The organism is Pelagimonas varians, from assembly GCF_003208435.1.
GTDB classification, from domain to species: domain Bacteria; phylum Pseudomonadota; class Alphaproteobacteria; order Rhodobacterales; family Rhodobacteraceae; genus Pelagimonas; species Pelagimonas varians.
Map to the genome: position 1 here is coordinate 287,096 of NZ_QKMF01000003.1, position 57,671 is coordinate 344,766.

Consider the following 57,671-nt stretch of genomic DNA (forward strand, 5'->3'; position numbering starts at 1 on the left):
GTTTATGATCTTCGGCGGTTTCTTGGTGGTGTCGGGTGCCAGCAATTTTGTGATCGAAATTTCAAAGATCGTGGCTGGCCGGATCAAAGGCGGAGCGGCCTTTGTCGCCGTTATATCCTCGGCTTTGACGGGAACGATTTCTGGCTCTGCGATTGCAAACACGGCCTCTACGGGTGTGATCACCATTCCGCTGATGAAGGCTAACGGGTTTCGCCCGCAATTTGCTGCAGGTGTAGAAGCGGCAGCGTCGACAGGTGGCCAATTGATGCCGCCAATTATGGGCGCTGGTGCCTTTGTGATGGCGAGCTACACCTCGATCCCCTATGGCACAATTGTCGCGGTATCGGTTGTACCGGCAATTCTCTACTTTCTGTCGGTGGCCTTCATTGTGCGCATCGAAGCCGTTAAATACGACGCCGGTGCCGAGATCGATCTGACCGTGGATCGCGGCAAGTTGTTTTCCGGCGGTTTGGTCTTTGTGTTGCCTTTGACAGTGATGATCTGGCTCCTACTCACCGGAGTTACGCCAGCATATGCGGCCTGCTGGGCGATTGCAGCTGTGATCGGCGCGTCGTGGATGACCAGTATCGTGGCATATTTCAGCAAAAGCGGGACGTTCAAGCCGGTGAACATGGGTCCTGCCAAAATTTCCGAAGCTTTGAGTAGCGGCATTCGGTCGGCCATCATGACAGCCATCTTATTGACCGCCATCGGGATCATGAACAACGCAATTGTCACCAGCGGAGTAGGAAACGGTTTTTCCTTGATGATCGCGCAATGGTCGCAAGGTTCCATGGCCTTGGCCATCGTATTGGTTGCTTTGGCCTCTCTAGTCTTGGGTATGGGTTTGCCGGTGACAGCGGCCTATATCATTCTGGCCATTTTGACGGCACCCGCGCTTGCCGGGATCATGGCCGACGGATTGATTGTCGAACAACTGATAGCGGGGATTTCGGATCCGGCCAAATCAGGCCTGTTTTTTCTGGTTGATCATCCGCTTGTGGCACAGGTGGCAACTGGCATGTCCAAGGCAGAAGCTTGGGAACTGATGGCCAACATTCCGTTTGAGATCGCGGTCACCATTCGGCCTGTCCTTGTTGATCCAACATTGCAAACCACCTTTTTGCTCACGGCCCATCTGATTATCTTCTGGCTTAGTCAGGATTCTAATGTGACCCCACCAGTCTGTCTTGCAGCCTTTGCCGCAGCAGGCATTGCGGGGTCACGGCCGATGGCGACCGGCTTTGAAAGCTGGAAAATTGCCAAAGGGCTGTATGTGGTGCCGCTCCTTTTTGCCTACACACCGCTGATTTCGGGCGATTTGGCTCAGGTTTTACAAATCGGGTTTTTCTCACTGTTCGGTATTTATGCAACCTACGCTTTGATTCAGTGGTATGCAGAAGGACCTATTGGAATCTACACGGTACCGCTTTTGATTTTGGGGGGCGTCGGGGCCTATTGGCCTTTGGCATGGCTGCCCAACATCGCAGGTGCTGCGGTTATTACAGCGGTGATCGTGATGTCCTACAGGGCCCGAACCCAAGGCCTTGTTGGGGGCGCCGTCGCGGCCAACGAACAGTCAGGAGTGCTTTGAATGTTAAACACCGAAACAGGCAAACTCGCGCTTGCGCAGCAATTTAGCGCCCATGGCAGGCAGCAAGAAGATGGCGTGCTCGCCATACGTGCCATTGCCATGCCTGCCGACACAAACCCTGCTGGGGATATTTTTGGCGGTTGGCTGATGTCGCAAATGGATCTGGCTGCGGGAAATATGGCTGGCCGCGTCTCGCAAGGTCGCAGTGCGACTGTAGCAGTCGAGGCCATGCAATTCCTGCATCCTGTAAAAGTTGGTGATGAAGTCACGCTGTATGCATCACTGAAGATGGTTGGGCGTACGTCAATGCGGGTACATGTCGATGTCTGGGCACGAAACAGGTTTGCTAAGGAGGGCCAAAAGGTGACCAATGCCGATTTCGTTTTTGTCGCTCTGGATGAAGATGGAAACCCGCGTGAAATTCCGGCTACTTAGTCACCCTGAAAATGCATCTGGATGCCGATGACCGCTCGCCCTCGGTTTTTTGGAAAAGCGGCGGGCGGTTTGGTTCCATCTACCCAGCACCGACCCGTTGAATTCATAGCGTCGATCCCGAATATGGGTCGGCGTTATGCGCTTGTGCCAGCATCCGGTGCGACATCACGCATGAATTCTGGCAGCGTATTCAAGACTGTGTACGATAAGTGAAAAAGGACGGATATACGTGTCCGCACTCATCGCCTATCGAGCTTGGTGCTCAACGCCTCATCCGTTTCTGGATTTGGGCAGAAAGTTATTTGACAGCCTCGGCGAAAGTCGCAGTTAGCCTTTTGTTAAGTAGGTCATGTGGCTCTATTGACTGACCGTAGTGAAGCTGTGCCAGCGCTGCGATATCATTGTAAATAACAACGGCTTTGCCATCACGCCCCTGATAAACCAGCAACTTTTGGCAAAATGCGTCCAAGCCAATGGCCGGGAACGCCGCCATTGCAACGCCGCCCGGTGCCGGACCGCCAAACAAAAGAAGTTGCGCAGGCACCAACGATACATCGTAGTCTTCCGCTTCAGCCTGAAAGTCGATTTCGCCAAACCAGATTGTATCCGACTGGGCTGTAACAACCTTTTTCAACCGCGAAACAGTTTCTTCGACCCCATAGTTGGATCTGATCTCGAGGATCGCAAAGTCAGGAACAATGTCATCGGTCGCGACCTTTTGAGCAGACACCTCTTTCACCTGTGAGAATACATCATGCAATCGGGCATCAAAATCAGCGAGAGGCGCAGAAGCGCTTAGGTTATGGCGCTGCGCGAGGAACGCCGAAGAGGTATAGGATACGGTAGGCGTTCCCTTTTCCTCAAATGACAAAACCCGAAAAGGCAAATCGAGCCCGGCACGAATGTTTTCGCGCAAAATAGCCGCGTTGAGAGCGGGATCAGAAAAGAGTTGTACGCGGGCGGGCGGCATTTCAACGCCCTCCGCGGCAGCCAGCCTTGCGTGATCAATTTGAAGGATCTCTGCCAAGCTGGCAGCTGATACGGCCACTCTCACTTCTTCAAAGGAGTGATCGACAGCAGCCTGTTGTGTGTCTCCGGCGTTTGCAGAGATGCCGGCACCGACAACAGCAACGCATGCCAGAACTGAAAACCATTTGTGCTTCATAGAAAACGCCATCCGGGTCACCCGTTCTTTCTGATCGCAACCAAGGCAAGTGCCCCGAACGCGATTTCGGCACACAAATAGAATATTAGGACAAAATTCGGCATACCATCAACAACTATGCTGATGATACGGCCTGCAGCGAGCCCCCACATAAAAATGAACAGGCTCCAAACGGCCGGACGTCTTACAGCTTCAATAAATGCACCCGATAGCCAGAAGAGGACATTCGCCAGATAAAGGCCCATGATCGCGCGAAAGACGTGGGTTTGGTTTGTGCCTTCTACGGGGAACCCCAAAAGATAAGTCACGGTTTTCGAGGGAGCTATCCCGTAAGAAAAGGCAATCGGTACAAGCCCGATGGCCGCGAGTATCAGGATCAGACGATCAGACATAACATTCCATTCTTTGAGTAGAGCTTGAAATCGTCACCGGTAGGATAGTGCACTGGGTAGGCTTGCGCAAGGCGGGCTTCCGGGCAGGCTTTGCTATCCTTTTGGGTGACCATGACGCGAATAGGGGCGGTTGTCTTGCAGGAACCCTTTTCATAGGACACCTAGATGAAGCGCTATCTGGCGATCCAGAAGGGCCAAGGCCAGCAAGTCACCACCTGTATTGATGACCAGTTTGTCTTGCCACCAAACAGGCTGCGTGGCCAAAAGGAGCGAATTCGGGGATGCGTTATATCTCGTCAAGTGGGATGTCAGATGTCTGGTTTGGTATAGCTCAACATTGGCAAACCCATCCGTAATTGCCTCCTGTTATGTCAGTGTCTGGCCCTTTATAGGACAAGCGCTTGCTGCTGCGCGCAATTAGTATTTTCATAGCATTGCGGGACCCAGGTCCAATTTGGCCATCAAGGGCCCCACGATACACCCCGCGGGCCTGCAATAACCGCTGAACTTCACGCCCGGTATCACGGGTCCACTCGGATTGGGTGCGAAACCGTGCAATGTTGCCGCCAAGTTCCATGCTTCGCACCCAGTATGCGGCAGATTTTTGGGGATCACGCTCGGTTCCCACGCCCGCTTCATACATCTCGGCTGTCTTCGTGAGACCTTGCACAAACCCTTGTTTTGCAGCCAGTTCATACCAGCGCAGTGCCTCTGATTGGTCCAGTTGCGCCCCATAAGCACCGATTGAAAAGATCTTCCCAAGCTGCATCTGTGCTTTGATGTACCCCGTTTGCGCTGCCAAGGATAACCACCGTTTGGCTTGAACGAAGTCGGGCGCGATATCGGGGCCATTCTCGACCTTGAGCCCATTTAGATAGGTGTTGCCGACGCGGGTTTGCGCCCGCCGGCTGCCCATTTCGGCAGCAACGATGAGAAGGTCGAGCGCAAGCGACATGTCTTGTGTCGCCATGCCTTCTGTGCCGCGCCAATGCGCCATGGCAATTTCGTATTGCGCGCGCATATCGCCAGCTGTTGCGGCCCGTTCATAAAATGCCATCGCCTTGGCCGGATCGCGGGGATATAAATCCCCTTTCGAATAGGACTGCGCTGCCAGATATAGGGCATGTGGATGGTTCAAAGCGATTGCCTGTTCCAGATGCTTTCGCGCCTGCGCGAAATCGCGCCGAACCGGCCCTGCTTCGGATACATATAAGGCGGCCAGCATGGTCATTGCGGCGCGGTCGCCTTGTGCGGCGGCTTCTTCAAGACGCGCAAAGGCTTTTTCAAAATCTTGGTCAGTGGTTATCCCGTCACGGGCAAACCGGCCAAGCGCAGTTGTTGCCGCGACATAGCCCAATTCATGGGCAATCCGGTAATAGGCATGGGCGTCGGCGTATTCGCCAGCGGCCTCAAGCGCTCGGCCCAAAGCAAAGCTTGTCGCGGCATCAGATCGGGGCTCTGCCTTGGGGGCGCGGCAAAACCCCAAAGCGGCTTCAGTATCGATGTCTTCGAAGTCTATTGCCGGGATACCGGCCGCGCGGCCCGGATCGAAGGGGCTTGCGGTTTGTAGGATGCAACGCTCCCGCGCCTGAGGAACCAACACTTCATGGTCAGACGCATCTGTTGCCTCTTGTGCATCGTTCAACTGCTCTAGGGCAACCGCCGCTTTGAGCGCAACATCGGTGTCGGGAAACGAAGTCTGGATGTCCAGAAGGGCGCTTCGTTGCGATGCCAAATCATCTTTTAGCAAAGCTTCGGTCAGGGCTTCCAAAGCCAGTTGATCTGTTTGCGTGTCATCTTCACGCAGGGCATCTTGCAAAGCGGCCTCAATCCGCAAGCTGGCCTGCTGGGCGCGTTGTGCAGCATCGCTACCCGGGAAATCCACCACGACCTGTTTAAGCGCGGTGTTACGCACTTGTGTATCGACCATCAAGAGGGCGTCAGTCAGCGCTTGCAGGGCTTGGCGGGCCCGACTGGCCGCTTGGTCAGTTGCCTCCACATCTTGCAGTCTTTGCCGTTCTTGTTGTTCTAGCACCAAAGCGGCACGGTTGCGCTTGAGCGCTTGTTGCGCACGTTCTGCTGGCTCCGTTTCCGGGAAGGCCGCAATGACGGTTTCCAAGGCTTTCATCCGGTCCGGTCGGGCAGGGACCTCAAGAGCGGCCGAAAATGCCGCCAGTGCTTCAAGGCGGTTGCTTTTGGCTTCTGCTTCAAGGGCCAAGCGTTCTCTCTCGGCCTGAAGATCGGCATTCTCCTGCTCCAAGCGGGCCCGGTTTGCCTCAAGGGCGTCGCCGGCCTGTTCGATGGAGACGGCTGCGGTCAAAATCGCACTATTGGCCAAAATCTTGGCCATCGGGATGCCAAAGTTGACTGATCCAGCTCTTGAGCCTGCGTTATGAAGGGCAACGACCTGTTGGAGACCGGCATCGATGATAGGGGATCCGGAATTCCCGGGCAGTGTATCGCATGTATGGCGCAGTGTGTTTCCTGCGACGGCGGGGCTATCGGCTTGGCATTTTTCACGGCTGATGCGCTGGGCTTCCCCCATAGGGTGGCCTATGACCCACAATGGATCTCGGTCCGCGGGGACAACAGCGCTTAGCTGCAAAGCCCCAAACGTTTCATTGGCGTCCCCCCCGACAATCTGCAAAACGGAGTAGTCCAGTTCCTTACTGGTTTCGATTGGCACGGGATTTACATGAAACATTTTTGTTCCGTCTTCGATCCCGTCCCTCAGATATCCAAGGCGAAATTGAACCGCAATAATCGCACTGGCCCCCAAGCGCTTGTTTTCAATGATGCCGGGTACGCAATGGTGGTTGGTCAAAAGCCGGTTTTCTTCGACCAGAAAGGCCGTGCAAGGCGCGTGCCCTTTGTCTGTTAAAATGTCGAGCCGGCCAACAGCCCTTCCGGTTCGAGCGAAAATAGAGCGGTCCCCATAGTTGGAAACAAACTCGTTGTTGTATGTGCCTATCTGGGCTTCGAATTCAAAATCCGCAGCTGCTGATTGCCTTTGAGACAAGACCACTTGGCCAAAGCTCGAAGGATCAAAGAGAAGTAAATCTTGTGCAGGAGCTATAGAGCCTTGAGATATCAAAAGGGCCGCTAAATATTTGAAATTCATTTATATATCCTGCGAATGAGTGGCGGTGTATCGAACTGGTTTATTAAAAATGTACCCTGTTGAATTCTCGGATGTTGCCCAAACGAACATGTTTTTCTGATAAGAACGAGAGAAATTTCCCTACATGTTTTTGAACGTAGCATAAACTTCAGCCAACTAAACAAACACTGTTGGTCCGACCCTAGAATACTCCGTATTCACTGCGAAAAGTCCAGTGTTCTGTCCGGATCGGAGTGTCAACATTGAGCCACGCCCGAAATTCGCCCTCTGGCACAAGCTGCAAGGTTCTGGCTTGGCGGAGAATGACTTGCCGTGGTCTATTGGCACAGAGGTGCCCCGCATGGGATCAGCGGTTGCATCGACGATCCTGAAAACCTCGGTAGAAAACTGCGCCGGTCGGAACATTGCAAAGGCAATGGGGTCACATAACGGGACACTTCAGAAACCAGCGCTGATGGCCAAGCGGCACTTGCGGACCTTGGTTTTGCAAAGTGCCAAAAACGTCGAAGCCCAACCCGGTGTAGAACCGCATTGCATCGTTGTCGGATGTATCAAGCCACGCGCTGTGGCATCCCAGTTCCTTGGCGCGGCTGAGGGCGTCGACGACAAGGGCCCGACCATACCCCTGCCGCCGCATTTCCGGAGCGACCCAAATGACTTTGATCAGCAGCCATCCGTAAGAAGTTGACCCACTGAGACCCGCAACAAGGGTGCCGTCAGCGTCGCTGACAGACAATGTGATTGCTTCGTTCCGGCCTTGGCGAGCGCGGTGCCGTAAATCGGCGAGAAGGGCGGCTTCGATGTCCTTGGCGACGTTCGACGCCGCAGCTTCGATGGCGTGCATTGCCATCGTTTAGGCCAACCACCTTTCATAGTCGCTCACAAGCAAATGCGTTGGCGGCACATCTTCTTCGATATTTGCAAAGCGGCCGATGGGTTCGCGAAAAATGTTGTCGGTTTCGTCGTCGTTCACGGTGCTGACTTCGCCGATCAGCACATCGCCGCCTTCACCCCAAAAGGCGTGCCAGTCGCCCGGCATCAGCGTGACGCTTTCACCGGGGGCCAGCTTTAGCTTTTGACCCGCTGAAAAGTCGGTGCGAATACCGTCACAAAGCACTGTGCCGCCCTTGTCTTCGGCAAAGCGCCCGTGATCGTCGGAGCCGTAGAGTTCGACCACCAGCGTAGCCCCGCCGCGGTTGATGATATCTTCGGCCTTAAGGGCGTGCGTGTGCATCGGGCTAAGCTGGTCTTGCTTTGAAATCAGCAGCTTTTCAGCATAACACATGCCACCGCCACGCTGTAGATCGGCCAGACGGCCATTGCGTAGGGTGAACAAGAACAGCCCCATCTTGTCGTAGTCCCCAGCACCGTAATCTGTGATGTCCCAACCGCAGCGCGCGTCGATCACGTTGCGCGCGATGTCTTTGCGTGCGGCGAACTCCTCCGGCGTCCAGTAGGCAAAAGGCGGCAGGGTAAAGCCGTATTTGCGCATCAAATCATCGGCTTCAGCCATGATCGAGTTGATGGTCGAACGTTTCATGCGGCAACCTCATGTGTTTTGAGGATTTCGATTACCATAGCAGCGGTCCAGGTGAATTGATCGCCGCCACAGGGCTCTGCAGTTATAGGGTCGTAATACTCGGCAAAACCACTTTTTTCGATCAAACGCAGGCAGTCGGTGTTGATCCTGTCTGCCATGGCAGTTTCACCGCAGTGTTCGAGACCATCGGAAATCATGTAGTTCACGATGAGCCAAACCGGCCCACGCCAATATCTTAGCCCATCGAATTCCGGTGCCGTCGGATCATGGCTCGGCACAAGGAAAGTGCAGTTTTCGGCAAGTACGGAAATCCGCGCAGATATTGCCTTGGCGCGATTTTGCGGGATGGGGGCAAAAGCTGCAAGGATACCGCCAATCGACGGGCTCTCGACCAGCGCGTCCACTACTCGGTCGTGGCAAAGGTATTGACCCTGTGCGTCGCTCCAAAGGCTTTCCATCGCCGCGATGCCCTTGTCTGCCAAGGCGCGGGATTGTGCGGCAATAGTGGTTTCGCCAAGGGTGTCGGCGAGATCCGCGAGATCGGCACAAGACCGGATCAAGATCGCGTTGAATCCGGGATCGACAATCTGGAACGGAGAGGCGTCGTGCAGTTTGGAGTTGTCCCAACCCAGACTGCGGAACTTTTGAACAAGCCAGATGTAGCGTTTGTACTGCTCGTCCGTGGGCCGGTGTGCGGGGTTTGCGTGGCTGGTATCCCGGCGCGTGAAGGGCAGGACGCCGTCCGTTGGCACCCGCTCGAACGCTGCGTCCCAGTCAACGGAGTTATCGCGCCCGCTTTCCCAAGGATGGATGATGGCCACAAGGCCGGTGCCCTGCGGATCCCGGTTGGCAAAGAACCACTGGTGCCATGCGTGAATTCTTGGCAGCAGCGCGCGGGCCTTTTCAGCTGCCAAAGCTTTGTCTTCGGCCCGGTCAAAAATCCTGCGTGCCGCAAAACCGGCGACGGGGGGCTGTGTTATGCCAGACGTCGGCACCTTGCGACCGGTAGACCAGACATCCGGTCCGGGAAAATAACCGTCGTCCAGCTCATGGAAGATGATATGCGGCACCATACCATCCTCCCATTGATGCGCCAAAAGCGTTTCAATTTCGGTCCAGGCACGAGCTTCGTCAAAATGGGCAAAGCCAAGCGCACTTAGTGCGCTGTCCCAGTTCCATTGAAACGGATAAAGCCCATGGGTTGGTACGGTATAGGAGCCGCGATCATTGCGGCGCAGAACGGCTTTGGCCTGTTCAATCATTTCTTGTGTCATGGTGCTTTCTCAGGCGACGGCCAGTGTGGTTTCGGGATCGAACCAGCGCACGCGGTCAGATTGGGGGGCAAGGGTCAGGGTCTGACCGGGTTTCACGACGGTGTCGCTGTCGAGGATAACACGAAACTGCGCCTCGTCGATCTGGCAGGTCACAAGCAAATGCGCGCCAAGCGGTTCGACGATTTTCGCTGTGGCAACAAGCCCGTGTTCGGCGGGGGCCATGTCCTCTGGCCTGATTGCGAATTGCAGGCCGGCCTTGTCGGTGTTTGGCCCATCAAATGTCTGGCCAGAGACCTGCCATTTGCCAGCGCCCGCAGGGGTGGCAGGCAAGAAGTTCATAGGCGGGTTGCCGATGAAGCTGGCGACAAATTTGGCCGCAGGATCGCGGTAAACCTCGATGGGGGATGCAGCCTGAACAATATTGCCTTCGTGCATGACGCTGATGCGGTCGGCCATGCTCATTGCTTCGACTTGATCGTGGGTCACGTAGATCGCAGTTGTCTTGCTTTCTGCCAGCACGCCCTTGAGTTCGGCACGCATCTCCATCCGGAGCAGCGCATCAAGGTTCGACAAAGGTTCATCCATCAAGATCACATCGGGTTCCATCGCTAGGGCGCGGGCTACGGCGACGCGCTGACGCTGTCCACCGGACAGTTCGCCCGAATATCGCTTGAGCAGCATTTCAATGTGCATCAGCCCTGCCACACGTTCCACTCTTTGCGTCACCTCGTCATTGGGTAACTTCTGCATGCGCAGGCCAAAGCCGATATTTTCAAACACGGTAAGGTGCGGAAAGACGGCATAGTTCTGGAAAACCATCGCGATGCCGCGATCTTTGGGTGACAGGTGGTCGATCCGTTTGCCGCCGATCCAGACCTCTCCGGATGTGGCGGTCTCCAACCCTGCAATGATCCGCAGCAAGGTGGATTTTCCGCAACCGGACGCCCCCAGCAGGACCATGAATTCTTGGTCTGCAATGGTCAGGTTGATGTTGTTCAGCGCTTGATAGGCACCGAAGGACTTTGCGACGTTTTTGATCTGGATTTCGGCCATTTTTAAGGTTCCTTTTCTAGTCGCGCCGCCTAGCGGTTCGCGATGCCCCACATGGCAAAGAGATATTTACGCACGGCAAAGATGAAAATCAGCGCGGGTACGACGAGGATAAAGCCGCCTGCAAACTTCAGGTGCAGGGGAGAGGTGTCGAGGTTTTGCAGCAAGAAGGCCGTAAGTGTGCGGTTTTCAATCGTCAGAACGGCGGCGGCGAAAACTTCGTTCCACGAGATCACGAAGGCAAAGATCGCCGAAGCTGTGATACCGGGCAATATCAGTGGCAGCACTACTTTGGTAAAGGCCGTGAGCCGTGTACATCCCAGGGTCCATGCGGCTTCTTCCAGCTCAATCGGGATTCCCGAAAAAAGGGAGAAGGTAATCAGCACCGCAAATGGGATCGCCAGAGTGGTGTGAACCAAGGCCAGCCCGAACGCTGTATCGTCCAACCCGGTCTGGATAAACATCACCGCCAAGGGCAAAGCCAGCAAGGGCAGGGGGAAGGCCCGTGTCAGAAGGATCAGCAACCGAAACAAACCTTTGCCGGGGAATTCGAACCGTGACAGCGCATAACCCGCCGGTGCGCCGATGATAATCGACATGACCATGGTCATCAGCGCCACAATCACCGAATTTTTCAGCGCTGTGAGCATTCCTTCGAAGCCAGCAAAGAACTGCAAGCTGCTAAAATCGAATTCAGGGACAAACGATTTAGGAAAGCTATTAACGGCCTCTGGCGAGGACAGCGTGTTGATCAGCAGAAAATAGATCGGCACGATGACCCAAGCGCAGAGGAAGGCAACAGAGGCAATATACAAGTATCGACCTGATTTGCGTGTGTCGGCGGACATGCCGACGGCAGTTGCATCGGTCATATCGAGGCTCCTTTCGGGACGCGGAGGATGCGCAAGATGATGAGGGTGAAGCCAATAGAGATGGCAAGGATGATCAAAGCCATTGCCGCAGCGGCACCAGAGTTGAGAAGATCAAACTGGTAGGCATAGGTTTCGCCCATCAAAACGGGGAAGAGTGTGCCACCAAGGGCCGCGACCACGGCAAAAATCTCGAACGCAAGGATCACGCGCAGGACAAGCGCCGTTTGCAAGCTGGGACGAAGCATGGGGAATGTGATGCGTGTAAACTGCTTCCACTTGGAGGCACCAAAGACATCAGCGGCTTCATAATATTCCTTGGGAATAAGGCCGATACCGGCAACAAGGATCACAAGCATAATCGCAGTGGCGCGCCAGATTTCGGCCAAAGCGATGGCGACGAATACGATCCAGGGGTTCTGATAGGTCAAAAAGTTGACCGGCTTGTCAATGACACCCATGCCATTGAGCATGGAGTTCAAAAAGCCGGATTGTTCGAAGATTGCCAGCCAGATGATACCGGCGGCCAGATCGGAAATGCCAAGCGGGATGGTCCAGATATAGAGAACCATATCACGGCCCTTTTCCATCTTGCTGACCATTGTCGCCATCAAAAGCGCCAGCGCAAGTTGGATCGGAACAACAGCCGCAGCCAGAAGCAGGGTGTTTTTCAACGAGATTGGAAATTTCCAGTAGTCAACAACTTCGCGGAAGTTGTCCAAAGACCAGCCGCCCTCGGAAGACCCAAAGGCCTGTTGGGACACCAAAACAAACGGATAGATAAAGAACAGACACAAAAAGAGAGTGACTGGTAAGATCAGCACGTAAGGCAATATGCGAGCGTTCAAGAGCATCACTCCTTCTTTGCGCCAGTGGCGCGGTCTCGAATTTGGGATGGGGGGGGAAGCGTCCGGGCCCATTTGGCCCGGACATAGGCTGTTGTCAGCCTATTCGATTACTCAACGGGGCACGCACCGTCAGATGGTGCATCGGGGGCCCAGCAAGGGGCGCCTGTCTCTTCCATGATGCCGGCCAAAGTGCCTTTTTGGTCGTCCAGAACCATCCGGATGTCTTGCCCGCCCAGAATGATACGTTCGAACGTGTCAACGAAGACGCGATTGAAATCACCGCCTTTGTCGCCAAGACCTGCTGGCAGCAAGCCGGGGTTGGCATCTGCTGCACCGCTCATCTTTGCAACAGCTGCACCCGCCGCCTGTACCGATGGCGGAAGATCATCTGGAAGCTCTACATCCACAACCGGGAAGAAGCTTGTAGCGCGCAGCGTTGCGATCTGCGTTTCAGGCTTAAGCATGTAGCTGACCAAAGCTTTGGCCGCGTCCATGTCCGGGGCTGTCGAAGGAATGGCAACACCCGCAAGAACTGGCATGAAGCCACGACCTGATGGGCCAGCGGGCGCCGGGAACGCGACAAAATCGTCAGGACGTTCGTTGAAGGCACCTGCCAGACGTGACGTATGATCGAAGACGATCCACGCGTCGCCGGACAACAGCTGTTCTTGCATAAACGAGAAGTTTGTGGACGCAGGGTTTGTGTGTGACCAAAGTTCTGCAAACTTTTCCCAAGCCACGACAGCTTCGTCAGAGGCAAATGTCCGTACGACACCGTTGGTGTAGGACGGGTACAGGTAACCTTGGAAGAAGCGGTGCTTCAGACCATCTGGACCTGCTGGAAAGCCAAACTTGGCCTCGCCGGTTGCTTCTTGAACATTCGCTGCCCAAGCAATCAACTGGTCATAGCTCAGCGCATCGATGTCTGCGCCTTCTGGCAAGTATTGCAACGCTTCTTTGTTTGCGGCCATGATGTAGCTGGCTTGCATCCACGGGATGTACTGCATCTGGTCAGTGCCCAGCTTGGCAAGATTGTTGAAGGTATCGCTGCTTGACATTGCGCCGAGGTCGCTCAGATCGACAAGGGTTGCAGGGTCCATCGCCGAATAGTCACCGTGCAACGCACCAAGAACACCAATTGAGCCGGAGCCCGCCTGAAGTTCGGCGTTCAAACGCGTGATCCACGGGCCACCGTCATTGGGTTGATAGTCAACACCGTCAGCGAAACCGGACAGAACCTGTTCGCGCATGGCTTGGGCTTCTTCGACGGGCTTGGCCTGTGTGGACCAGAACAATGTCTCGGCCTGCGCTGCGACTGCGACGCAAGACAGGGCGATGCCGGATACTGCACCAGTAAATTTTGAACGTAGGGTCATGATTCCTCCCAGAATTTAAAAGCGGGTCTGGCCTCCCCGCCAGCACCCATCATTGTCGATTCCGAAAAGATCATGAAGGCCATGTTCGAATCGGTTCGATTGGTGAAAATATGATATAACGATATACCTCCTGTCAACGGTCTTGCATTTTGATTTCAGGTTTCAGGACGTTTCCGCGCCGCAGTCGGCAGTGTTTGCTTAACAAATTGATTGGAATTGACTGACGAAATTGGTATATCGATACATCAAGAGGGGTGTGTGGAAATGTCAGGCAAGCCGACCCTAGGAACCGTTGCGAAAGAGGCCGGGGTATCGATTCCGACGGTCAGTCAGGTCTTGCGCGGAACAGGACGGATTTCGGAAAAGACCCGCGACCGCGTGTTAAAGGCCGCCAAGACCTTGCACTACGTACCCGATCAAAAGGCGGCAGCGATGCGGTCCGGTGAGAACCGAGAGATCGGATTTGTCATCAACCAGCTTTCAAATCCCTTCAACGCCGAGGTCATCAGCGGGGTCGTTGATCTGCTTGAGGCAGAGGGCTATCTGGTGTCCATTCTGGACACCCGCGACGACTCGGACCGTCAAAGCCGCCAGCTTGAGGCGTTTATCCGGCACGGACGGGGTGGGTTGATCTGGGTGCCCGCAGTTGAGACACCGAACGAAACGTTCGACCTGCTGGCCGCGCATAAACTCCCCACGGTCACTTTCTTGCGCAACATGCGCAAGGATCTTGACCACGTGGGCATCCGCAATGCCGAAGCGACCGCGACCGCGACGCGGCATCTTCTGGAGTTGGGGCACCGAAAGATTGCTTATCTGGGCGGCACGGACATGACCCTTGTCCGACGGGATCGCATAGCTGGATATCAAAAGACGCTTTCAGAGGGCGGCATGGGCGCGGGCATTATTTGGGATTCTGAAGACAACAGGCTGGCAGGGCTCGAAGCTATGCTGAGCCTGCACCGTACCCATCCAGAGGTCACAGCGGTTGTCTGCAACGGTGACATGGTCGCGCTGGGCGCTTGCCTTGCCTTGCAACGGACCGGGCTAGTGCCCGGCAAAGACGTGTCGGTTACCGGCTTTGATAACATTCAAGATGCTGCGGTTGCCACACCCCCGCTGACGACGATGGCTGTGTCCCCACACAAGTTGGGCCGCAAACTGGCGCAAGTTCTGCTGGACCGCATCCGTGACCCCGATGCACCCATTTCGGTGTCTGAAATCTCAGCTGAGTTGATTGTTCGGGACACAACAGGAACGCCTTGAAACATACAGAATATCTCGTGCGCAGCGACTACGCATTTTCCTCCCTTGGTCTTGACGACGCGAACGGGCGATAATCGGGCCTAGCTCAATTTGCAATCGCGATGCTTCAGTTTCACCGAAACAGGCATTTTTCCGGTCACCCGTTAGCGGTGCAATTCCCCCACAATGGATGGTTTTCGTCAGGGCTTCGAAGACCCGCATTGGAAACGGACCATGCATGGGCACGGTCCGCCTTGGTTGACTTGTCCGGATCAAAACGCTTGCTAGAAAATCATCGCGCTCTCTAGGTCTTGAAGGGCCGCGTCAAAATTTGCGATCACCAAAGCTGTGCCGTTCAAATTCAACGTCAGATCGTCGCCTTCTTGCGCAGTGTTCTGTTCTAGCCAGTGTGCCGCGGTTTGCCCTGCGGCGAGCAGACCCAACGCACTGACGTCGATTGTGTCACGATCGGTTCCCGTCAAATCGAGATCGTTTATCACTTGAAAGCCCCCCGATTGACCGGTCGCATCGAAAACAAAAACATCAGAGTCTGCGCCGCCGAAAAGGCTGTTGGACCCGCCATTGCCGTTGAGACGATCTGCACCCGCGCCCCCATACAGGCGGTCATCACCTTCGCCCCCCAAAAGCGCGTCTGCGCCCGCGCCGCCCCAGAGTTTATCGTCCCCCAGGCCGCCATCCAGCGTGTCGGTGCCAAGCTGCCCCCAAAGGAGATCCTTGCCGCCTGCACCGACAAGCATGTCAGCGCCATTGCCACCGTTGAGGTGATCCAAGCCAGATCCACCATCGAGCGTGTCATCGCCGTCATGTCCCAGCAACACATCGTTCCCTTGGCTTCCAAGCAGCATATTGTCGGACCCGTCGCCGTAAACGAGATCATCGCCAGCCTGCGCATCAATCAACTCTGCGCCTTCTCCGGCGTTCAGGCGGTCGTTTTCCCCGCGCCAAGGCTGGATGTCAAAAACATCGTCATTGGCTTCGAACAGCCAGCCAACCTGGCTTTGATCTGCTTCGCCTTCCGTCTTCAGGTTGGGATCTGCAACAGTCGCCCCCGTACTCGAAAGCTCGACCTGAACCACCACATCATCGAAGTCCCAATCGCCGTTGTTTTGAATGTCCTCAAAACCGAGCACAACTTTGTTTCCGTCTAGCAATTCTCCAAGCCCATGATCCTTGCCATCGGAATTTAGGGAAATGCCCTGCGCGTTGTCATGGCTCATGTGATAGGTCGCATTGTCATAGCGCGCATGAAGAAGCGTTTCTGCCCCGGTCTCTTGGTCAACGTGATAGAGCGTCAGACCCTGATCCGAGTTTACATTGCCGATGTCGCCGCCTTCATTGCGCAACACATAAGACGTGCCCTCAAAGAGACTTTTGTCACTGTTGCGCTTGTATCCGTCCGGCAGGATAAAGAACCCAAGATTGTCTGATGCATCCACATCAATCTCAACACTTGATTCACCGGCGATGAGCTCGCCTCCGCTGTCATACTTGGACGCGTTGGCAAAGATGATCTGCACATCCTCAATCGTGCCGTCCTCAGCAATCTTATACATCCCGAGGGTGTTCTTGTAGTCGGCGGTCTCGCTTAAAAAGGTCACTTTGGCCTTGGCCGCAGCGCGATCATCTGTATAGAACCCGCCCTCACGCTGGTCCGTGCCATCAAAAATCGCTTTGTCTTCGATCACCGCGCCACTGTCGCCGAGGTTGATGTTGAACATGACATCGTTGAAATCCCGGTCCCCGCCGCCACGAATGTCCTCAAACCCAACGGTTATGCTGCCGTCATATTTGAGCTGGCCGCGCATATGGTCAAAATTATCCACGTTCATGTCGATCCCGTCTTCGGGGCGATGATGCATGTGCCACGAAGCGGCATTGAACCGCGCGTTGACAAGGCTCTCCTGACCGGTTTCGTCATCCACAGCAAACAGGCGCAGACCAGTGCTCCAGTGGATATTCCCTTCGCCACCACCCCAGTCGCGAAAGACATAGTCATCGGCCTCAAAGACGGATTTGTCGTTGTTCATGCGCCACCCGTCAGACAAGATGAAAAAGCCCAGATTGTCCCCGACCTCTGCGTCGATCTCGACCGTGGATTCGCCAGCGATAAGATCGCCGCCGCTGCCAGAATTGGACGCATTCGCAAAGAGGATCTCGACATCGTATATCATCCCGGCGTCGTCGATCTTGTACATGCCAAAGGTGCTTTGGTACCACGCGCCTTCGCCCATGAATGTGACCGTGGCCGGGGTCTCGCCGCCATCCTCGCCAAGGGCCTCTTCATCACTCAGGTCAGGGCGTTCGGTGCGGGGAAGTACGGCAAGCGGCACGTCTGGCAGATCTGCTCCGATATCTACAGGTGCTATCCAGGTTTGTTCGGTTTGATCCGTGCCATAGGCGATGCCGTCATCAACAATTGAAGCACCACTGGTGCCCAGATTTATGTTCACCAACAGACTGTCAAACGTGCCATCGCCCCCACCGTAAACATCTGAAAACCCAACTGTGACGCTGCCATCATATTGGCTATGGCCGCGCGCGTGATCAGCCCCATCCACATTCATGAGAACACCGGCCTCGGCACTCTGGGCCATGTGCCAGCTCGACGCATTCCAGAGTGATTCAACAAGGGTGCTTTCGCCAGTTTCCTCGTTGATTGCATATAGACGCGGACCGGTATCATCGTAGATATTCGCCGTGCCGCCGCCCCAATCCCGAAATTCGTAACGATCAGCTTCGAAAAGCGACGCATCGTTAAGGGCATAAGCATCTGGCAGGACAAAAAAGCCAAGTTCATCCCCGGCGTTCACATCGAGTTCAACCCGCGACACACCCGCTTCTAGCCCGCCGCCGCTGTCCGTGGCGGAGGTATTTGCGAACAGTATCTGCACGTCGAAAATCGTGCCGTCTGCCGCGATTTTGTACATGCCGAATGTGTTTTGAAAACCGGCGCTTTCGCCAAGAAATGTAACTGCGGGAGTGACGGGTGGGACGGGTGCGCCGATCTCGGCGTCTGATTGTGTGGGCATAACTTGCTCCGTTGCATAAGGTTTAGACATGCAACCGAAGCTACAGAGACCTGACTGAGCATTAATCCGCACGTACGGATTAACGCTCAGTCAGAAGGATAGGTGGGGCATCCGTCTGGGAAAAACCCTGTCCAAGCGCACCCATCCCGGTACTTTCCTATTCGGATGGCTCGGCGACAAAGCGCGTCTTCAGCAGCCAGATTGAACCGAATATTTGAGCGTTATCGAAAGATGGCACGCCTCAATGGTCAATGATCGAACCGCCAAAGTGGACAGGTGGCCTATCAGGAGACAAGTGATCGGGTCATTTTTATCAAACGTTGACCACATAAAGCCGGTATTCGAAGATGGTGCAGCCAATCTAGGTTTTACATGCGGTCGGGTGCCGATTCCGAGTGGTTCAATCGCCCCATGATCAAATCGGCGCATCTGTCACCGAGCATCATCGCAGGCGCATTGGTGTTGCCAGCATTGATGTCAGGCACGGCCGACATGTCACAGACCCGCAACCCGTCAATTCCGCGCACACGCATCTGAGCATCCAGCACGGCCATATGGTCACCATCCGCCCCCATTTTGGCTGTGCCTGCAGGGTGATAGTTGGTCTTTACAAACCGTTTGCAATGGGCCGCCAGTGCCTCGTCCGATGTGTCGGCAGGATTAGGCACAGCCACCTTCGTCAATCGTCCGGCCAGTGGATCAGCGGCCATCGCCTGCAAGAAGAACCGCTGTCCGGCGACCATCGCAGCCATGTCCGCAGTGTCTTTGAGCAGGTTCGGTGAAACCACTGGCATGTCGTTTGGATTGGAGGACGCCAGCCGGACATCCCCGCGCGACTTTGGCTTCACCACAACGGTTGTGATCGTTACGCCGTATCCGTCTTTTAATTCCTCTTGCGCGTCGCGGTCGAGGTAGACAATAGGCACGCAGAATGCCTGGATCGTGGGGGGGGCCTCTGGGGTGTGGGGGTTCACAAATGCGCCCGCCTCAACACCCGCTGACGTGACGGGGCCGGAACCAAACATCTTGAATTGCAGGCCATTGCGGATCATCCGCCATCCGTCGCCCTGTTTGTAGTATCCATAGGGCCCGTTTGCATAGGCGGTGATCGGCACCTCGGGGTGATCGATCAGGTTTTGCCCAACGCCGGCTAGATCGGCCTTCAGCTCAATCCCGTGCTCTGCCAGATGATTTGCGGGTCCAATCCCCGACAGCATCAGTATTTTTGGTGTGACCAAAGCTCCGGCTGCAAGAACAACCTCGCGCTTTACGCGCACTTGATGTGTGCCAGTTTTGTCGCGATACGCAACGCCAACGGCGCGGCCATTCTCAACAATCACTTTTTCAACTTCGGCACCCAGTTTCACAGTCAGCTTTGGGTTCTTCAATTGCGGAGAGATAAACGCATAGGCCGCTGAGCTGCGTTTCCCATTGCGATTGGTGAATTGATAAAAGCCAACGCCGCGCTGCGACGGGCCGTTGAAATCTGGATTGAAAGGTTCGCCCAGCGCCTGCACCGACTGCACAAACCAGCGCGACATATCATCGATATGGCCCGGGTCGGACACTTGAAGCGGGCCGCTCACGCCATGCAGGTCGTTGGCAAGCCGATTGTTGCCCTCCATGCGGGTGAAGTGAGGCAACACATCTTTCCAGCCCCAGCCAACTCCGTCGTTGTTGCCGCGCAGGATTTCGTTCCATGAATCGTAGTCGTCAGGCCGTCCGCGCATATACACTTGGGCGTTCACTGATGATCCGCCACCAAGCACATTGCCCTGGGGAATGTCATGCACTCGACCGTCCAAATGCGCCTGAGGGGTCGTGCGGTGATAACGCATGAATTTGGACCCGTTGATCATTTTGAAGATGCCCGGAGGCATATCGAGAAGCGGATGGCGGTTCGAATGACCCGCCTCTAACAGCAGCACGGTGCCGCCACTGTCTGCCACCAATCGTGCCGCAGCCACACAGCCCGCAGAGCCGCCACCTATGACGACAAAATCAAATTCATTCATTGCTGTGTCCTATTGCGTAAAAGTGGTCCGCACGTGTTCCCACGCGGCATCAAGGTGGGATTTCAGGGCGTCTTCTGCGGCGTCTGGATCACGCTCCATAATGGCCGCGAGGATTGCTTGGTGTGCGTGAAAATTCAGTTCGTTGCGCTCAGGCGAGCGCAACATTTTGTCCCAATGTGGGGCCAGCCATGCCGTGTAGCCCATATGGATCGCCGGAAAGATCGGGTTGTTGCACACGCGGTACAGAACACCATGAAAAGCCACATCTGTTTCGTAAAAGGCCGCAGAATCCGAAATTGCCGCCTTGTTGGCCGCAAGCGCGGCCTTGAGATCCGCGATGCAATCCTTGGTGGCAGCAACCGCAGCCTCGCGCACCAGACCACGTTCGATAAAAACGCGACTGTCGTACAGGTTTTTGACATCACCTGTTTCAGTCAGCAGGTTTTGTACGATTTGCCCTGTGGCATTCAGGATGGTTTCGTAGTTCGGTTTGCGCACAATAGGCCGGTATCGCGGCTTGCTTTCGATCAGTCCGCGGTTCGAGAGTGCTAGGATCGCCTCCCTAATCACTGTGCGGCTCGCACCGAAGCTTTCCATAAGATCACGTTCGGCGGGCAGGGGCTCTCCGTTAACCAATTCACCAGAGAGAATTTTTTGCTCAAGCTGGGCAATGACGCTGTCGGCCACACGTGATTGGGCGTTTTTCGATGGCATGGCGGACAAGTTTTGAACCTTTCTCAAGAGGGGCGGTGTGCGCGCTGGCATGATGTTTGATCAGACCAAAATTTCACGCCCAATGCAAGTGGAATTCAAATTATTACCAAAAATCAGCTATTTTAAAGATTTTTCAGAATCTCGTTGACATAAAAATCTCCATGATCTTAGTTTGGTCGTACCAAAACGGGGATTCTGATGTTTGATCTAAACGCAATCGGCAAGGACCACATCGATGGGGAAATGTTCATTGATGGCGTATGGGTGTCCAATGACGCACGCAGCGTGATCGCTGTCGAAAATCCCGCAACCGAGGAAATTATTGGCACAATTGCCGACGGATCTGCTGATGATGCGCTTGCTGCTATGGAAGCAGCACACCGAGCTCAGCCAAGGTGGGCCGCGCGCCCAGCCATCGAACGCGCTGCATTGGTCACCAAGCTCGCTGATGCCGTTATTGCGCATTCCGAAACGCTCGCCCGTCTCGTCACGCTTGAGCAGGGCAAGCCATTGGCCCAAGCGCGCGGTGAAATTGGTGCGGTCGTGACGTTTCTCAAATACGCTGCTGGAAATGCCCGCCGCATCGAAGGTGATATCATCACCTCGGATAATCCGAATGAGGAAATTCACATCCGGCGGCATCCCTACGGTGTTGTCGTGGGGTTGACCTCTTGGAACTATCCTGCCGCCTTGGCTGCCCGCAAGCTTGGACCCGCATTGGTGACGGGCAATACATTTGTGCTTCTCGCACATGAGATCACACCGTTTTGCGGACTCGCCCTTGCGCAATTGGCCCAAGAGGCAGGTTTTCCTGCCGGAGTGTTCAACGTGGTCACCGGGCGCGGCCGTGTTGTTGGACAAGCGATGGTAGAAAGCCCGCTGGCAGGCCTTGTGACGATGACAGGCAGCACCCGCGCGGGTCGGGAAATCTACCGCGCCGGTGCCGATGCAATCAAGGTTTTGCGGTTGGAACTGGGCGGCAAGGCCCCGTTCATCGTCATGCAAGACGCTGACATTGATGCGGCAGTCAAGGCTGCCGTGACCGCTCGTTTCACCAACAGCGGCCAGATTTGTACCTGCAACGAGCGGATGTATCTGCACAGTGGCATCGCCGACGAATTCCTTGCAAAATTCACCGCATCCGCAAAGGCGCTGACAATCGGTGACCCGATGACTGATGTCGATATGGGACCAAAGGTTAGCGGTTTTGAGGTCGAGAAAGTCGCCGAGATTGTGGCGCGGGGCGTGGCGCATGGGGCAGAGGTCTTGCTTGAGGGCGGTGTTCTCACTGAGGGGAAATATGCCAAAGGCCATTGGTACGCGCCAACGGTGGTTGAAGTGAAAAACAACGTATCCCCGTTGATCCGCGAAGAGGTATTTGGCCCCGTCGCCACCGCGCTGCGTGTCGATGATCTGGACGAAGCTTTTGCATATGCAAATGACACTGACTTCGGCCTGTCGGCTTACTTATTCACCAATTCGCTCAAAGACATTGCACGCGCACCCTACGCGCTGAAATGCGGCGAAATCTATCTGAACCGCACCAATGGAGAGGCGATTCAGGGCTTTCACACCGGATGGGGCCAATCCGGCCTTGGCGGTGAAGACGGCAAATACGGCTTCGACGGATATCTGCGCAAGCAGACGACATATCTGAACTGGGGATAACCCAAACAATCGCGCAAGGGGAGGAGCCCGAGCGCACTTTTGTGGAGGAACACAAACATGAAACGCAGAAACATTTTGCTAAGCGCAACAATGATCGGCCTAGGTTTTGCATCCGCGGCATTTGCCGATGGGCTGCCACCTTTGGCACAAAAAGACACCTATCGCGTGGGCTTTGCGCAGATGGAATCCAACAACCCATGGCGCATCGCGGAATCCAAATCCTTCGTTGATACTGCCGAAAGCTGTGGCTGGGAATTGATTGCAACAGACGCTGCCGGCTCGGCAGCCAAGCAAGTCGCCGACGTTGAAAGCATGATTGCACAAGGCATCGACGTTCTGTTCTTGCCACCTCGCGAAGAAAAGCCGCTGATCCCTGCGGTCAAGCGTGCGCAGGCGGCTGGCATTCCAACATTCCTTGTCGATCGTTCGGTTGATCCAAACGCAGCTGTGGCTGGTGTCGACTTCGTAGCCTTCCTTGGCTCCGATTTCATCAAGCAAGGCCAGCAAGTTGCCGAGTGGACCATCGCGAACTTCAAAGGTGAAAAAGGTGTGATTGTTGAGCTGGAAGGCACAACAGGGTCATCCCCGGCCAATGACCGCCGCAGTGGTTTTGACGATGCCATCGCCGCTGATCCGCGCTTTGAAATTGTGGCCAGCCAGACCGGTGACTTTGCTCGCGATATGGGCCGTCAGGTCATGGAAACATTGCTGCAAGCGCATCCTGACGTGAACATCGTTTATGCCCATAACGACGAAATGGCGATTGGTGCGATTCAGGCGCTAGAACTTGCGGGCCGCAAGCCGGGCGAAGACGTGATGATTGTGTCCATCGACGGCACCCGTGATGCGCTTCAGGCGATCATTGACGGCAAAATGGGCGTCACTGTCGAAAGCTCGCCGTTCTTCGGGCCGCTCGCATGTGAAACCATGAAGCGCTACGCCGCTGGTGAAACAATCGAACCTTGGGTTCAGGTCAGTGACCGCATTTTCACCGTCGAAAATGCAGCTGACCACATTGATGAAGCCTATTAATTTCAGGCTTTTGACCGAAAGGGCGTCTCCTCCCGGGCGCCCTTTCACCTTCTATTTGTGCTCAAAGGATTGATGCCGATGACCGTTCTGTTAGAAATGAATGCAATCCAAAAGGCGTTTAATGGCGTGCCTGCACTTGCCGGTGCCTCTGTCGAGATTGAACGCGGCGAAGTGCATGCATTGATCGGCCAAAACGGCGCTGGAAAATCGACGATGATCAAGGTGTTGACGGGCGTGTACCGCCGCGACGACGGCCAGATCTCCTTCAACGGACAAGACAGCGTTTTGACGAACCCGCGTGAGGCGCAAGCCGCCGGGATCGCAACGATCTATCAAGAACTTACCTTGGTTCCGCTGCGCTCCGTCACTGAAAACGTGATGATGGGGTATGAACCGAAACGCTTTGGGGCCTTTATCGATTGGTCCGCGGCCCATGCCCGAACCCGTGAAATTTTGACCCGCTTTGGCATCGACATTGATGTGAAAATGCCGCTGGGAACTTACTCTACGGCCATCCAGCAACTTGTGGCCATTGCCCGCGCTGTTTCGCTTGACGCGAAGCTTGTCATTATGGACGAGCCGACGTCGTCGCTTGACACATCCGAGGTGAAAACACTTTTTGGCGTGGTGCGTAGCCTGCGTGATGCGGGGGTGTCTGTCCTCTATGTCTCGCACTTCCTTGATGAGCTGTTTGAGATTTGCGATCGTGTCACGACGATGCGCGATGGCAAAACTGTCGGCTGCGTAAAACTTGCCGAGACGACCAAGCTCGACTTGATCGCCGGAATGCTTGGCCGCGCCAGCAGTGACATCGCGGCGGCGGGTATGACTGAATTCGGCGGCGGAGCTGCCAAAAAGGGCGAAATTCTGCTGGAGGCCAAAGATGTCGCCACCGGCCCGCGCCTGTCAAAGTTCGACATGAGTTTGCACCGGGGCGAGATCGTTGGGCTGGGCGGATTGCTTGGGGCGGGGCGGACCGAAGCCGCGCGGGCGCTCTTTGGTGTCGATGCTCTGCGGAGCGGGTCAATTACCCTCAAAGGGGCGGCTGCGCCGTCGCAACCTGCGGATGCGATTTCGGCAGGACTTGGATATTTGACCGAAGATCGCAAGGCCGAGGGCATCATACCTGACATGTCGGTACGCGAAAACCTGACGCTGGCGCTTTTGCCGCGCATGACCAAAGGTGGGCAAATCGACCGCGCCCGAGAGCGCGAAATCGTCCAGCACTACATCGATGCGTTGGACATCAAAACCGCCGACATGGAACAACCCATTCGCGAACTTTCTGGCGGCAATCAGCAAAAGGTTCTGCTGGCACGCTGGCTTGCCATCGAACCCGATATCTTGATCCTGGATGAACCAACGCGCGGCGTTGATATCGGCGCAAAACGTGAAATTCAGTTGATTATCCGTGACTATGTGGATCGCGGGTACAGCGTTGTCCTGATCAGTTCCGAATTCGAAGAACTGGTCGAGGGGGCTGACCGTATTGTTGTCCTCAACGAAGGGCGCTGCGTGACGGAGCTCACGAATCCCGGAATCACAGAGCATAAACTGGTGCAGGCATTGGCCCACACAAACGAGGCTATCGTATGAGCATGACCACTTCTGAAATAACGGGCAAAAGCATGTTGCAAGTGCTGCGTGGCCACGGCGGCGTGGTCGCTCTGGTCGCCATTTTGCTGTTCAATATGGCTTTCACGCCGAACTTCTTCCAACTGCAAACCCTCTTTGTAAACATTAGCCAGGTCGCCACGATCGCCATCGTCGCCATGGGGATGACTTTGGTGATTGCGACTGGCGGGATCGACCTGTCTGTTGGCGCGATCATGGCGCTTGCCGGTGCGTTGGCTCCGCTGATTTTCCTGTCGGAATTTGGCACCGCATACCCTGTTTTGGGCGTGGCGCTGGCCATCGCATTGCCGTTGCTTGTGGCCCTTGCGTGTGGGCTTTTTAACGGGATCATGGTCGCCAAACTAAACGTGCAACCGATTATCGCCACGCTGATCCTTTTCATCTCTGGGCGCGGTGTCGCGCAGGTTTTGACAAACGGAAACCTGCAAACGTTTTCCAACCCGCAATTTAGCTATCTCGGCACGGGAAAGATCCTTGGCCTGCCATTCCAAGGCTGGCTTGCTGTTGCAATTGCCGTCGTCCTTTACCTTGTCATCTCGCGCACAACCTTTGGCCGCTATGTGCTGGCCATCGGGGGCAACGAACGTGCCGCGCGGCTTTCGGGCGGGCCAGTCGCCCGTGTGAAAATCGGCGTCTACATGATTTGTGGCGCACTAGCGGGGCTTGCCGGACTAATCGTTGTCGCCATCAATTCGGCCTCGGACGCGGCACGCAATGGCAGCTTGATGGAGCTTGACGCAATCGCCGCGGCGGTCGTGGGAGGCGCTTTACTGCAAGGTGGGCGCGCCCCGATTTTTGGCGCGATCTTGGGTGCGGTCATCATCCAATTGGTGAAATACACTTTGCTTGCCAACGGCGTAGAAGACGAGGTCGCCCTAATCGCCAAGGCGGGCATCATCCTTGTCGCCGTCTATGTGCAGCAAGCCCGGAAGGAATAATCATGTTGAACTCTGACGCTTTTGATCTGCGAAAATACATGCAGCGCCACCCTCAATCTGTCGCTGTGTGGATCGCTCTTTTGGCTCTTATTCTCTTTGGGGTGCTGCGCTATGACAATTTTGGCGGGTCGTATAATTTTGGCTCGTTTCTGAACTATAATTCGATGTTCATCGTGATTGCCCTTGGCATGTGCTTTGTTATCATCACCGGCGGGATCGATCTTTCTGTTGGCTCTGTTGCGGCCTTTTCTTCGGTCATAGCGGCTTACCTGTCTCCCTACGGAATAGAGGTCGCGCTGCCCTTGGCTGTGCTTGTCGGCATGTCTTTTGGAGCCTTCAACGCCTTTTGTATCATCGCCCTGCGTATTCCGCCGTTTATCGCGACCCTTGCAACCATGCTTGGTGCAAAGGGTGCGGCGCTGGTCATTTCAGGGGCTTCGACCGTGGCCGTGGATTGGGGCTCAAACTTTACCAACATGGGCATGAACAAGGCCCTAGGTCTGTTCCCTTGGTCCATCGTCCTTGTCACGGTCGTCGGCATCGCCCTTTGGATCGTGCTGGAAATGACGTCGCTGGGACGCACCATTCTGGCCATCGGCGGCGGTGAAGATGCGTCCAAGCTTATGGGGCTCAAGGTCAACCGTGCCAAAGCGTTTGTCTACATCATTTCTGGCGGATGTGCGGGCCTTGCCGGTGTCATCCTCGCCTCAGGTTTTGGCGCAGGTCAGCCCCTTGAAGGGGTCGCATGGGAGCTGTCGGCAATTGCTGCGGTTGTGGTTGGCGGCACGCTTTTGACAGGCGGCCTTGGGTCCATTCCGGCCACCGTGGCCGGGGCGCTTCTGCTTGGTCTTGTCTTCAATATTCTCAATTTTGAAAATGGACGTGGAACCATTAGTTTTAGTGCCTATTGGCAGATGGTAATTCGTGGCATGTTCCTTTTTGCGGTCATCTTGTTTCAAACCCGTATGACCAAGGGTCAGAAATCTAAAGGAGCTTCAGCATGAGCCAGATCGCATCCATCGATGTGCGCCATTTCCACATACCGTTGGCCGAAGTTCTCGTGGATGCCAAACACGGCGACCACCACATTTTCGAGTTGATCACAGCAACGGTGCATCTCACTGATGGCTCTTCGGGGACAGGCTACACGTATACCGGCGGCAAAGGCGGGCATGCGATTGTAGCTATGATCACCCACGATCTGGCACCGTTCTTGATTGGAAAATCTGCCGAAGATGTCGAAAGTCTCTATGACGCGATGCAATGGCATGTGCACTACGTTGCACGCGGCGGCATAGCCTCTTTTGCGATCTCAGCGGTTGATATTGCGCTTTGGGATCTGCGCGGCAAGCGCACGGGGCAGCCACTTTGGGAAATGGCAGGCGGGGCCGCGAAGACTTGCAAGGCCTACTGTGGCGGCATCGATCTTGGATTTCCACTTCCCAAGCTTTTGGAAAGCATCCAATCCTATCTCGATCGGGGTTTTAACGCTGTGAAGATCAAGATCGGGCAACCGTCATTGGACGAAGACATCGCGCGGATCAAAGCCGTGCGTGATCTGATCGGCCCTGACATCACGTTTATGGTTGACGCGAATTACTCCATGAATGTCAAACAAGCCATTGCCGCTGCCAACGCCTTCAAACCTTTCAATCTCACATGGTTTGAAGAGCCAATAATTCCGGATGATTATCTCGGGTTTGCGGAAATTGGTGCTGCGACCGGCATGCCGCTTGCTATGGGCGAAAACCTCCACACGATCCACGAATTTGAATATGCCTTTGCGCAGTCGAATCTGAGTTTTATCCAGCCCGATGCGTCCAATTGCGGCGGTATCACAGGCTTTCTTCAGGTTGCAGCACTCGCCGAAAAGGCGGGCGTACCAACCTGTAGCCACGGTATGCAAGAACTCCACGTGAGCCTTGTATCAGGATTGGATAACGCAGGCTGGATCGAAGTCCACTCCTTCCCGATAGATCAATACACGACGCGGCCCTTGGTTGTCGAAAACCACCTTGCCGTGGCCCCTGATGTGGCGGGCATAGGGGTGACATTCGATTGGCAAAAACTTGAGGCTGTGAACCAGTTGTAGACCTACAAGGGCGCAATCCCCCTCATCAACCGACAGTTATTTGAAGCGTTTACAGGTCCACAATACATCTTTGTGAACCTGTGGCTGCAAAGTGATCTTTGCATGCAGCAAGAAAGTGTTGGACGAGCCGGCGCGGCCGGGATTTGTTGTATGCCACTGCAAGCGGCAAAGGTGGTAAAGGGTCAGAAATTGGTAGTCCGATCACCGAAGTCCCGCTGTAAGTTGTTGTGGTCAAGGGGCACATGTTAAGGACTGCAAGCCCAAATCCCGCACCAACGAGACTGCGGACCATCTCTGTCGAGTTTGCGTAAGCCGCAATTGAAATGTCGCAGTGCTGGCTGTCAAACAGACTGCGGTAATAGCTCGATGCTACCGGCCGGTTCAGTACAACCAAGGGCTCTTTGCTGATCTCGTGCAGGCTGATGCTTGTCTGGTTCGCAAGGGTATGCGTTGCGGGCAAAAGACAATAAGCCGGAGCTTCTACCAAGACATCGAAACTGATCGCTGGCCGGACATCTTTGCTGACAAACAAAATGACGTCATACGTCCCGTTCAGCAAACCGTCTTGGGCGCTTTCGTTGTCGCATTCCTCTAGATGCAGGGTTACATCGCTGGACGCAGGCACAAAAGACGTCAGGATTTCGGGCAAGAAAGCTGGTGCAATGGGGGCATAATATCCAATGCGCAAACTGCCACTCAGCGCTTGTTTCAAGTCAGCCCCCTCGGCAAGGACTGATCGATAATCGTCTAGCAATTTCTCAAACTTGCGCGCCGCCGCCAGACCACTTGCATTGGCCTGCACCCCGCGCGAGCGTTGCCGCGTGAACAGCTCAAGCTCAAATGTTGCTTCAATCTGATCAATTGCCGTCGACACCGCGGAAGCCGCAATATTCAGCTCGGCCGCAGCTTTGGAGATATTGCCGTGTCGCACCACGGTTGTGAAATATTCCATCGCTTTCAGTGATATCGACATAAGTACCTCTGATAATCAGATGTTGATGTCATATTTAATCTGTTTTTCACAGGTGCCATTCTGTGCCAGCCTGCGAAGGACACGTGCTAAATCAAGGTATCCGACATGGACGACACCCCACTTAAAGGCTGGAACCATGTTCCAAATGTACCCCTTCAGGCATCGCCGTTCTTCAGCTGGCCTTTGCGGCCATTGGAGATGCTGGCATGGGTTTGGAACTCGTGGTTCCTGATCTCAGAGCGGTTGATCGTCGTCGGAATTGCTTTTGCATCGTTCTATTGGATTCAACCTCCGCTAGAGGAGACGGCCACACTCGCCTTTGGCTGGGTCGCCGAAATGTATGTCCGCAACCTGATCTTGATGACCGTGGTGGCTGGCGGGCTGCATCTGTATTTCTACACCTTCACAAAGCAGGGGCGGCGTCTCAAATATGACCCCCGACCGCTGATGAAAAACGGCAGGCAATTCACCTTGGGTGGTCAGATCCGCGACAATATGTTCTGGACATTGGCCAGTGGAGTCACGATCTGGACCGCCTATGAAGTGCTGATGTTTTGGGCCTTGGCGAATGGATATGCACCGCTGCTGACATGGGCTGCCCATCCGGTGTGGTTTGTCGCGATGTTCTTTTTGATCCCGGTCTGGGAGAGTTTCTATTTCTATTGGATTCACCGTCTTTTACACGTGCCCTTCCTCTATAAACACGTTCATGCGCTTCATCATCGCAACATCAATGTCGGGCCATGGTCAGGGATGTCGATGCATCCGGTCGAGCACGTTATTTTTTTGGGATCTGTTCTGATCCACTGGATCGTCGCGGCGCATCCCGTGCATATCCTGTTCCATCTGCAATATTACGCGCTGACCGCTGCGACGACCCACACCGGATTTGAAGGTCTCGTTGTCAAGGATGAGAACCGCCTGAAACTGGGAACCTTCCATCATCAGATGCATCACCGTTATTTCGAATGTAACTACGGATCGCTCGAGATCCCTTGGGACAAACTGTTCGGGTCGTTCCATGACGGCACCGAAAAGGCGAATGAACGTATCAAAGAGCGGCGCAAACCGATCATGGGAACTTAAGCTATGACAGCGTTGGTCCCATGAGATCCAAATCGGAATGATCATCGGATATCGTAACTCATTTTAATCTATTGTATTATTTCGAGCAGCCGCGTTTTCGGCCTACAACGGGATCGCATGCGCCATCGGAAGGAAAGGTTTGAAAGGGGCCCTTAGCGGGTAGGGCAGCCCAAACAAACCCCTCACGTCTTTGTGCCAGTTTTGGAACCGTGATCCAGATAGTCTTCCGGAAACCAAGGGGGCCTGATCCTGGGCTGGTGTAGCCATTGAAACACTGAACTCAGGACCACTGCGTGAACAAAGCTGCATTTCGTTCATTTCTTTCGCAAGGACGGGATTTTCAATCCTGCTTCAGATGACTCAATCAACACACCAAGCCTTTTCAATCTGGTCTCCTCTTTCTTTGCACTCATGACCCACCAGATCGACTCCCGTCGATAAGACGGGGCTAGGCTTGTCAGGAACTGCCAAGCCGTTTGCTGCGCCCTGAACCGCTCTTCATATTCTTTCGAAAGCGGGACATTTCGGTCTTCAGAGGTATAGCCTTGTATGTCGGATCTGTTGTTAAAAACGAGCAACCCTGCCGGTTTCATTTTTCCAAGCTTGATAAGGTCTTTGGCCTTGCTGACGTTTACAGCACTCCACACACTGTTTGTTTTCCGCGGAGTAAAACGAATTTTGTAGCTTCGGTCGTCGATCGTTTTTCTAATGCCGTCGATCCAGCCAAAACAAAGGGCGACATCAACCGAGTCAGACCACGTTAGGCTTGGACGGCCGGTGCTTTTCCTGAAATAGCCAACCCAAAGCTCTTTGGCCCCAGCGTTTGCTGTCAGCCAGTCGTTAAACTCTTCCTGGTTGGTAAAGAAAACCGGATCTTTCATCCATTCGTCCTCATTGCGGGTTGGTCGGTGGGCTGATCATGCCGCTGATGTCAGTTTTGCAGCGAGCGGTCATTCAAGAAGCCCCTTTTATCGCGGGACTATGTCATGGGTAGAGGAAAGATTGGAACTCCCGGCCCAACGAGATTTGGTGACCCGGCTGGCCGGACCGCTTTTGGATGACGCTTTGTTGTCGTTGTCCGTTTTCCCCGGAAGATCCTCTTGAACGACATCGCCAAGCGAGCGTTTCAGCTTGGCGTTCTCTCGGGGGATGGCACGCGGCTTGGCCGTATTAGACACCTCGCTTTCGGCATCTTGCCACGCAATTTCCTGCGGGGCAGTGATATTTTGAAGCTTCGGCAGCAGGTTAACGCACAAACAATGTAATTTGGAGCGCAAGCCAGTTCAGCAGTTTGTGTTTACGGCTGGACGCCTCATGCCTCATATTCCCCATCCGCTGTGACTCAACTGCAACAGTCCAAAATCGCCGCGCACTGGCCAGGGTCTCTTCCGCACCGCACCCTGTGCACAGTGTCAGGCCGGAAAGGCGCGCGCGTCATCTTCAATCTTGGCGGTTTCGACAAAAACTATTTTTTTTCAAGAGGAAGAGGTGGAATTTCGACTTTCTCGGCAGCGCAGTTCGATGACATAGGGCTTAGGGTGTCTCGGGTTAAATTAGGTGGTGATATGTTCAAAGAGGGCACGGAAAATAACTCAGTTTTGGCGGGCTATTTCGTTGGAAAGAAGACGCAAACATTGCGCAGTGAAATGGGGTGTAGGTTTGCAAATACGAGTGTGTTAGCGATTCGTTAAGATAAATCTCATTGCAAGACAACGCCTTGCTCTGAATTGGGCCTGTATTTGGCGCACTCGCCTTGTGCGCCATTTTCGTGTCAACTGATAATGTTGAAGGACAATCTATGACCACGCAGACTGCGCTCGACACTGCTGACCAATATGCTTGGTCACAAAAAGTATCCGTATTTGATGCTCAGGGCTTTTTGATTGGCGAGACGTTCACTTTTGACGATGGGCGCATTCGGACGTCGACGATCGTGGATGGGGTCAGGGTTGGCTTGAAATGGTCTGACCCGGCGGACGGTTTCGATTGGACCTCACGTACAAGTGTTTACGACAAGTTGACCGGCCTTTTGACCTTCCAAGGCGTGATGCTGGATAGTGGTGTCCACTTCTCTTCGACCTATAACGGCGGTGTGATTGCATCGCGGATCACAAGTGACATCAGTGATGCGTTTGCTTGGACCTCCATGGTGCATACCTTCGACAACTTCGGGTGCATTGCCTCGTCATTGGTGACCTTGGATGACCGGAGAATTGTCTTGACGGATTATGTTGACGGGATCAAATCGCAAAAATTTGTGACAGATGTTGCGGATGGATATTCATGGTCCTCCAAGATCTATGACTACGATGACACCACAGGAAGCTTGCTGACGATTTCCACGGTTTTTGATGATGGAAGCACGTCTATCCACCAGCCAGCCAGCGGGCCTTTGGGGCAAATCATCACTTTGCTGGACAGCGCAAATGCTTTCAGCTGGACCAGCCGCGCAACCACTTATGATGCAAGTGGTGCTGTTGTTGCGCAGACAAGATTAAATGACGACGGCACTCAATCCATCACTCAGTTTAGCGGTGGAGTTCGCACGCAGGTCACATGGACCGATGGCGATAATGGCCAACCCTGGCATGAAAAAACCTTCACCTTTGATGCCGGTGGTCGAGTGGCCGGCTCGGACGTAATGATGGACGATGGTCGGCAGATCGTGCAAACCTACCAAGACGGCGTCCGCACTATGCGCACGGTGACAGACACCGCGGACATTGCCGGTTGGGCGACTATCACTCAGCAATTTGATAGTGAAGGCCTCATCGCGTCTCGCAGTGTGGTCAGTGACAATGGCGACGTGACGACCAGAACCTATTCTGGCGGAATTTTGCAAGAAAAGCTCAGGAGCGATGGCCCGGACGCGCATAGCTGGGAGAGTATTCGCAGCGTCTATGACGGAGACAACGGCGCGCTGCTTTATGTTCACCGGACGTTGGATGATGGCACGCAGACGTTTGTGGATGTGCGCGGAAAAGCGATCATCACCGGCGGTACGCAGGCAGGAGTGGTCGAAGACGCAAGTGCAGTGTTGCAGGCAATGGACACAATCGATGTGGTCGCAGGTTATCGCGGTGCCAGCGATTTTACCGCAATCGCCAGCATCGCGGGCGACAATGGCTATGGCACCTTTACCCTTGGTACTGGTGGCAGCTGGACCTATGAGGCCATCAACAACCAAACTGCCATTCAGGGCCTGAACACGGGGGATACGCTGACCGACAGTTTTACCGCCACCACGACGGATGACGTCAGCACCACGGTCACCGTGACAATTGCGGGCACCGACTATTTTGACGGACCGGTCTTTGCAGGCGACGTGGTGCAAGCCGTCGGGGCCGCCGGGAGCACCGCCCCCGCCGGTCACTCTCTTGATCTAAACACATTGTTCACCCATGACGACGGCGAGGCGATGACCTATGCAATCGCTGATCTCCCCGCAGGCCTTACCCTGACAAACGGCATTTTAACCGTCACAGACCACACGGCGGTTGCATCGGCTGGCGACTACCCCGTCGCAGTCACTGCAACCGACGCAGGTGGCACCAGCATCACCCAATCCCTGTCTCTTGCGGTCGCGGTACACAATGATTTTGGCGATGACTTCGGGTTGAACAGTGCGGAAACCGTCGCCGGAACCAGCTTTGGTGACACCATCACGATTGGCAGCGATGCGGGGGGCAACACCGGCTCTGTCACTGTGGACGGCGGAGCCGGTGCTGATACCATCACCTTTGGGGATGGCGCGGAAAACCTCAGCATTGATCTGGGCGCAGATGCGGACGTCGATACGCTCATCTTCCTTGGCACTGTGGAAAACGCGACGATCTCAAACTGGGAACAGGGCGTTGATGTGGTGGATGTGGCAAGCGTGGCCGGATGGACCGTTAGTGATGATGGCACCGACACCACACTTAGCGATGGCGTAAGCGATATCACTTTTGTCGACACCACAGGCCTGACCGACTTAGGCGACTTTTTGGTCTAGGCGTTCATTTGATCGGTTAAGGGTGCATAGCCAAAAATGTGTCGTGTGCACGCAGTCAGTCACTCTCCATTTGTTGAAGAGTGGCTGACGTGATTCACACTATTGATTGCGCCTGTTCCGCGCCCGCGTAAGGATCTCATCCAACCAGACTATTGCCGTATTGGTGCGGTCAATCTGCCGGTTGCCCGATTGGGAACCCGTTCAGGACCAGCTTGCCTTTTGCCTTGCCGCTTTCAAGGATTGCATGAGCCTTTGAAAGGTTAGCCGCATTGATTGTCCCAAGCGTCTGTGTCGCCGTTGACTTGATGTTGCCGGCGTCGATCAATTCGGCAACTTCATTCAATATATCCCCCTGACGGGCCATATCGCCGGTCCCAAACAGTGATCTTGTGTACATGAATTCCCAGTGCACAGAGATCGATTTTGGCTTGAAGGGCATAATGTCGAACTCCGTAGGATCGTCGATCAGGCCGAAACGACCTTGCGGTGTCATCATCTCACCAGCCTGTGCCACATAGAGGTTCGAGTGGTTGGTGGAGTAAACGAAATCCACGCTTTTTATGCCCAACGCGTCGAGCTGCGGGCCGAGCGGTTCTGCGTGATTGATCACATGGTGTGCCCCAAGGTCTCGGACCCAGTCCTGTGTCTCGGGCCGCGACGCCGTGGCGATCACTGTGAGATCTGTCAAAGCTCTTGCAAGCTGAATGGTGATCGATCCAACCCCACCAGCGCCGCCGATGACCAGAAGCGTGTTTGCTCCGCTTGGCACGGCCTTGCCGACGCACAAACGGTCGAACAGCATCTCATAGGCCGTCAAGGTCGTTAACGGCAAGGCAGCGGCGGCGGTGGCCGGTATGGATTTTGGTGCAAGACCCGCGATCCTCTCGTCTACCAGATGGAATTCCGCATTCGTTCCGGATCGATTGATCGCGCCAGCGTACCAAACAATATCGCCTGTTTTGAAAGAGGTCACTGCATCACCTATGGCCTCAACAGTTCCGACGGCATCCCAACCCAGAACAGCCGGATCGTTGCCCTCAGGGGGGCGCCGCTGGCGGATTTTAGTATCCACCGGATTCACCGAGATAGCCTGCACCTTGACGAGCAAGTCATGCCCGATTGGCGACGGTTTGTCGGTCTCAAAATCAATCAATGCGTCGGCCCGATCAATCGGGCCGGTTTCTTTATATCCTACAGCTTTCATGGCGTTGTCCCTTTTCGTTTCAAATCAGCGGATGCTGGTCATCTCATTCAGCGTGAATGCTTCAACCGCACCGTCGGTCGCGGCCATGTAAGCGCTCAGATGCGGGGCATTCATGTGGGTCTGCCACAACTCTCGGCTTGCCCAGTTTTCATAGAACACAAAATGGGCTGGGTTTTCGTTGTCCTGATGTAGATCATAGTTGATGCAGCCTTCTTCGGCCCGTGTAACCTCGACAAGCTTGAGCAACTCGGTCTTCACGAGGTCGATCTTGTCCGGGTTTGCTTTGATGTTGGCGACGATGGTGAGCGTGGACATTGTTTTGTTCCCTAATGGTGTGTTTCCGTTAGTGTACGTCGCCGCCCTATCGGGATAAATCTTTGTTTGACGAATTGATAATCCGGAAAGTCCGAATAATGCTTCTCGACAATCTTCGCTTGTTTTTGACCATCGCAGAGAAAGGCAGCCTTGTTGGCGCGGCCCGCGAGACCGGTCTGTCCAGCACAACAGTTTCCGAACGGCTCGCTGCACTTGAGACCCATTACGGCGTTGTCCTATTCAATCGAACCACCCGGTCAATCAGCCTGACCGAAGAGGGCCGTTTGCTTGTCGATGGCGCAAAGAGTGTCCTCAACGAGGTATCGGACCTCGACACGCTTATTCGCCTCGGTGCCGACACGCTTTCCGGTCCTATCCGGATCAGCGCTCCAATTGACTTGGGACGCAGCATTGTTGCAGATTTGATCGGAGAGTTCACGGCCCAAAATCCAGCGGTTACGATCGAGCTGTCTTTGTCGGATGGCTATGTCGATTTGGTCGGGCAGGGGTTCGATCTGGCCATTCGGTTTGGAAGCATCACAGACACCTCGCTTCGGGTGCGTAGTCTGGGAAGTTATCAAAGGCTGATATGCGCGTCCCCTGATTATTTGGACATGCACGGGGTGCCTCAAACCCCCGAAGACCTCAAAAGGCACAATTGTCTCGTGATGCGGTTCGGCGGGACGCTTGATAACGTCTGGGAGTTTGGGTCCAAAGTAGACCGACTGCGGATCCCTGTGAAAGGCAACCGGATCGTGAACGACGGCTCGCTGATCTGCTCTTGGGCTTTGGCGGGGCACGGGATTGTTTTGAAGTCTGAATTGGATGTCGGGGAGGATGTTCGCTCTGGAAGGCTGGTGTCCTTGCTGGAAGACTACCTGCCACACCCGAACCCACTTCAAATGATGTTCCCGCCAGCCAGAGCGCAACCCCGGCGGGTGGTGGCGCTGGCAACACTTTTGCATCAGGAAATATCCGCAAGGCGCAAGGCCGACGGTCGAACCGAGTTAGGAAAAAAACGAAAGCGGGCGCAGCGCAGCCCTTGATAGGTGTCGCAGCGTGGTTGTTCAGTTCCAGACGGCCGTGAATGGCTGTTTTCCTCAAACTGAGGTGGCGACCTTGCAGGTACAGCGAAGGTCCTGAGACCGGAGGGCACCTGCATAGCTATACATTTTGGGCTGATTTGAGCATTTGTCAGAGGCGGTCATGTGTCTGGCCAGTTTGCGCGGATTTGGGCGCTGGCAAGCTTCTGCACCATTCTCTGGCGGGTCTTGCTAACGCGTTGTTCTTTCTGCTTTTTGGCCGTTTTCGGTATATTGGGTTCGTTGCGGGTCAAAATGGCCCAGACGATCTTTGCCGTCTTGATGGGCAGACGGTCGCATTTATTGAAAAAAGTCAGGAGATCTGCGGTCACTTAAGCCGACCGTGGCCGTTATTGCGCCGGTTGGGAGCGATGCTAGGACGTCGGAATCGAGGGCTGAAATCGACCTGCTGTTCAGCATGCGCCCGACCCTTGGCAGCTGCAGAAACAATAGGCTGATCATCTTCACAGCTTGCAGGATGGATTTTCGGCAAAGTCTGCCGTCCACAACTGGATCGGGTTTGTCTACGCTTGGAAACCACGTCGAGCGCCCGATAGACGACCGCTCAACGACGCATGCCGTGACCCAGAATAGGCGGAGCAAGCGGCTTGAAACCTACTCCAGAAGTGTCTTTGCACCGCCCCAAGCCTGTCCGGCAAAGGAAGGCCGCACCAGCCAGAAGGACAGCTTTGGACGCCAATCAGGGCTGTCCTAGAACATGAAATCTGTTTCATCCAGGTCAGCCAGATCAAAGTTCTTCAGAAGGATTGTGTCATCGCCGTCGAGCTGGATCAGGACGTCATGCCCCCCGGCTCCTGATCTTGCCGCCTGTGCCACGATCGCTGCGCCATCCGTGAAGCCAAACGCGGATACATCCAGCAGATCTTGTCCTCCGAGCCCGTCTTCAAAGTCGATGATTGTCGTCATTGAGCCTGAATCGCCAAATACGAATGTATCGTTGCCCGCACCGCCAGACAGCCGGTCCGAACCACCATTGCCTGTGATCGTATCGTCACCGACGCCGGCAAAGATAACATCCACGGCGGCCGTTCCGGCCATATCATCAGCAAAAATTGTGCCGATCTCTGTTACGGCACCGGTAAAGTTGCCGCCGTATACAACAAAGCTGGCTCCGGCGCTGGGTGCATCTTCGGACGCAGGATCGACGCCAAACGAAAAGTTGAGGGGCTCTCTAATTGCCAGCCCGTCAGGCGCCCCGACGATCAGATCGTCAAAGCCATCACCGTTCACGTCCCCGGCAGAGCTAACCGAGGCACCTGTGTAATCCTCTAGCCCAATGCCGTTGATGACAAAGCCTCCAACACCTTCCTCGACTTGGGCCAAATCAATTGCCGTGCCATCGGCCTTGCCAAAGACAACAAAGCTGGCCCCGGACAAATTGCCATTTGGATCGGCATAAGATGCACCAATGATCAAATCGTCCAGACCGTCGCCATTTACATCTCCGGCAGAACTAACTGACCAGCCAGTCCAATCGTATTCCTCTTCATCGCTGTTCAGAGTGCCACTGCCGCGAACCATGCCGTTGATGGCAAATCCGCCGCTGTCCCCACTGTAAACTGCATCACTTTTTGAAATGTCGGCCAGATCGACAGCGCTGCCATCAGCCTTGCCAAAAACCACATGGCTTGTACCGGACCGCAGCGCAAGTTCCGATCCGCTGCCATGGGGCGAGCCAATAATCAGGTCGTCAAGCCCGTCACCATTCACGTCACCGGCCGAGCTGACGGAAAAGCCCGTAAGCCCGTCACCACCGTTGATCACAAACCCGCCGTTACCTGACCGGATCTCGGATATCTCGACTGTTGCTGAGTCCGTTTTGCCAAAGACGACGTAGCTTTTTCCTTCTGCGTAATCGCCAAAAGGTTCGCCAACAATGACATCGTCTAGACCGTCACCATTCACATCGCCCGCTGCGCTGACGGAATAGCCGATCCCTTCATTTGCAATATCACCCTCGATCGCGAACCCGGCAGACGTCGATGAAATATCGTCTAGTTGCACGCGGGTTCCTTCGGTTTTTCCGAAGACAACAAAACTTGTGCCGGGATTATAAATCCCTTGCCCCGTGAAAGGATTCACATTGGGATCGAGAGTTCTATCTTCGGGCACACCAACGATGACATCATCCAGACCATCACCATTCACATCGCCTGCAGAACTTACAGAATACCCCGCATTTGTATTGAAATTAACGGTGCCACCGATTGTGATAATGTTGTTTCCATTTTCATCCGGAATAGTAATAGGTCCACTATTGTGGCTTGCCGAAAGGCCAATGATTTGAAAACCGGAGTCGTTGGCAGGATCGATAACATCGGCTTTGTAGATAGCTCCACCGTCTGCTTTGCCAAAGACAACAAGGCTGGAGACGTCGCCAGCGTTGACCGCATCGTCACCTGTACCAATGATCAAGTCGTCGAAACCGTCCGCGTTCACATCGCCGGCCGAACTGACCGAAAAACCTGCTCCGGATGTCCCATGAATCACAAACCCGTTCTGGTTCGAAGATTGTTCGATCTCTGTCAGATCGATTCCAGCGTTGGTCGCCTTACCAAAGACCACATGGCTTTTGCTGCCCCCTGGGGAGCCAATAATCATATCGTCAAAGCCGTCGCCATTTACATCACCCGCAGAACTAACTGACCAGCCAGACATATCCCCGAGCGAGACGCCACTGATCATGAAGCCACGCGTATCGGATTCAAGCTGGAGTTCCGATAATTCAATTGGTGAAATCGGGCCGCCGATCAAATCAACGCCTGCTTCTATTTCGATCTTGGCTTTCCCGTCTGAAAAGACGTTGAATGTGCCTTCGGCGTCGGTGATCTGGGTCTCTACCGCCCAGCCCAACCCGACAAGGGTCACCACATCGCTGCCGGTTCCCAATATACGCAGGGTATTGCTTTCCCCGGACAGACCCAAAACACTAAGCTTGTCCAATCGCAGCGCATTGCCGCCGCCGTTCAAGTCGATCCGCTCGACCTCTTGCAGCGCTGTGCGTTTAAACTGCAATAAGTCCAAAGACAAATTGCTGCCGTCCAAACGAAGGGTGTCGGTACCATTGCCACCGTCAATCTTCGCAAAATCCAGATCGCTGATTGCGATGACGTCATCACCAGCCCCGCCGCGCAATACATCTGCGCCACCATTGCCAGTGAGCTGATCGTCACCGGTCCCACCAATCAGCACATCAATCGCGGCCGTGCCGACCAAGTCATCCGCCCCCAGCGTGCCAACTTGCGTTGCCGCGCCGGTGAAATTTCCACCAAAGACCACAAAGCTGGACCCGGAGCTGGCACCATTCGGGTCATCCCATTCGGCCCCGATGATTAGATCGTCGAATCCGTCGCCGTTGACGTCACCCGCTGAACTAACCGAGTTCCCGGATTTGTCGCCTGCCGAGACACCATTGATGACAAATCCTTTGCTATTTGTCGGATCTTCGACTTCTGCAAGATCGATTGCCACGCCATCCGTTTTACCAAAGACGACAAAACTTGCACCGGAATCCACGCCATTTGGGTCATCATCACGGGCACCGACGATTAAATCATCAAGCCCGTCGCCATTTATATCGCCTGCAGAACTGGCGGACCATCCAAGCCGATCGCCCCCCGAGGCGCCATTGATGACAAAACCTTGGTCGTTTGATGATTTTATGACTTCGCTAAGCTGGACCACCTCGTCATCAGCTTTGCCGAAGACGACGAAACTCGCGCCCGTTAAGTTGTCGTATGCAGATGCGCCTATGATCAGATCATCAAACCCGTCGCCGTTTACATCCCCGGCCGAGCTGATCGATGACAACTTGACATAGCCATACTGAACACTAAAGCCCCCACCGGAGCCTTCGCCGACGTCCTGCAGGTTCACAGCTGCAGTATTCGACTTGCCGAAGACAACGTAATTGTCGTGATAGGGGGCACCGAGTTGATTTCCCGCAATGGCCAGATCGTCGAAACCATCGCCATTCACATCGCCAGCAGAACTGACGGCCCAGCCGTACCGGTCACCGGCTGAAACTCCATAGATGGCAAAGCCGCCAATACCGGCCTCAACTTCGGACAATTCGACGTCTGTGCCATCTTCTTTACCAAAGACGACAAAACTCGCGCCAGCTCTCGTTCCATTGGCGCTGTTACCAATTACCCCGACGATTACATCATCCAGCCCGTCGCCATTCACATCACCAGCCGAACTGACGGACCAACCCGCGCCTCCCCCCGCAGAAACCCCATTGATCACAAAACCACTGGTATTCGTTGATTGCTGGAGCGCGGCCAGATTTACCTCTCCTCCGCCTTCCTTGCCGAAAATCACATAGCCAGCACCATCGCCTTTAACCGGTGCTCCGACGATCAAATCATCAAGCCCGTCACCATTGACGTCGCCTGCAGAACTGACGGATTCTGCGATTCGCAGGGTCGTGGATGATCCGGTAATCGCAAAACCGCCGGTTCCATCCTTGATTTCAGACAAATCAACCACTGATCCATCTGCTTTACCGAAGACAACAAAGCCAGCACCAAAGGTTTGATAACGTGGTGCGCCAATGATCACGTCATCCAATCCGTCACCGTTCACGTCACCCGCACCGCTGACAGAGTAGCCGGTTTCATCTGAGGCCGCGATGCCGTTGATTACGAAGCCACCGTCGTTCGATGGCTCTTGGATGTCTGACAGCTCTACCAATGTGATAAGGTCTGGATATACTGGTCCCCCGACCCGGGTCAACGCTTCGCCGATTTCCAAACGGGACAGCCCATTGGTGAAGACGTTGAAGGTGCCATCTGCATCGGTGATCTGTCCCGCGGCAAGCCATGGCCCGTCCGCCAAGGTAATCGTGTTACTTCTGTCCCCCAGAACACGCAGCGTGTTGCTTTCATTTGAAAGGCGCAATACCTCAAGCCCGGTCAATCGTAGGGCATTACTTGCGCCATTCAGGTCAATCCGCTCAATCGATTGCAACGTCGGATCTGCGATTTCGGGTAGGTCCAGCAGCATGTTGGTGCCGTCCAGACGCAATGTATCGGTGCCATTTCCGGCATCAATTTTTGTAAAATCCAGATCGCTGATCGCGATGACGTCATCTCCGGCACCGGCCCGCAATACATCGGCACCACCGTTGGCACTCAATGTATCGTTGCCGGTTCCACCGATCAAAACATCTGCTTTTACCGTGCCGATCAAGGCATCCGCGCCGGTCGTTCCGACCTGCGTAGCCGTACCGTTGTATTCCCCGCCGTAAACCACAAAGCTTGTTCCGGCATAAAACCCGTTTGTTGGGTCGTTAGGTGCGCCGATGATCAGATCGTCAAATCCGTCACCGTTCACATCCCCTGCCGCGCTGACGGATGATCCGGCGCCCCCCCCTCTAGCGCCTCCAAAGATAGAGAATCCGCCAGCGCTTGTCGTGAGATCGGCAAGTTCGACTGCGGTGCCATCCGCTTTGCCAAAGACGACATAGCTTGCGCCAGATTTAAAAGCATTGGTCGCGTCTGACGGCGCACCTATGATCAGATCGTCCAACCCATCGCCGTTCACATCGCCAGCAGAACTGACGGCCCAGCCAGATTCGTCTTCGGCAGACTGACCGTTGATGACAAAGCCCCCGTTACCGGCTGCAATTTTCGGAAGGTTGACCTTTGCGTTGTTTGTTTTGCCAAAAACGACATAGCTGGCACCGGACAATGTGCCATTTGGTGCGGTCCCGTAGGCACCAACAACAACATCATCCAGTCCGTCGCCATTCACATCGCCCGCCGAACTGACGGACCATCCGGCGACGTTGCCTGTTGACGCGCCCCCGATATAAAAACCACCCGGGAATGTTGTGGTATTCGTCAAATTTACCGCCGTGCCGCTGGTTTTCCCAAAGATCACAACGCTATTGCCAAAACTGTTTCCAATAAATGGGTTCCCGACGATCAGATCGTCCAAACCGTCACCATTTACATCGCCCGCTGAACTGACCGATCGGCCAAGTGAATCACCCGCTGAGATTCCATTGATCACAAACCCGCCAATGCCGGCTTGGACATCCGAAAGTTCGACGGTTTCACCGTCGAGGTTTGAGAAAACAACATAGCTGGTGCCAGCGCCTTTATTCGGTGCGCCTACGATCAGATCATCAAGACCATCGCCATTTACATCGCCCGCAGAACTGACGGACCAGCCGGATTTGTCGCCAGCCGCCACACCATTGATCGCAAAACCTTCATTGCCCGTTTGCAGGTCGGCCAGATCAACCGCGTCACCGTTCGTTTTACCATAAACAACAAAACTCGCGCCAGAATCCGCCCCATTGGAATCGGCTAGATTGGCCCCGACAATTAGGTCCGCCAGACCATCGTTGTTCACATCCCCCGCAGAGCTGACCGAATAGCCAGAGAAGTCGCCGATAGAGGCACCGTTGATCACAAAACCGTCCGTGCCGGCCACAAAGCTTGGCAAATCGATCGCGATGCCATCCGACTTTCCATAGACCACATAGCTCGTCTTCGAAACAGCCCTAGGGGCCCCAACGATGACATCATCCAATCCATCGCCATTGACATCGCCGGCAGAGCTGACCGAAAAGCCAACAAGCTCGTAGTCCAAAATTCCAGTAGAATACCCGTTGATCGCGAACCCGCGCGTGTCAGTCGAAAGTCGCAATTCGGACAATTCGATGGGCGCAATCAGACCGCCGGTTAATTCAATACTCGCCTCTATTTCGACCGTGGCAGGCCCGTTGGCAAAGACATCAAACGTGCCTTCGCTGTCGGTTACCTGCCCCGTCTTCGCCCAAGAGTTTCCGACCAATGTCACTGCATCACTGGCGTTCCCCAGAACACGCAGCGTGTTGCTTTCGTCAGACAGCCCCAACACTTCTAGCTGTTCAAGCCGTAGGGAGTTTCCGCCGCTATTCAGGTCAATGCGTTCAATGTCTTGCAGTGTCGGGCTTGCGATTTCGGACAAGTCCAAGGATAGGCCAGTCCCGTCCAAGCGCAGCGTATCAATGCCATTTCCGCCATCGACTTTCGCGAAATCAAGGTCTTGCACAGCGAAAAGGTCATTGCCTGCGCCGCCGCGCAATACATCTGCGCCGCCATTGCCGGTTAAGGTGTCATTGCCCGTTCCGCCGATGAGAATATCCACCGCAGAAGTGCCGGTCAGGGCATCTGCACCTGTCGTGCCGATTTGCGTTGCCGCACCAGTGAAATCGCCGCCAAACACAACAAAACTCGCCCCAGAGCTGCTTACACTTGCGCTATTAAAGGGCAGATCGCCGGGAGCGCCAACGATGAGATCATCAAAACCGTCACCGTTTACGTCGCCCGCAGAACTGACCGAGATTCCCGTAAAGTCAGATTCGGAGGCCCCGTTGATTACCAAACCGCCGATGCCTGCCTTGACCTCTGACAGCCTCACCCGTGCTCCGTCTTCCTTGCCAAAGACAACATAGGCTGCACCAGATAGGGATCCATTCGGTTGATCGCCAAAGGCTCCGACAATCAAGTCGTCAAGCCCGTCACCATTTACATCACCAGCCGAACTGACGGAATAACCCGACCGGTCAAACTCGGAGTCTCCGATGATCGCAAAGCCGCCATTCCCCGCCTGCACAGACGAGAGATAGACAGCTTCATGACCTGTTTTACCGAAAACCACATAGCTCGTGCCAGAAGAGGTTCCATTTGCGTCAGCGCCACTTGCCCCGATGATTAAATCATCAAGCCCGTCACCGTTAACATCACCGGCAGAACTTACAGACGAACCGGCATTATCAAAACTTGCGATACCTTTGATCACAAACCCTTCACTGCCGACACCAAGCCCTGCAAGTTCAATATTTGCATTGTCCGCCGCGCCAAAAACTACAAAGCTGTCGCCAACGCCATCTGCATCTGGCGCGCCAATAATGACATCGTCGAATCCATCTCCGTTGACGTCGCCCGCCGAGCTTACAGAAAAGCCGGATTTGTCATCGATAAGCTTCCCAACCGAGGCGCTGTTAATTTTGAAACCAGCGCCCACGCTCGTGAGATTGGATAAATTTACAAGATTTCCATTGGCCTTGCCATAAACCACATAACTGGTGCCTAACGTGCCATCCCTATTCGGATTGGATGCGTATGGATCTACGCCATAGGCTCCGACGATCACATCGCCAAGCCCGTCGCCGTTTACATCCCCTGCAGCACTGACCGAATGACCAGCAAAGTCCCCCGCCAATGCACCATTGATTGCGAAACCGCCGTTGTTGCCGTTTTGCTGGATCTGTCCCAGATCTACCGCAACACCATCTGACTTACCAAAGACCACATAACTTGCGCCAGAGTTTGCCCCGTTCGGATCATCATATTCAGCGCCAATGATCAGATCGTCCAACCCGTCGCCATTCACATCACCAGCCGAACTGACCGAAACACCCGCGCGATCCCCGGCGGAAACCCCATTGATTACAAAACCACTGGTATTCGTCGATTGCTGGAGCGCGGCCAGATTTACCTCTCCTCCGCCTTCCTTGCCGAAAATCACATAGCCAGCACCAGCGCCGTTACCCGGTGCCCCGACGATCAAATCATCAAGCCCGTCGCCATTGACGTCGCCTGCCGAACTGACAGATGCGCCCGTCAGCGCATTTCCGGAAACCCCCTTGATGATAAACCCTTGGGTATTTGTTGAAAGCCCAACATCAGAGAGCGAAATAGGCGCAATACCAGGAGTGAGACCTTCGTCCGTTCCAATGATCGTAACGTCGAACGCACGGGTGTCTGTGACTCCGGCACTGTCTTCTATTGTGATTTCATAGCTCAGGGTGACAGTTTCGGAGTCTGCTAGATAGTCAAACACTGCAGGGTGGGCCTGAAAGACCAAGTTCAGGTAGCCATTGTCGTCTCCGGCGTCTTTGGTGACATCCGTTTGGAAAATAAGGTCGTTCCGCGCCACATTATTTAGTGTCAGGCCCGCCGACGCCCCTGTGGCCCCAGTATAAACAACCGAGGCGCTATACCCGACATCCTCCAGATCATCATCGGTAAAGCTCACCAAAATACTGCCCGAGATATTTGACGTGTCTTGTGTCTCGTACAGGGTGGTTACTGCGATGGGGTCGATGTCATGCGCGTTCGGAAGCGGATTCAAAGTCACATTGACCGTTTGGGTCGTAACACCGCCAGCCCTGTCGATCACCGAATAGAGAAAGCTATCGCTACCACTAAAGTTTGCGTTCGGTGTATATTCGACTGTGCCATCACGCGAGACAGTCGCCGTTCCGTCTGTCGGGCGCGTATACAATCCGAAAACCAGATCGGTTTGCTCAATATCGCTGGCCGTCAGAGCCCCCGTGAGCAGCGTCCCTTCATCCCCCGACAATGAAAGAGGATCGGCGACTGGTGCGTCGTTAACCGGGGTGACCGTCAAGTTTACGGTTTCGGTCGTGCTCCCCCCCTCTGAATCGGTCACTGTATACGTGAAACTGTCGGTGCCGTTGAAGTCTGGATTGGGGGTATAGGAAAAGTAAGCGAAACCTCCCAAAGGGGCGTTCAAAATTTCAACAGTGCCGTTTCCCGGGGCCGTGGCCACACTAAAGGTCATTCTCTGCTGATCGATATCATCCGCTGTTAGGAGGCCCGAAAAACCTTTGTCTTCGTTAATCGTGTGGCTCTGCCCAGAGGAAATCGGGTCGCTGTTTCCACCCAGAACATTTCTGACGTCGTCCAAAGCATCAGGCAGCAAGCTATCGAACTCTGCCGGTGTCATGACAGGGGCACCTGTGAAACGAACGCTATCTAGGCCATCATAAGAAAAGATAATTCCAGAGTGCTCCAGCACCACCAGGGCACTGGAAATACCGTATTCAAGGTTGGCCAGCGCGGTTGCCGTCGATCCCTGCGCCACAATCGCCACTTGGGCGATGTCTGTCAGTAAATCAGCACCTGTTTTACCTGTCTCTAAAACTCCAAGAGCGACGGACGCAGAGTGCGCGATGATACTGCTCGTCCGACTGGCGACAAACTCTGCCGCTTCAATAACAAGACCCGAATCTACCAAGACACGTATGGCGATTGTTTTCAGCGCCTGCTCTGAAAAGAAGCTGGTGGTTGGTGTTTCGTCAGAAATGAAGCCGGACATTTTGAAAATCACATTTTCCAGAATGTCGGAATATTCCTCAGTGGTTACCGCTGATATTGCCGATGCTATTTGAATTGCAGCTGATTGGAGCGCCACGTTTGTTGCCATCAATCTGGCTCCGCCCGCAGCTCCTAAAAGCACAGACTGGACCGGATCCGCATTGAGAAAATCGATCGCAGGGTCGAGGCCGAACACCGTGACTATTCGGCTCTCGGCGGCGCTGGCAGTAAATTCGTGGCCTTCTTCCAGAAGGGCCGCCAAGGTGGAAAGAGCCGTGATTGATTTTGCACCGGAAGGTGCAATCAGGGTTGTGTCAACTTTGAACCCTGTCGAAATATCGGTCCCGCCGACCGATACCAATCGGACATCAGAATTTGCGGGGGTGTTTTCAAGGGTGAACTGGCCGTAGTAATCTGTAAATGCTCTGTCTTCACCTTCATCCCAAATGCCATTTCCATTGGCATCTGCAACAACCTGAGCAAACGTAATGTACCCATCCGACACCACACCTTCGCGGTAAGGAGAAGCGCCTTCAATTGTTAGGTTTGCGGTTGCAGAATTGGATAAATCTAGCCCATCGGTTATGGAATAGCTAAAACTATCCGGGCCACTGTAGTTGTCGTTTGGTATATATCTTATGACCCAGCCTTCTCCGACTATGACAGAGCCGTTGATTGTGGCAATGACCGAGCCAATCGTTGCCGCTTTGCCATTGATAAAAGAAACAGTCAGCGGCTGCGTCTCGGACTCGGGGGTGTTGTTCGCGTCGGTATCATTGCCGAGCAAGTCCAAAACGGATGTTGTGTTGTGATCCAAGGCAAAGGTGTCATCAACCGCGATTGGTGCCACATTGGTTGGGCTGCCCGCAATTGCCAATTCAAGTTGAGACTCGGCCGAACCACCGTTTCCGTCGGACACAGTATAGGTGAATATTTCATACACGACACGGTTGGGCAGGATCGCGGAAGTGTCTGGGTCAAGATTGTCCAGCTGGTATTCCCAAGATCCATCTGACTGAACCACGAGACTGCCATACTCACCACGCACCGACTGCGGAGTTCCTGCCTCTACCGTCACGCTCGTCCCGAGTGAAAAAGACCCCATTCGAACGACGGTCAGCACATCACCGTCTGCATCGGCGTCATTGCTCAACAGCGAGCCATTTGCCAAGGATTGACCTTGCTTGGCCAGACGCGTTCCTGTGTTAAAATCCGTCTCGGCCACCGGATCACTATTTGTCGGGGCGGGAGCTGCACCGTTGATTGTGACGGAGATTTCTGTGCTGAGGCCGTCCGATGTGGTTGCGACAAAGCTGTCGGTCAACGTATCGCCCAGGTTCAGGTCTTGGATGGCTGTCTGATTGTTGGTGGCCCCATAGGTCCAAGTGCCATCTGCCCCTAGTGTAAACAGGCCATAGCCATTGCTGCCTACGACGCTGGCGATTGCGGTAAAATCACTGGCCCCGCGATAACCTGCGAGCACACCGATTGTATCCGTGGCCTGCAACACCACGCTGGCGTCTTCGACAACACTGGCCTGTGTGCCGCCAGTGATGATTGTGTGTCCGCGCACATCCACAAAAGTTTGCGTGCCATCATCCAGCGTCCGGTGAACATAAAGCAGTGCGCCATTTTCACTGGCATAGACGCGGCGAACGCTCTCCCAGTTATGGATGTCTTCGCCATCGTTCCGGAGCTTTTCTTGCAAGACGCCGCCAGAATAGGTGCTGATCGTCACGTCGCTGCTGTCGCTCACCACAGTCTGGGATGCAATCAGGCCTTTACTATCGAACAACTGCGTAATTGTCGCCCAGCCGGCTATGTCCGCGGTGTCTGTCGTCGTGCGCATGGCGCGAAGACCGTCTTGGTAGGTTTGCACGATCTGCCGACCGTCGTCCATCGTTACGTCCGAGCCGGCCAATCGACCACCGGCATCATAGGTAAAGGTTTTTTCGTGCCAGGTTTGGGCATTATCGCCATCGGTCCATGTGACCTGCGTGCGAACACCACCACTAAACTGAGTGATGGATTGAGTGCCGTCGTCATTTAATCTGGTCTGCGAAGCGATGTTGCCACTTGCATCATAGGTGGTTATGCGGCTGGTCCAACTGTAGGCATTTGCGCCGTCCAGTTGCGTGACAGTTTGCCCCAAAGGTCCGCTGGCAGGCCCGCGGACTACAGTGGTTCCATCATCAAAGGACGTGGAAATCGTCAGCAAGTTTCCGGTGGTGTTGTCGTAGGCATAGACCTTTGACGTCCATGAAAATGTATCTGCGACATCTGTCACAATCTTTTGCGATTTGATCCCGTCAACAAAATCGGTCGAAATTGTTCTTAAATCATCCAAGGTCACCAATGACGAGGCGATGCGCCCGAGACTGTCGAAGGTTTGCACTCTGGTATTCCAGTTAAATGCGTCCCCCAGATCAAGGCTCGTCCGCGATGCAATCACGCCGCTGTTAAAGGTCGATGAGATCGAAACGCCGCTATCTGTCACGACCTCTAGGCTGGTCAAAAGACCCGACAGCGCGCTGTAAACATATGCGCGTGAGGTCCAGGCGAAACCGTCCGCCGGGTCAGTCCATGTCAGGCCAACCCTGACCCCCTCCACAATCGTCGACGTCCGAATGCGCCCATCGTCAAAAGTGACCGTCTCGCCAATCAAAAAGCCCTGGGCATCAAATACGGATACTTTTTGTGACCAGGCGTATTTGTCAGCAGTGTCGAGAACAGCCTTCGTGATCATAGAAATGTCCTTGAGAGATATGAGCCGGCGAAAGATATGAGTCGGCAAAAAAAAGCGCATTAAAATAAATGCGCTGAAAAAGGTGAGGTTCTGAGCAAGCCATTGCCCTAATTTAGAACACTAACTTAACCGTTCATTAATAGGCAAGTTTTATAATCTTTTCCCCATTCTGGCGGCTGGCCGAAGTGTTCTGAAAAGCGTCACCAAGGGGCTGGTCCGGCAGCAACGCATAGTTTCGACGTGCCGTTGTGGTAGATGGCGTTCAGTCAGTTCTGTCGGATGTCTGTGGCTATGGGGCCAAAAAGCCAAATTTGATAGCGTACTCTTGGCTTGTCGTCGCTACTGAGGAGGAGGACAAAAGCTAAACAGCTGATGCCCGCAAACGCTCTGGCGAAAAAGCTGCCAAAGATATCAAACGTGCCAAGCGCAAGCATTGTTCTTCTCGAAGAAAGCCTCTGGTCTGCGGGCACATGTCAAAGCAGGTTCGCCTGCCAACTGTGGACACGACAAATCCCAATCGCCCTTCGATTTTGGTGGTCACATGTCACCGCCGCCGGTGTGACAATTGGGGTGCCCTCAATCAGTAGGCGCAGTCGCTGCAAGGACCTCTCGGACAATGGCTCGGCTCATGCCAAACATCTAAATCAACTTGATTACAGTCGGGAGCTATTGCCCGGAAATCCATTGGCGGTGGGGCTGATGGTGACGGCGACTTGTTTTGCAACGTCCAAATCTCCTGCTGTGCAAGGATGGCATCAGAGGCAATCCTTGGCTTGCCTCTTCAATTCTACATGCATAAATCCCGCTGAATCATAGGTTTGTAACCGAAATTGGGTGGCGTCACGATATCGTGTGACTATTGACTCAAGTCTCGGCATCGCCTTATTCGACCCACAACACAGTCAGTTTCGCCAAAGCCTATTTCATTAAATCAAGTAAAGGACTGAAGTTCATGAACGGACTCTCCAAACCCGTCGTCGGCGCGCCGATACCCGCAATCTCTGTCCCACAACTTGGCGGTGGCACAATGAACATCGGGGGCACGGCCGAAGGGTGGACGCTATTTATCGTCTATCGCGGTCGTCATTGTGGCCGTTGCAAGAACTACCTGAATGGTCTGGAAGCTATGAAGGCTGATTGGGAAGCCGCAGGCTTTACCATCAAAATCGTATCTGCCGATACAGAAGAACGTGCAGCCGCCGACATTGCCGAGTTCAAGTGGAGCATGGACGTTGGTTACGGTCTAAGCATAGAGCAAATGACCACTCTGGGTCTTTACGTCACCGAACCGGCAAACAACGGCGACGCTGTCGCCAGATTTTCCGAGCCGGGCATTTTTTGCATCGATCCAGACGGCAATATCGTCGTTGCAGCGATTTCAAACGCCCCTTCGGCACGTCCTGATCTTGTGCAGTTGCTAGACGGTATGAAGTTCACCATCGCAAACAATCTGCCATTTCGTGGCACTGTCACTGCATAGCCGACTGACGTTGGCGACACACAGCCCCTGTGAATAGTGCGCGGGATCAACGGACAGGCTTGTGCGCATGATTTCAACTATGCACCGGTTCGTGAAGCATTTGTCTTGCTCCTGATAGGGGCGTGGCTGACCATTCAAATGGCGAGCGTTGCGATGTCACTCGCGTTATTTTGTCCAGTGAACAGGTAGCGTGCGATTGCCTGAGGTTTCTGTCTAAACGACATCATCGATATCACGCAGGCACTTAGAAATCCGAACTTGTTGTTGCTCATCGCTTTTGCAGGAGGCGCTGTCGGTGGCTTGTTGATCGCCCGTATGCGGAGGGCGAGATCAAATACAGGCGTCGGTTTGCAGTGGTCTTCATTCGGGCCTTCCAAGGGGCACCGCCATTGATGCAATTGTGTCTTGCCGCTTTCGGCCTAACGCTGGGTTTCAGGTCCAGTTTGTCAAGGCGATGTCGCTTGCCTCTGTCATCGGCACTACCGAATTTGCCCGGGACACGACCGATATCCGACGGTTCGATAATGATGAAAGCGCTTGCGGCCTCCCACCCATTTATGACCCATAACCATCAGCTGATCCCCGGCAACTTTGATGAAAAGTTCACACTGAAAGAGTTCGGGTGACCAACGGTAAACGTGCTGTCGGGCACAGCTTTTCAAATGGCAACAAGCCGTACGCCCAGTGATGAACCGCCACCGATGACATCCAGCAAGAGGTCGATGTTTGGGTGCGCGCCGGGGCGCTTTTTCGCATCTGCCGTGTGCTCCGCGAAAACGGCTAATCCATGCGCCGCAGCGATGGCGTCGACAGCATCAAAGTTCTGGCCAAGATATTTGTATACGGCGAGTGAACCTTGCTTGCCTGCCTGATTTTCGATTGACGCAACAATGGTTCCATTGGAGTCCGTGAGCTCGATACGCGCAAGACCATCGATCGATGGCAGAAGTTGCAGATTTTCCTTGAACGAGGCTGTGGGCTGGATCATCTTGGAATTCTTTCATGGGTAAGTTCTGCGTGGTGGTTAGCAGCTCTGACGCGATGGTGCCATTGCGTGTTTTTTTGGGGGGCGTCATGCGCGGCGGTAAAACCTCAAAACCCGCCGTTGTGAACGGTATTTCTCAGACATTCACACTCACCAAAGATCTGCAAAGCTTGAAAAAGCCGTTTGCCAGGTCGCGAATTGCCCTTGGCCAACTGTTAATCCGTCCGGGCAATGTAACGGGCAATATTGGATCGCTTCATCGGAACAGTTGGCCCCAGCTTACCAGCACGACACAGTCAAATTCTCCGAAACAGATTCCCAGCTTTTTACTGTGAAAGTGGATACGATCCAGCCCGCGTGCATTCCAGAAGGGCTGTTTCAATTGGTATTGTTGCCTGGATTGACACATTGGCCAAACTGATTGACCATTAAGGGACGTTCAGGCGACGATCCCTTCAGCATCCGTGTCCAGTATTGATTTTGAGTGAAGCAAAATATGAAAAACACCCTTTTCTACGATAAGGTCCGCAACGCAATTCAGGTTCATGGCGGATTTCACAACGCCCATCTGCATCTTGATCGCGCCAACACGCTGGATGACGGAATGGTCGATCAGGGGCGTGTCCAAGTTCTCGAAAGCTCACATATCTCGTTGCAGAAAAAGCATGCTTTGATTGCCACCGTTCATGCGGGCCCAGCCTATGACAGCGAGAATCTGCTTGCACGTGTCAGCGATACAACTGAAGTGATGATTGAAGTCGGCACCCGCCGCGCAGATACAATGGTGGATGTCACGCCGGACAGGGTTGGCCTGACTGCACTTGAAACCATTCAAGGTTACGCCAAAACCGTTGCAGATCAGATCGAAGTCCAAGCCGCGGCCTATACGCCGCTTGGGTTTAGCGATGACACCCCAGAACAATGGGATGTTTTTCTTCAAGGTGTTGAAATCGCAAATTTTATCGGATCTTTGCCAGAGGCCGACGACCGTGATGACTACCCGACTCATATCGGATTTGATGAACATTGCCTGCGGATGATTGAACTGTGCAAACAGACCGGAAAAATGGTGCATGTCCATACAGACCAGCGCAACATCCCCCAAGAAGACGGCACCGAACGGCTGATAAAATGCCTCCGTCAGGCCGGAAATCCAGTTGACCGAGGCACCGAACCGCTGATTTGGGCCGTGCACATGATCTCGCCTTCAACCTATGATCAGCCGCGTTGGGATGCCTTCGTTGAAGGTATGTTAGAGTGCAATATTGGTGTGATTTCGTGTCCTTCGGCTGCGGTTGGTATGCGGGCAATTCGGCCGCTGATGACGCCAAACGGCAATGCTATTCCGCGGATCCTTGAATTGGCCGCAGCGGGTGTTCCCATCCGGCTTGGCTCTGACAATGTTGCGGATATGTGTTCCCCTTCGACCACGGCTGATCTGATGGACGAAGTCTTTATTCTGTCTGCTGCCATCCGTTTCTATCAGCCCGAAATCTTGGCGAAACTGGCTTCTGGTACTGTTCTGACAGCGGACGAACGGGCCACAATCCTCGATCACTTGGAAAAAAACGATGTGGAAGTTTCGAAAGTGGTTCAACGCTGGGCCACGTGAGCCGCTACCTCTTCCGGAGGGGGCATTTGACCTCTTGATGCCCGAGTTTGTGGCCGATCCCAATTCGTTTTACAAACAAATGCGGGCCCAACGCCCCTTGGCTGAAATAAAGCAAGGCGGGTATCTACTGACCCGTCACACGGATATTGTCGCGGCCTTTTCGAACCGCGATCTGGGCAACAGACCGTCGCGGTTTTCGGTGTTGTCTGCGCGCAATCGCGGCAAATACCTTGCCGCCGAGGTCGCCGGGAACATTCCGCCCTTTCAGGACATGCCTGATCATCGCCTGTCTCGTCGGGCATTGGTGTCAGCCACATTGAAAACAGCCAAAGAACAAACCCCATCGGTTTTTTCCAGCGCTCAAGATTGTGTCGCCCAGCAGCCATGTGGCGCAGTCGAGTTAATCTCAGCCATCGCGTCTCCCTTTGCGCTAGAAACCGGCGCGGCTCTGGTTGGGTTTGAAGCCGACCTAGAAGAGTTAAAACGCTTGTCCACGGCCTTTTTCTTGCTCTTTGCACCCATTGCAAACATGACAGAGTTTCAGGCCACAAATCAGGAGCTGGCCCGAGCCCGCCACCTGTTAAGCGACGCGTTGAAACAACGCCGGGCTGAAGCGCGCGGCGACGTCATCAGCCGATTGATCGAATTTCAACGCATGGAACCGGAACTAACTGACGCACAGATTCTTGATTGCGCCTTGCTGGTTTTCGCGGATGCTGTTGAGAACATCGAAGCGGGGATTGCCAGCTTGATCCACCGATTTCTGACCACCCCCGGCTTTGCGGAAATGCACCGCGAAGTCTCGGTCGAGCATCTGGTCCAAGAGGGGTTGCGTCTGGATACTCCGGCCCAAACGATCCCACGCGTTGCGAAATGCGATACAGAAATCTGCGGTCAAATGATTGCCCAAGGCACGCCCGTTTTGCTGGCCCTCGCAAGTGCCAATCGGGATGAAACGGTCATTCCCGATCCTGATACTTTTAATCCTCTGCGCGACAACTCAGCAATTTCGTTTGGGATGGGGCGGCATAGTTGTATTGGTGAACACATGGGGAAAACCATGATTGCCGCGATGGTGTCTGCTTTGCTCGAACGGGGGGTCACCCTTGCCAATCCCGCGGAACAGATCAGCTATCACGCCCGCATCGGGCATCGTTGGCCTAATCATCTTGCCATTGTTTTGCGGTAAACGGATTGGCCCAGATCATCCGGCCATTTCCGCGCGCGAGCGCTCCGCCAAAGTGGCCATACCCTTCATCGATCATCTCGGCTGCAATCATCAACGGTAGACCCGTTGCAGGATACCGCAACGCAAAGGTTACTTCCAACTTTTGGCCTGGGGCCACAGCCCGATCAAGCGGTTGGTAATACACCATACGACAGCGGTTGAAGCCGTCTAGATTTTTGAGATGCACCGCAATGCCCAGTCCGCTTTGATGATTTGGATCCCATTGAACCGCACTGGTATTGGTCACGCAGACGCGCACTTCGCCGGGGGCCTCTCTCGACAGGAACCGCGGCGATGAAATGGAAAAGTCACAAGACCAAGCTGTTTCGCGTTGATCATAGGCCAGCTCGGAAACAGGCTGCGGGATAGGTAGGGGTGTGCCGCTCAATGCCTGTTTTATAGCATCAATCACCGGATCCAAAAACTCGGCCTTTGTTAGCTCGGCATGCGAACACGCTAAGTTAAGTCCCAGCGCGCCGTTTGGGTGCAATTGTGCAAAAGCGCGGGTTGGATCGTGGAACCACATGGCTGCAGATCTGCGTCTGGACCGACTGAAGCCATGGATTACAGGGAATTGCGTTGGCGTGGAAAACCAGTAATCCAGCGACACAAACAGTCGGACTTCGCGCCCCGTTTCTTCAAGGCGTCTGGCCACTAAATCAAAGATGTCAGCCCCTGCACATAGCCCAACCAAGACCAAAGCCCCCTCCGGTTGCAGCGCGTTGATTTCGTCGTAATAGCGATCCGCCAAAAAAGCGCAATCCGCGTCGGTCCGGTTGGGGTAGAGGTGTAGTGAACGCATTGTATAGATCGGGTGCTTCCCGCCAAACCTTGCCTGAACAGGTTGGTTTTCCCCTTGGGAGCAAAAAAAGATCGGGTGCCCTTGGGCCAAAAGGTTTAGCCCGAAAACGAGACCATCCCGGCCCTGTTTTTGCCCCTTCCAACCCAGTGTTTTTTGCCGTTGAAATTCCAGAACCGGGTTGGTTTGGGGCGCGGCATCCACTTTGTTGCTTTGTTCAAAATTCTGGACAAATCCGCCAAAAGTTGGCGCATCATAGAGCATGGTTTGAGAAACTGTCCGCCCCATTGCCTTTTCAACTTCAACAAGGAATTCAGCCGCAATCAGGCTGTCCCCGCCACTGTCGAAAAAATCGTCTTCGAAGCGCGGCAGCTCCCCTTGTAAAAATGACTGCCAGATCTGGGCGATTTGCCGTTGCCGCGCAGTATAGACGGTGGCTTCCGCAGATTTCGGAGAGTGAGTTTGGATCAAGGCAAGTTTGTCGGTTTTACCGCTGCCTAACCTTGGCATCTCATCAAGAATCTGAACATCGCGCGGCATCTTGTATTCAGCCAGTTCAGATCTCAGATGCTCCAAAATATTCGACTTGGACACGGTGCAATCAAGTTTCAAAACAACGGCCAGCCCGACCTGTTCACCCAGTGTTGGATGTGGGAGAGCAAAGCTGGCGGCTTGCATGACATTCGGAGAGGTCAGCGCTGCGCGTTCAATTTCAACCGGCGAAATTTTCTCACCGCCGCGATTGATCATCTCTTTTTTTCGACCTGTCAGAAACAAATATCCGTCAGCGTCTAGGTAGCCCAAATCTCCGGTTCGAAACCAATCTCCAAAGAAGCTGTCATTGCGATCGGCCCCTTCATAGCCCGAGGTTACTGTCGGTCCTTGAACGCAGACCTCGCCGATTTTGGTGTTCTCAACAGGGTTCCCGTGGCTGTCAACAATAACAAGCATTGCCCCATCCGCCCGCCCGACGCTTTGTTGTTTCCGCGCGGCCGGAGGAAGAGGATTGGAGGCAACTTGCCCGGCGGTTTCTGTTAGGCCATAAATTTGTATGACCGGAACACCGCCCATGCCGGTTTCGCTTGCCACCTGCAAATCCGGTGCCAAATCAGCGGAAACAGACCGAACAAAGCGCAGGTCCGCGCAATTGTCGGCAAGTTGCTCAGTAGACCAAGTCGACAAACACCTTGCCAGCATTGTAGGGACCAGTTGCATCCATGTGGCCTTCCCGATCTTCAAACCCCGGGCAAGCGCTTGGGGTGATTGCTGCGGGCAAAACACGACGCCGCCGCCGCTGACCATAGGTGCGAGGAACAAATCAACCAAAGCCCCGATGTGAAACATTGGCAAAGCGTGAAGAGCGCGATCAGATGGCGAGAGTTTGAGCGTTTGGGAAATGGTGTGTGCGGATAAAATGAGCTGGGACATGTCCAATGGCACGGTTTTCGGGTTCCCAGTCGAGCCGGAGGTCAAGAGCAACAATCCTGCGGTGCCAGCCTTGCTTTTTGCTGGTGGCAATCCTCGATCCGACACTTCGATCCTGACATCATCGCCAATTCTAACTTTGAGAATGGGGCACCCAAATTCAGGTATCTCTATACCAGTTTCGACGATCAGAACGTCAAGCTGGGCGCTATCGACAAGCGCTGCGATTTCATTGGGTGACAACGCTGGGTTGACGGGCAGCACACGGACGCAATCCGTCAAAGCCAACATCATAAGCGGTACTTTTGCGTTTTGTGGGGCGACGATCCCAACTCTATGCCGTCCGGTCATCCCCAAGTCTGCAATCTGCGACCGTAGATCTTCCACTATGGACAGGCAGTCATGAGCATTCAAAGTGTGGCCACTTTCGTCCACAATGTGAAACGTGGACGGAGATGCTTTTAATACCGAATAAAACGTTTTTGGTTCCAAAGTAGGATGCCCATGTTTGTAAAATACAACTGGCAGCAGCCATAAGCAGACCGCT

Annotated in this window: 36 protein-coding genes (1 of these 36 cut by a window edge); 16 read left to right on the forward strand and 20 right to left on the reverse strand. The window is 54.3% G+C overall.

Annotation, left to right across the window (positions count from 1 at the left end):
- Positions 1-1,594, forward strand: partial view of a TRAP transporter permease gene (locus C8N36_RS05740; protein ID WP_097805615.1) — the 3' portion only. Its footprint begins 617 nt before the window's first position; 1,594 of the gene's 2,211 nt are visible here — the last part of the coding sequence; its start codon lies off the left edge, out of view; its stop codon occupies positions 1,592-1,594.
- Positions 1,595-2,029, forward strand: coding sequence for an acyl-CoA thioesterase (locus C8N36_RS05745; protein ID WP_097805616.1), 435 nt, complete (start codon positions 1,595-1,597; stop codon positions 2,027-2,029). It begins immediately after the preceding gene.
- Positions 2,030-2,327: 298 nt separating this feature from the next.
- Here C8N36_RS05745 and C8N36_RS05750 read toward each other — a convergent pair whose 3' ends face one another.
- From C8N36_RS05750 to C8N36_RS05795, 10 genes are all read right to left on the reverse strand, one after another.
- The gene (locus C8N36_RS05750; protein ID WP_097805681.1) at positions 2,328-3,194 is read right to left on the reverse strand and encodes a DUF302 domain-containing protein; all 867 of its coding nucleotides are present in this window, start codon (positions 3,192-3,194) and stop codon (positions 2,328-2,330) included.
- Positions 3,195-3,211: 17 nt separating this feature from the next.
- Positions 3,212-3,586 carry a DUF4345 domain-containing protein gene (locus tag C8N36_RS05755; protein ID WP_097805617.1) on the reverse strand — a complete coding sequence of 125 codons (375 nt, stop codon included), beginning with the start codon at positions 3,584-3,586 and terminating at the stop codon, positions 3,212-3,214.
- Positions 3,587-3,917: 331 nt separating this feature from the next.
- On the reverse strand, positions 3,918-6,707 hold the full coding sequence (locus C8N36_RS05760; protein WP_097805618.1) for a trypsin-like peptidase domain-containing protein: 2,790 nt from the start codon (positions 6,705-6,707) through the stop codon (positions 3,918-3,920).
- Between the two features lie 421 nt (positions 6,708-7,128).
- Positions 7,129-7,557, reverse strand: a complete 429-nt coding sequence (locus tag C8N36_RS05765; protein WP_097805619.1) for a GNAT family N-acetyltransferase — start codon at positions 7,555-7,557, stop codon at positions 7,129-7,131.
- A gap of 3 nt (positions 7,558-7,560) precedes the next feature.
- The gene (locus C8N36_RS05770) at positions 7,561-8,247 is read right to left on the reverse strand and encodes a D-lyxose/D-mannose family sugar isomerase (RefSeq protein WP_097805620.1); all 687 of its coding nucleotides are present in this window, start codon (positions 8,245-8,247) and stop codon (positions 7,561-7,563) included.
- Positions 8,244-9,521: an amylo-alpha-1,6-glucosidase gene (locus C8N36_RS05775; RefSeq protein ID WP_097805621.1), complete on the reverse strand. Its 1,278-nt coding sequence runs from the start codon at positions 9,519-9,521 to the stop codon at positions 8,244-8,246. Before C8N36_RS05775 ends, C8N36_RS05770 begins: the two co-directional genes overlap by 4 nt.
- Before the next feature lie 9 nt (positions 9,522-9,530).
- Positions 9,531-10,574: an ABC transporter ATP-binding protein gene (locus tag C8N36_RS05780; protein WP_097805682.1), complete on the reverse strand. Its 1,044-nt coding sequence runs from the start codon at positions 10,572-10,574 to the stop codon at positions 9,531-9,533.
- A gap of 29 nt (positions 10,575-10,603) precedes the next feature.
- Entirely contained in the window at positions 10,604-11,443 is an 840-nt protein-coding gene (locus C8N36_RS05785; protein ID WP_097805622.1) for a carbohydrate ABC transporter permease, read from the reverse strand.
- Positions 11,440-12,288 carry a carbohydrate ABC transporter permease gene (locus C8N36_RS05790; protein WP_097805683.1) on the reverse strand — a complete coding sequence of 283 codons (849 nt, stop codon included), beginning with the start codon at positions 12,286-12,288 and terminating at the stop codon, positions 11,440-11,442. The genes C8N36_RS05785 and C8N36_RS05790 overlap by 4 nt, the downstream gene beginning before the upstream one ends.
- A gap of 107 nt (positions 12,289-12,395) precedes the next feature.
- Positions 12,396-13,664: an ABC transporter substrate-binding protein gene (locus C8N36_RS05795; protein WP_097805623.1), complete on the reverse strand. Its 1,269-nt coding sequence runs from the start codon at positions 13,662-13,664 to the stop codon at positions 12,396-12,398.
- 264 nt (positions 13,665-13,928) lie between these two features.
- Between C8N36_RS05795 and C8N36_RS05800 the strand changes: the two genes are divergently transcribed.
- On the forward strand, positions 13,929-14,930 hold the full coding sequence (locus tag C8N36_RS05800; protein WP_097805624.1) for a LacI family DNA-binding transcriptional regulator: 1,002 nt from the start codon (positions 13,929-13,931) through the stop codon (positions 14,928-14,930).
- Positions 14,931-15,193: 263 nt separating this feature from the next.
- On the opposite strand, the gene C8N36_RS05805 is transcribed toward C8N36_RS05800, so the two are convergent.
- From C8N36_RS05805 to C8N36_RS05815, 3 genes are all read right to left on the reverse strand, one after another.
- Positions 15,194-17,959 (reverse strand): DUF4114 domain-containing protein, encoded by a 2,766-nt coding sequence (locus C8N36_RS05805; RefSeq protein WP_170125817.1) that lies wholly within the window; start codon positions 17,957-17,959, stop codon positions 15,194-15,196.
- 368 nt (positions 17,960-18,327) lie between these two features.
- Positions 18,328-19,974 carry a GMC family oxidoreductase gene (locus tag C8N36_RS05810; protein ID WP_097805626.1) on the reverse strand — a complete coding sequence of 549 codons (1,647 nt, stop codon included), beginning with the start codon at positions 19,972-19,974 and terminating at the stop codon, positions 18,328-18,330.
- A gap of 9 nt (positions 19,975-19,983) precedes the next feature.
- A complete protein-coding gene (locus C8N36_RS05815) occupies positions 19,984-20,688 on the reverse strand; it encodes an FCD domain-containing protein (RefSeq protein ID WP_097805684.1) in 705 nt (234 codons plus the stop codon).
- A gap of 198 nt (positions 20,689-20,886) precedes the next feature.
- On the opposite strand from C8N36_RS05815, the gene C8N36_RS05820 reads away from it, so the two are divergent.
- The 6 genes from C8N36_RS05820 (at position 20,887) to C8N36_RS05845 (ending at position 28,053) form a co-directional block, all read left to right on the forward strand.
- Positions 20,887-22,356, forward strand: a complete 1,470-nt coding sequence (locus C8N36_RS05820) for an aldehyde dehydrogenase family protein (RefSeq protein WP_217992780.1) — start codon at positions 20,887-20,889, stop codon at positions 22,354-22,356.
- Between the two features lie 57 nt (positions 22,357-22,413).
- Positions 22,414-23,388: an ABC transporter substrate-binding protein gene (locus C8N36_RS05825; protein ID WP_097805627.1), complete on the forward strand. Its 975-nt coding sequence runs from the start codon at positions 22,414-22,416 to the stop codon at positions 23,386-23,388.
- A gap of 78 nt (positions 23,389-23,466) precedes the next feature.
- On the forward strand, positions 23,467-24,984 hold the full coding sequence (locus C8N36_RS05830) for a sugar ABC transporter ATP-binding protein (RefSeq protein WP_245910732.1): 1,518 nt from the start codon (positions 23,467-23,469) through the stop codon (positions 24,982-24,984).
- Positions 24,981-25,961, forward strand: a complete 981-nt coding sequence (locus C8N36_RS05835) for an ABC transporter permease (RefSeq protein WP_097805628.1) — start codon at positions 24,981-24,983, stop codon at positions 25,959-25,961. The genes C8N36_RS05830 and C8N36_RS05835 overlap by 4 nt, the downstream gene beginning before the upstream one ends.
- A gap of 2 nt (positions 25,962-25,963) precedes the next feature.
- Complete coding sequence (locus tag C8N36_RS05840) at positions 25,964-26,965, forward strand: ABC transporter permease (RefSeq protein WP_110767824.1); 1,002 nt, start codon at positions 25,964-25,966, stop codon at positions 26,963-26,965.
- The gene (locus tag C8N36_RS05845; protein WP_097805630.1) at positions 26,962-28,053 is read left to right on the forward strand and encodes a mandelate racemase/muconate lactonizing enzyme family protein; all 1,092 of its coding nucleotides are present in this window, start codon (positions 26,962-26,964) and stop codon (positions 28,051-28,053) included. The genes C8N36_RS05840 and C8N36_RS05845 overlap by 4 nt, the downstream gene beginning before the upstream one ends.
- Positions 28,054-28,102: 49 nt before the next feature.
- Here the strand turns inward: C8N36_RS05845 and C8N36_RS05850 are convergent, their stop codons facing one another.
- A complete protein-coding gene (locus C8N36_RS05850; protein ID WP_097805631.1) occupies positions 28,103-29,026 on the reverse strand; it encodes a LysR family transcriptional regulator in 924 nt (307 codons plus the stop codon).
- Between the two features lie 105 nt (positions 29,027-29,131).
- Here C8N36_RS05850 and C8N36_RS05855 point away from each other — a divergent pair, with 105 nt between their 5' ends.
- Complete coding sequence (locus C8N36_RS05855) at positions 29,132-30,112, forward strand: sterol desaturase family protein (protein ID WP_097805632.1); 981 nt, start codon at positions 29,132-29,134, stop codon at positions 30,110-30,112.
- Between the two features lie 314 nt (positions 30,113-30,426).
- Here C8N36_RS05855 and C8N36_RS05860 read toward each other — a convergent pair whose 3' ends face one another.
- The gene (locus tag C8N36_RS05860; protein WP_097805633.1) at positions 30,427-30,993 is read right to left on the reverse strand and encodes a YdeI/OmpD-associated family protein; all 567 of its coding nucleotides are present in this window, start codon (positions 30,991-30,993) and stop codon (positions 30,427-30,429) included.
- Positions 30,994-31,910: 917 nt separating this feature from the next.
- Between C8N36_RS05860 and C8N36_RS05870 the strand changes: the two genes are divergently transcribed.
- Positions 31,911-34,106 carry a VCBS domain-containing protein gene (locus C8N36_RS05870; RefSeq protein ID WP_097805636.1) on the forward strand — a complete coding sequence of 732 codons (2,196 nt, stop codon included), beginning with the start codon at positions 31,911-31,913 and terminating at the stop codon, positions 34,104-34,106.
- A gap of 169 nt (positions 34,107-34,275) precedes the next feature.
- On the opposite strand, the gene C8N36_RS05875 is transcribed toward C8N36_RS05870, so the two are convergent.
- Together C8N36_RS05875 and C8N36_RS05880 are read right to left on the reverse strand one after the other, a co-directional pair.
- Positions 34,276-35,310, reverse strand: a complete 1,035-nt coding sequence (locus C8N36_RS05875) for a zinc-binding alcohol dehydrogenase family protein (protein WP_097805637.1) — start codon at positions 35,308-35,310, stop codon at positions 34,276-34,278.
- 24 nt (positions 35,311-35,334) lie between these two features.
- Positions 35,335-35,625, reverse strand: coding sequence for a putative quinol monooxygenase (locus C8N36_RS05880; protein ID WP_097805638.1), 291 nt, complete (start codon positions 35,623-35,625; stop codon positions 35,335-35,337).
- 98 nt (positions 35,626-35,723) lie between these two features.
- On the opposite strand from C8N36_RS05880, the gene C8N36_RS05885 reads away from it, so the two are divergent.
- The gene (locus C8N36_RS05885) at positions 35,724-36,671 is read left to right on the forward strand and encodes a LysR family transcriptional regulator (RefSeq protein WP_097805639.1); all 948 of its coding nucleotides are present in this window, start codon (positions 35,724-35,726) and stop codon (positions 36,669-36,671) included.
- Positions 36,672-37,418: 747 nt separating this feature from the next.
- On the opposite strand, the gene C8N36_RS05895 is transcribed toward C8N36_RS05885, so the two are convergent.
- Positions 37,419-49,595 (reverse strand): Ig-like domain-containing protein, encoded by a 12,177-nt coding sequence (locus C8N36_RS05895; RefSeq protein ID WP_170125818.1) that lies wholly within the window; start codon positions 49,593-49,595, stop codon positions 37,419-37,421.
- Between the two features lie 952 nt (positions 49,596-50,547).
- On the opposite strand from C8N36_RS05895, the gene C8N36_RS05900 reads away from it, so the two are divergent.
- Entirely contained in the window at positions 50,548-51,075 is a 528-nt protein-coding gene (locus C8N36_RS05900; protein WP_097805642.1) for a redoxin domain-containing protein, read from the forward strand.
- Positions 51,076-51,733: 658 nt separating this feature from the next.
- Here C8N36_RS05900 and C8N36_RS05905 read toward each other — a convergent pair.
- The gene (locus tag C8N36_RS05905; RefSeq protein ID WP_097805643.1) at positions 51,734-52,063 is read right to left on the reverse strand and encodes a DUF2322 family protein; all 330 of its coding nucleotides are present in this window, start codon (positions 52,061-52,063) and stop codon (positions 51,734-51,736) included.
- A gap of 14 nt (positions 52,064-52,077) precedes the next feature.
- Between C8N36_RS05905 and C8N36_RS05910 the strand changes: the two genes are divergently transcribed.
- From C8N36_RS05910 to C8N36_RS05920, 3 genes are all read left to right on the forward strand, one after another.
- Positions 52,078-52,395 (forward strand): hypothetical protein, encoded by a 318-nt coding sequence (locus tag C8N36_RS05910; RefSeq protein WP_097805644.1) that lies wholly within the window; start codon positions 52,078-52,080, stop codon positions 52,393-52,395.
- Positions 52,396-52,556: 161 nt separating this feature from the next.
- Positions 52,557-53,672, forward strand: a complete 1,116-nt coding sequence (locus tag C8N36_RS05915; protein ID WP_097805645.1) for an amidohydrolase family protein — start codon at positions 52,557-52,559, stop codon at positions 53,670-53,672.
- Positions 53,632-54,861, forward strand: a complete 1,230-nt coding sequence (locus C8N36_RS05920; protein ID WP_097805646.1) for a cytochrome P450 — start codon at positions 53,632-53,634, stop codon at positions 54,859-54,861. The genes C8N36_RS05915 and C8N36_RS05920 overlap by 41 nt, the downstream gene beginning before the upstream one ends.
- On the opposite strand, the gene C8N36_RS05925 is transcribed toward C8N36_RS05920, so the two are convergent.
- Entirely contained in the window at positions 54,833-57,616 is a 2,784-nt protein-coding gene (locus C8N36_RS05925) for an AMP-binding protein (protein WP_097805647.1), read from the reverse strand. The genes C8N36_RS05920 and C8N36_RS05925 overlap by 29 nt on opposite strands.
- Positions 57,617-57,671: the final 55 nt, after the last annotated feature.

Excerpts from the sequence above, each read along its gene's own strand:
- C8N36_RS05745 (WP_097805616.1), top strand. The coding sequence starts at position 1,595 with ATGTTAAACACCGAAACAGGCAAACTCGCGCTTGCGCAGCAATTTAGC.
- C8N36_RS05750 (WP_097805681.1), bottom strand. The coding sequence starts at position 3,194 with ATGAAGCACAAATGGTTTTCAGTTCTGGCATGCGTTGCTGTTGTCGGT.
- C8N36_RS05755 (WP_097805617.1), bottom strand. The coding sequence starts at position 3,586 with ATGTCTGATCGTCTGATCCTGATACTCGCGGCCATCGGGCTTGTACCG.
- C8N36_RS05760 (WP_097805618.1), bottom strand. The coding sequence starts at position 6,707 with ATGAATTTCAAATATTTAGCGGCCCTTTTGATATCTCAAGGCTCTATA.
- C8N36_RS05765 (WP_097805619.1), bottom strand. The coding sequence starts at position 7,557 with ATGGCAATGCACGCCATCGAAGCTGCGGCGTCGAACGTCGCCAAGGAC.
- C8N36_RS05770 (WP_097805620.1), bottom strand. The coding sequence starts at position 8,247 with ATGAAACGTTCGACCATCAACTCGATCATGGCTGAAGCCGATGATTTG.
- C8N36_RS05775 (WP_097805621.1), bottom strand. The coding sequence starts at position 9,521 with ATGACACAAGAAATGATTGAACAGGCCAAAGCCGTTCTGCGCCGCAAT.
- C8N36_RS05780 (WP_097805682.1), bottom strand. The coding sequence starts at position 10,574 with ATGGCCGAAATCCAGATCAAAAACGTCGCAAAGTCCTTCGGTGCCTAT.
- C8N36_RS05785 (WP_097805622.1), bottom strand. The coding sequence starts at position 11,443 with ATGACCGATGCAACTGCCGTCGGCATGTCCGCCGACACACGCAAATCA.
- C8N36_RS05795 (WP_097805623.1), bottom strand. The coding sequence starts at position 13,664 with ATGACCCTACGTTCAAAATTTACTGGTGCAGTATCCGGCATCGCCCTG.
- C8N36_RS05800 (WP_097805624.1), top strand. The coding sequence starts at position 13,929 with ATGTCAGGCAAGCCGACCCTAGGAACCGTTGCGAAAGAGGCCGGGGTA.
- C8N36_RS05805 (WP_170125817.1), bottom strand. The coding sequence starts at position 17,959 with ATGCCCACACAATCAGACGCCGAGATCGGCGCACCCGTCCCACCCGTC.
- C8N36_RS05810 (WP_097805626.1), bottom strand. The coding sequence starts at position 19,974 with ATGAATGAATTTGATTTTGTCGTCATAGGTGGCGGCTCTGCGGGCTGT.
- C8N36_RS05815 (WP_097805684.1), bottom strand. The coding sequence starts at position 20,688 with ATGCCATCGAAAAACGCCCAATCACGTGTGGCCGACAGCGTCATTGCC.
- C8N36_RS05820 (WP_217992780.1), top strand. The coding sequence starts at position 20,887 with ATGTTTGATCTAAACGCAATCGGCAAGGACCACATCGATGGGGAAATG.
- C8N36_RS05825 (WP_097805627.1), top strand. The coding sequence starts at position 22,414 with ATGAAACGCAGAAACATTTTGCTAAGCGCAACAATGATCGGCCTAGGT.
- C8N36_RS05830 (WP_245910732.1), top strand. The coding sequence starts at position 23,467 with ATGACCGTTCTGTTAGAAATGAATGCAATCCAAAAGGCGTTTAATGGC.
- C8N36_RS05835 (WP_097805628.1), top strand. The coding sequence starts at position 24,981 with ATGAGCATGACCACTTCTGAAATAACGGGCAAAAGCATGTTGCAAGTG.
- C8N36_RS05840 (WP_110767824.1), top strand. The coding sequence starts at position 25,964 with ATGTTGAACTCTGACGCTTTTGATCTGCGAAAATACATGCAGCGCCAC.
- C8N36_RS05845 (WP_097805630.1), top strand. The coding sequence starts at position 26,962 with ATGAGCCAGATCGCATCCATCGATGTGCGCCATTTCCACATACCGTTG.
- C8N36_RS05850 (WP_097805631.1), bottom strand. The coding sequence starts at position 29,026 with ATGTCGATATCACTGAAAGCGATGGAATATTTCACAACCGTGGTGCGA.
- C8N36_RS05855 (WP_097805632.1), top strand. The coding sequence starts at position 29,132 with ATGGACGACACCCCACTTAAAGGCTGGAACCATGTTCCAAATGTACCC.
- C8N36_RS05860 (WP_097805633.1), bottom strand. The coding sequence starts at position 30,993 with ATGAAAGATCCGGTTTTCTTTACCAACCAGGAAGAGTTTAACGACTGG.
- C8N36_RS05870 (WP_097805636.1), top strand. The coding sequence starts at position 31,911 with ATGACCACGCAGACTGCGCTCGACACTGCTGACCAATATGCTTGGTCA.
- C8N36_RS05875 (WP_097805637.1), bottom strand. The coding sequence starts at position 35,310 with ATGAAAGCTGTAGGATATAAAGAAACCGGCCCGATTGATCGGGCCGAC.
- C8N36_RS05880 (WP_097805638.1), bottom strand. The coding sequence starts at position 35,625 with ATGTCCACGCTCACCATCGTCGCCAACATCAAAGCAAACCCGGACAAG.
- C8N36_RS05885 (WP_097805639.1), top strand. The coding sequence starts at position 35,724 with ATGCTTCTCGACAATCTTCGCTTGTTTTTGACCATCGCAGAGAAAGGC.
- C8N36_RS05895 (WP_170125818.1), bottom strand. The coding sequence starts at position 49,595 with ATGATCACGAAGGCTGTTCTCGACACTGCTGACAAATACGCCTGGTCA.
- C8N36_RS05900 (WP_097805642.1), top strand. The coding sequence starts at position 50,548 with ATGAACGGACTCTCCAAACCCGTCGTCGGCGCGCCGATACCCGCAATC.
- C8N36_RS05905 (WP_097805643.1), bottom strand. The coding sequence starts at position 52,063 with ATGATCCAGCCCACAGCCTCGTTCAAGGAAAATCTGCAACTTCTGCCA.
- C8N36_RS05910 (WP_097805644.1), top strand. The coding sequence starts at position 52,078 with ATGGGTAAGTTCTGCGTGGTGGTTAGCAGCTCTGACGCGATGGTGCCA.
- C8N36_RS05915 (WP_097805645.1), top strand. The coding sequence starts at position 52,557 with ATGAAAAACACCCTTTTCTACGATAAGGTCCGCAACGCAATTCAGGTT.
- C8N36_RS05920 (WP_097805646.1), top strand. The coding sequence starts at position 53,632 with ATGTGGAAGTTTCGAAAGTGGTTCAACGCTGGGCCACGTGAGCCGCTA.